General features: G+C 32.8%; 58 protein-coding genes, 4 pseudogenes and 1 other annotated feature (2 of these 63 running past the window's edge). Of the genes and pseudogenes, 33 read left to right on the top strand and 29 right to left on the bottom strand.

Translation table 11 applies throughout. The annotated features are described in order from the left end of the window. From KPL75_RS27205 to KPL75_RS27160, 10 genes are all read left to right on the top strand, one after another. Nucleotides 1-1,710: the 3' portion of a penicillin-binding protein gene (locus KPL75_RS27205; RefSeq protein ID WP_219918798.1), read on the top strand. 429 nt of this gene lie to the left of the window's left edge; only the last 1,710 of its 2,139 coding nucleotides appear in the window; the start codon falls outside the window, past its left edge; the stop codon is at nucleotides 1,708-1,710. Between the two features lie 175 nt (nucleotides 1,711-1,885). Beyond that, nucleotides 1,886-2,141, top strand: a binding site (T-box leader). A gap of 65 nt (nucleotides 2,142-2,206) precedes the next feature. Next, nucleotides 2,207-3,445 carry an MFS transporter gene (locus tag KPL75_RS27200; protein ID WP_219918796.1) on the top strand — a complete coding sequence of 413 codons (1,239 nt, stop codon included), beginning with the start codon at nucleotides 2,207-2,209 and terminating at the stop codon, nucleotides 3,443-3,445. Between the two features lie 108 nt (nucleotides 3,446-3,553). Beyond that, nucleotides 3,554-4,579 carry a serine hydrolase domain-containing protein gene (locus tag KPL75_RS27195; protein WP_219918794.1) on the top strand — a complete coding sequence of 342 codons (1,026 nt, stop codon included), beginning with the start codon at nucleotides 3,554-3,556 and terminating at the stop codon, nucleotides 4,577-4,579. Nucleotides 4,580-4,583: 4 nt separating this feature from the next. Beyond that, nucleotides 4,584-5,177, top strand: coding sequence for a GNAT family N-acetyltransferase (locus tag KPL75_RS27190; RefSeq protein ID WP_219918792.1), 594 nt, complete (start codon nucleotides 4,584-4,586; stop codon nucleotides 5,175-5,177). A 210-nt stretch (nucleotides 5,178-5,387) separates the two neighbouring features. Then, complete coding sequence (locus KPL75_RS27185) at nucleotides 5,388-6,014, top strand: VanZ family protein (protein ID WP_375141013.1); 627 nt, start codon at nucleotides 5,388-5,390, stop codon at nucleotides 6,012-6,014. Nucleotides 6,015-6,233: 219 nt separating this feature from the next. Next, nucleotides 6,234-6,689: a CcdC protein domain-containing protein gene (locus tag KPL75_RS27180; RefSeq protein ID WP_219918791.1), complete on the top strand. Its 456-nt coding sequence runs from the start codon at nucleotides 6,234-6,236 to the stop codon at nucleotides 6,687-6,689. 79 nt (nucleotides 6,690-6,768) lie between these two features. Beyond that, entirely contained in the window at nucleotides 6,769-7,275 is a 507-nt protein-coding gene (locus KPL75_RS27175) for a DUF3189 family protein (protein WP_105584825.1), read from the top strand. A 197-nt stretch (nucleotides 7,276-7,472) separates the two neighbouring features. Then, entirely contained in the window at nucleotides 7,473-8,279 is an 807-nt protein-coding gene (locus KPL75_RS27170) for a DegV family protein (RefSeq protein WP_219918789.1), read from the top strand. Nucleotides 8,280-8,431: 152 nt separating this feature from the next. Then, complete coding sequence (locus KPL75_RS27165; protein WP_219918787.1) at nucleotides 8,432-9,655, top strand: methyltransferase domain-containing protein; 1,224 nt, start codon at nucleotides 8,432-8,434, stop codon at nucleotides 9,653-9,655. Nucleotides 9,656-9,768: 113 nt separating this feature from the next. Then, the gene (locus tag KPL75_RS27160) at nucleotides 9,769-11,064 is read left to right on the top strand and encodes an MFS transporter (RefSeq protein WP_219918785.1); all 1,296 of its coding nucleotides are present in this window, start codon (nucleotides 9,769-9,771) and stop codon (nucleotides 11,062-11,064) included. 59 nt (nucleotides 11,065-11,123) lie between these two features. Here the strand turns inward: KPL75_RS27160 and KPL75_RS27155 are convergent, their stop codons facing one another. Continuing rightward, nucleotides 11,124-11,822 (bottom strand): hypothetical protein, encoded by a 699-nt coding sequence (locus tag KPL75_RS27155; RefSeq protein ID WP_219918783.1) that lies wholly within the window; start codon nucleotides 11,820-11,822, stop codon nucleotides 11,124-11,126. Nucleotides 11,823-12,330: 508 nt separating this feature from the next. On the opposite strand from KPL75_RS27155, the pseudogene KPL75_RS27150 reads away from it, so the two are divergent. Both KPL75_RS27150 and KPL75_RS27145 read left to right on the top strand, forming a co-directional pair. Then, nucleotides 12,331-13,130, top strand: a pseudogene (locus KPL75_RS27150) (GNAT family N-acetyltransferase). Nucleotides 13,131-13,175: 45 nt separating this feature from the next. Continuing rightward, the gene (locus KPL75_RS27145) at nucleotides 13,176-14,051 is read left to right on the top strand and encodes a glycerophosphodiester phosphodiesterase (RefSeq protein ID WP_219918781.1); all 876 of its coding nucleotides are present in this window, start codon (nucleotides 13,176-13,178) and stop codon (nucleotides 14,049-14,051) included. 133 nt (nucleotides 14,052-14,184) lie between these two features. Here the strand turns inward: KPL75_RS27145 and KPL75_RS27140 are convergent, their stop codons facing one another. Both KPL75_RS27140 and KPL75_RS27135 read right to left on the bottom strand, forming a co-directional pair. Further along, nucleotides 14,185-14,598, bottom strand: coding sequence for a magnetosome magnetite crystal formation protein family (locus tag KPL75_RS27140; RefSeq protein ID WP_219918779.1), 414 nt, complete (start codon nucleotides 14,596-14,598; stop codon nucleotides 14,185-14,187). Between the two features lie 102 nt (nucleotides 14,599-14,700). Next, the gene (locus KPL75_RS27135) at nucleotides 14,701-15,168 is read right to left on the bottom strand and encodes a DUF2306 domain-containing protein (RefSeq protein WP_113936383.1); all 468 of its coding nucleotides are present in this window, start codon (nucleotides 15,166-15,168) and stop codon (nucleotides 14,701-14,703) included. 172 nt (nucleotides 15,169-15,340) lie between these two features. Between KPL75_RS27135 and KPL75_RS27130 the strand changes: the two genes are divergently transcribed. Further along, nucleotides 15,341-15,871 carry a DUF4269 domain-containing protein gene (locus KPL75_RS27130; protein WP_219918777.1) on the top strand — a complete coding sequence of 177 codons (531 nt, stop codon included), beginning with the start codon at nucleotides 15,341-15,343 and terminating at the stop codon, nucleotides 15,869-15,871. A gap of 44 nt (nucleotides 15,872-15,915) precedes the next feature. Here the strand turns inward: KPL75_RS27130 and KPL75_RS27125 are convergent, their stop codons facing one another. Beyond that, nucleotides 15,916-17,349 (bottom strand): MocR-like pyridoxine biosynthesis transcription factor PdxR, encoded by a 1,434-nt coding sequence (locus KPL75_RS27125; RefSeq protein ID WP_219918775.1) that lies wholly within the window; start codon nucleotides 17,347-17,349, stop codon nucleotides 15,916-15,918. A gap of 153 nt (nucleotides 17,350-17,502) precedes the next feature. Between KPL75_RS27125 and KPL75_RS27120 the strand changes: the two genes are divergently transcribed. The 11 genes from KPL75_RS27120 (at nucleotide 17,503) to KPL75_RS27070 (ending at nucleotide 26,224) form a co-directional block, all read left to right on the top strand. Then, complete coding sequence (locus KPL75_RS27120; RefSeq protein ID WP_219918773.1) at nucleotides 17,503-18,414, top strand: DMT family transporter; 912 nt, start codon at nucleotides 17,503-17,505, stop codon at nucleotides 18,412-18,414. Between the two features lie 283 nt (nucleotides 18,415-18,697). Next, nucleotides 18,698-19,621 carry a nucleoside hydrolase gene (locus tag KPL75_RS27115; RefSeq protein ID WP_219918771.1) on the top strand — a complete coding sequence of 308 codons (924 nt, stop codon included), beginning with the start codon at nucleotides 18,698-18,700 and terminating at the stop codon, nucleotides 19,619-19,621. 76 nt (nucleotides 19,622-19,697) lie between these two features. Further along, complete coding sequence (locus tag KPL75_RS27110; RefSeq protein WP_219918769.1) at nucleotides 19,698-20,156, top strand: GNAT family N-acetyltransferase; 459 nt, start codon at nucleotides 19,698-19,700, stop codon at nucleotides 20,154-20,156. A gap of 61 nt (nucleotides 20,157-20,217) precedes the next feature. Beyond that, on the top strand, nucleotides 20,218-20,664 hold the full coding sequence (locus KPL75_RS27105; RefSeq protein ID WP_219918768.1) for an NUDIX domain-containing protein: 447 nt from the start codon (nucleotides 20,218-20,220) through the stop codon (nucleotides 20,662-20,664). A gap of 199 nt (nucleotides 20,665-20,863) precedes the next feature. Then, nucleotides 20,864-21,139: a heterocycloanthracin/sonorensin family bacteriocin gene (locus KPL75_RS27100; RefSeq protein ID WP_219921178.1), complete on the top strand. Its 276-nt coding sequence runs from the start codon at nucleotides 20,864-20,866 to the stop codon at nucleotides 21,137-21,139. Between the two features lie 111 nt (nucleotides 21,140-21,250). Next, on the top strand, nucleotides 21,251-22,279 hold the full coding sequence (locus tag KPL75_RS27095; protein ID WP_219918766.1) for a serine hydrolase domain-containing protein: 1,029 nt from the start codon (nucleotides 21,251-21,253) through the stop codon (nucleotides 22,277-22,279). A 31-nt stretch (nucleotides 22,280-22,310) separates the two neighbouring features. Further along, nucleotides 22,311-22,454 carry a hypothetical protein gene (locus KPL75_RS27090; RefSeq protein ID WP_002013225.1) on the top strand — a complete coding sequence of 48 codons (144 nt, stop codon included), beginning with the start codon at nucleotides 22,311-22,313 and terminating at the stop codon, nucleotides 22,452-22,454. A gap of 278 nt (nucleotides 22,455-22,732) precedes the next feature. Next, entirely contained in the window at nucleotides 22,733-23,941 is a 1,209-nt protein-coding gene (locus KPL75_RS27085) for an L-lactate MFS transporter (RefSeq protein WP_219918762.1), read from the top strand. Nucleotides 23,942-24,105: 164 nt separating this feature from the next. Beyond that, nucleotides 24,106-24,549 (top strand): NUDIX hydrolase, encoded by a 444-nt coding sequence (locus KPL75_RS27080; protein ID WP_219918760.1) that lies wholly within the window; start codon nucleotides 24,106-24,108, stop codon nucleotides 24,547-24,549. Nucleotides 24,550-24,579: 30 nt separating this feature from the next. Continuing rightward, nucleotides 24,580-25,710 carry a DNA polymerase III subunit beta gene (dnaN, locus tag KPL75_RS27075; protein ID WP_219918758.1) on the top strand — a complete coding sequence of 377 codons (1,131 nt, stop codon included), beginning with the start codon at nucleotides 24,580-24,582 and terminating at the stop codon, nucleotides 25,708-25,710. Between the two features lie 22 nt (nucleotides 25,711-25,732). Further along, nucleotides 25,733-26,224 (top strand): NUDIX hydrolase, encoded by a 492-nt coding sequence (locus tag KPL75_RS27070; protein WP_219918756.1) that lies wholly within the window; start codon nucleotides 25,733-25,735, stop codon nucleotides 26,222-26,224. A gap of 236 nt (nucleotides 26,225-26,460) precedes the next feature. Here the strand turns inward: KPL75_RS27070 and KPL75_RS27065 are convergent, their stop codons facing one another. Continuing rightward, nucleotides 26,461-27,423 carry an MBL fold metallo-hydrolase gene (locus tag KPL75_RS27065; protein ID WP_219918754.1) on the bottom strand — a complete coding sequence of 321 codons (963 nt, stop codon included), beginning with the start codon at nucleotides 27,421-27,423 and terminating at the stop codon, nucleotides 26,461-26,463. Nucleotides 27,424-27,953: 530 nt separating this feature from the next. Here KPL75_RS27065 and KPL75_RS27060 point away from each other — a divergent pair. Next, nucleotides 27,954-28,166, top strand: a pseudogene (locus KPL75_RS27060) (hypothetical protein); the annotation flags it as partial. A 222-nt stretch (nucleotides 28,167-28,388) separates the two neighbouring features. Next, nucleotides 28,389-28,784, top strand: coding sequence for a RidA family protein (locus KPL75_RS27055; RefSeq protein ID WP_219918752.1), 396 nt, complete (start codon nucleotides 28,389-28,391; stop codon nucleotides 28,782-28,784). Nucleotides 28,785-29,571: 787 nt separating this feature from the next. Here KPL75_RS27055 and KPL75_RS27050 read toward each other — a convergent pair. The 5 genes and pseudogenes from KPL75_RS27050 to KPL75_RS27030 all read right to left on the bottom strand — a co-directional run bounded on the left by KPL75_RS27050 (nucleotide 29,572) and on the right by KPL75_RS27030 (nucleotide 33,283). Then, a complete protein-coding gene (locus KPL75_RS27050; RefSeq protein ID WP_219918749.1) occupies nucleotides 29,572-30,387 on the bottom strand; it encodes a YwqG family protein in 816 nt (271 codons plus the stop codon). A 78-nt stretch (nucleotides 30,388-30,465) separates the two neighbouring features. Then, nucleotides 30,466-30,873: a DnaJ family domain-containing protein gene (locus KPL75_RS27045; RefSeq protein ID WP_219918745.1), complete on the bottom strand. Its 408-nt coding sequence runs from the start codon at nucleotides 30,871-30,873 to the stop codon at nucleotides 30,466-30,468. Nucleotides 30,874-30,894: 21 nt separating this feature from the next. Then, entirely contained in the window at nucleotides 30,895-32,091 is a 1,197-nt protein-coding gene (locus KPL75_RS27040; RefSeq protein ID WP_219918742.1) for an alpha/beta hydrolase-fold protein, read from the bottom strand. Nucleotides 32,092-32,225: 134 nt separating this feature from the next. Continuing rightward, nucleotides 32,226-32,419 (bottom strand): annotated as a pseudogene (locus tag KPL75_RS27035) (YxiJ family protein). Between the two features lie 12 nt (nucleotides 32,420-32,431). Continuing rightward, complete coding sequence (locus tag KPL75_RS27030; protein ID WP_219918738.1) at nucleotides 32,432-33,283, bottom strand: patatin-like phospholipase family protein; 852 nt, start codon at nucleotides 33,281-33,283, stop codon at nucleotides 32,432-32,434. 179 nt (nucleotides 33,284-33,462) lie between these two features. Between KPL75_RS27030 and KPL75_RS27025 the strand changes: the two genes are divergently transcribed. After that, complete coding sequence (locus KPL75_RS27025) at nucleotides 33,463-33,840, top strand: PH domain-containing protein (protein ID WP_219918735.1); 378 nt, start codon at nucleotides 33,463-33,465, stop codon at nucleotides 33,838-33,840. A 120-nt stretch (nucleotides 33,841-33,960) separates the two neighbouring features. On the opposite strand, the gene KPL75_RS27020 is transcribed toward KPL75_RS27025, so the two are convergent. The 5 genes from KPL75_RS27020 to KPL75_RS27000 all read right to left on the bottom strand — a co-directional run bounded on the left by KPL75_RS27020 (nucleotide 33,961) and on the right by KPL75_RS27000 (nucleotide 37,729). Beyond that, nucleotides 33,961-34,485, bottom strand: coding sequence for a GNAT family N-acetyltransferase (locus tag KPL75_RS27020; protein ID WP_219918730.1), 525 nt, complete (start codon nucleotides 34,483-34,485; stop codon nucleotides 33,961-33,963). Next, nucleotides 34,425-34,949 (bottom strand): YfiT family bacillithiol transferase, encoded by a 525-nt coding sequence (locus tag KPL75_RS27015; protein ID WP_219918728.1) that lies wholly within the window; start codon nucleotides 34,947-34,949, stop codon nucleotides 34,425-34,427. The genes KPL75_RS27020 and KPL75_RS27015 overlap by 61 nt, the downstream gene beginning before the upstream one ends. Nucleotides 34,950-34,961: 12 nt before the next feature. Then, nucleotides 34,962-35,492: a GNAT family N-acetyltransferase gene (locus KPL75_RS27010; protein WP_219918725.1), complete on the bottom strand. Its 531-nt coding sequence runs from the start codon at nucleotides 35,490-35,492 to the stop codon at nucleotides 34,962-34,964. 63 nt (nucleotides 35,493-35,555) lie between these two features. Further along, entirely contained in the window at nucleotides 35,556-36,878 is a 1,323-nt protein-coding gene (locus KPL75_RS27005; RefSeq protein ID WP_219918722.1) for an FAD-dependent monooxygenase, read from the bottom strand. Nucleotides 36,879-36,949: 71 nt separating this feature from the next. Then, nucleotides 36,950-37,729, bottom strand: coding sequence for an undecaprenyl-diphosphate phosphatase (locus KPL75_RS27000; protein WP_219918720.1), 780 nt, complete (start codon nucleotides 37,727-37,729; stop codon nucleotides 36,950-36,952). 132 nt (nucleotides 37,730-37,861) lie between these two features. On the opposite strand from KPL75_RS27000, the gene KPL75_RS26995 reads away from it, so the two are divergent. Then, a complete protein-coding gene (locus KPL75_RS26995) occupies nucleotides 37,862-38,068 on the top strand; it encodes a hypothetical protein (protein ID WP_002136543.1) in 207 nt (68 codons plus the stop codon). A gap of 49 nt (nucleotides 38,069-38,117) precedes the next feature. Here KPL75_RS26995 and KPL75_RS26990 read toward each other — a convergent pair whose 3' ends face one another. The 8 genes and pseudogenes from KPL75_RS26990 to KPL75_RS26955 form a co-directional block, all read right to left on the bottom strand. Next, nucleotides 38,118-38,498, bottom strand: coding sequence for a nucleotide excision repair endonuclease (locus tag KPL75_RS26990; protein ID WP_002013261.1), 381 nt, complete (start codon nucleotides 38,496-38,498; stop codon nucleotides 38,118-38,120). Between the two features lie 77 nt (nucleotides 38,499-38,575). Beyond that, nucleotides 38,576-39,139 (bottom strand): GNAT family N-acetyltransferase, encoded by a 564-nt coding sequence (locus KPL75_RS26985; RefSeq protein ID WP_219918718.1) that lies wholly within the window; start codon nucleotides 39,137-39,139, stop codon nucleotides 38,576-38,578. A gap of 68 nt (nucleotides 39,140-39,207) precedes the next feature. Further along, nucleotides 39,208-39,780, bottom strand: coding sequence for a YybS family protein (locus KPL75_RS26980; protein ID WP_219918716.1), 573 nt, complete (start codon nucleotides 39,778-39,780; stop codon nucleotides 39,208-39,210). Nucleotides 39,781-39,957: 177 nt separating this feature from the next. After that, the gene (locus KPL75_RS26975; protein ID WP_219918714.1) at nucleotides 39,958-41,388 is read right to left on the bottom strand and encodes a PQQ-dependent sugar dehydrogenase; all 1,431 of its coding nucleotides are present in this window, start codon (nucleotides 41,386-41,388) and stop codon (nucleotides 39,958-39,960) included. 91 nt (nucleotides 41,389-41,479) lie between these two features. Then, nucleotides 41,480-43,198, bottom strand: coding sequence for an alpha-keto acid decarboxylase family protein (locus tag KPL75_RS26970; RefSeq protein WP_219918712.1), 1,719 nt, complete (start codon nucleotides 43,196-43,198; stop codon nucleotides 41,480-41,482). A gap of 271 nt (nucleotides 43,199-43,469) precedes the next feature. Continuing rightward, nucleotides 43,470-43,616: pseudogene (locus KPL75_RS26965) on the bottom strand (IS6 family transposase); the annotation flags it as partial. Between the two features lie 147 nt (nucleotides 43,617-43,763). Beyond that, on the bottom strand, nucleotides 43,764-45,638 hold the full coding sequence (locus KPL75_RS26960) for an ABC transporter ATP-binding protein (RefSeq protein WP_219918710.1): 1,875 nt from the start codon (nucleotides 45,636-45,638) through the stop codon (nucleotides 43,764-43,766). Then, nucleotides 45,635-47,869 (bottom strand): ABC transporter ATP-binding protein, encoded by a 2,235-nt coding sequence (locus tag KPL75_RS26955; protein ID WP_219918708.1) that lies wholly within the window; start codon nucleotides 47,867-47,869, stop codon nucleotides 45,635-45,637. Before KPL75_RS26955 ends, KPL75_RS26960 begins: the two co-directional genes overlap by 4 nt. A 328-nt stretch (nucleotides 47,870-48,197) precedes the next feature. Between KPL75_RS26955 and KPL75_RS26950 the strand changes: the two genes are divergently transcribed. Then, nucleotides 48,198-48,335, top strand: coding sequence for a dihydrofolate reductase family protein (locus KPL75_RS26950; RefSeq protein ID WP_215582079.1), 138 nt, complete (start codon nucleotides 48,198-48,200; stop codon nucleotides 48,333-48,335). A gap of 336 nt (nucleotides 48,336-48,671) precedes the next feature. Then, complete coding sequence (gene pssA, locus KPL75_RS26945) at nucleotides 48,672-49,163, top strand: CDP-diacylglycerol--serine O-phosphatidyltransferase (protein ID WP_219918706.1); 492 nt, start codon at nucleotides 48,672-48,674, stop codon at nucleotides 49,161-49,163. Nucleotides 49,164-49,515: 352 nt separating this feature from the next. Here the strand turns inward: pssA and KPL75_RS26940 are convergent, their stop codons facing one another. Both KPL75_RS26940 and KPL75_RS26935 read right to left on the bottom strand, forming a co-directional pair. After that, nucleotides 49,516-50,631, bottom strand: a complete 1,116-nt coding sequence (locus KPL75_RS26940) for an NAD(P)/FAD-dependent oxidoreductase (RefSeq protein WP_219918704.1) — start codon at nucleotides 50,629-50,631, stop codon at nucleotides 49,516-49,518. Between the two features lie 126 nt (nucleotides 50,632-50,757). Then, complete coding sequence (locus KPL75_RS26935) at nucleotides 50,758-51,411, bottom strand: YdeI/OmpD-associated family protein (protein WP_219918702.1); 654 nt, start codon at nucleotides 51,409-51,411, stop codon at nucleotides 50,758-50,760. Nucleotides 51,412-51,553: 142 nt separating this feature from the next. Here KPL75_RS26935 and KPL75_RS26930 point away from each other — a divergent pair, with 142 nt between their 5' ends. Further along, entirely contained in the window at nucleotides 51,554-51,736 is a 183-nt protein-coding gene (locus KPL75_RS26930) for a hypothetical protein (RefSeq protein ID WP_002013279.1), read from the top strand. Nucleotides 51,737-51,755: 19 nt separating this feature from the next. Here KPL75_RS26930 and KPL75_RS26925 read toward each other — a convergent pair whose 3' ends face one another. The 3 genes from KPL75_RS26925 to KPL75_RS26915 all read right to left on the bottom strand — a co-directional run bounded on the left by KPL75_RS26925 (nucleotide 51,756) and on the right by KPL75_RS26915 (nucleotide 53,931). Next, entirely contained in the window at nucleotides 51,756-52,523 is a 768-nt protein-coding gene (locus KPL75_RS26925; RefSeq protein ID WP_219918701.1) for an arylamine N-acetyltransferase family protein, read from the bottom strand. 190 nt (nucleotides 52,524-52,713) lie between these two features. Next, nucleotides 52,714-53,082, bottom strand: coding sequence for a DUF4180 domain-containing protein (locus KPL75_RS26920; protein ID WP_219918700.1), 369 nt, complete (start codon nucleotides 53,080-53,082; stop codon nucleotides 52,714-52,716). A gap of 171 nt (nucleotides 53,083-53,253) precedes the next feature. Then, a complete protein-coding gene (locus KPL75_RS26915) occupies nucleotides 53,254-53,931 on the bottom strand; it encodes an HAD family hydrolase (RefSeq protein ID WP_219918698.1) in 678 nt (225 codons plus the stop codon). A gap of 565 nt (nucleotides 53,932-54,496) precedes the next feature. Here KPL75_RS26915 and KPL75_RS26910 point away from each other — a divergent pair. Further along, the gene (locus KPL75_RS26910) at nucleotides 54,497-55,162 is read left to right on the top strand and encodes a response regulator transcription factor (protein ID WP_219918696.1); all 666 of its coding nucleotides are present in this window, start codon (nucleotides 54,497-54,499) and stop codon (nucleotides 55,160-55,162) included. Next, the gene (locus tag KPL75_RS26905; RefSeq protein ID WP_219921177.1) at nucleotides 55,155-56,627 is read left to right on the top strand and encodes a sensor histidine kinase; all 1,473 of its coding nucleotides are present in this window, start codon (nucleotides 55,155-55,157) and stop codon (nucleotides 56,625-56,627) included. Before KPL75_RS26910 ends, KPL75_RS26905 begins: the two co-directional genes overlap by 8 nt. A 45-nt stretch (nucleotides 56,628-56,672) precedes the next feature. Here the strand turns inward: KPL75_RS26905 and KPL75_RS26900 are convergent, their stop codons facing one another. After that, a protein-coding gene (locus KPL75_RS26900) for a hypothetical protein (protein ID WP_219921176.1) crosses the window boundary here: on the bottom strand, nucleotides 56,673-57,671 show its 3' portion. 294 nt of this gene lie beyond the right edge of the window; 999 of the gene's 1,293 nt are visible here — the last part of the coding sequence; the start codon falls outside the window, past its right edge — the gene reads right to left on this strand; it ends in the stop codon at nucleotides 56,673-56,675.

Raw genomic sequence — 57,671 nt, 5'->3', positions numbered from 1 at the left:
ATACCAGGTGTATCGTTTAGAACAGAAAAAGCCAGAGTATACCCAAATGAAGATTTCGCTTCGTATATACTTGGTTTTGCAAGACCAGACGATAAAGGTAATGCGAAGGGGAAGTTTGGGCTTGAAGAAAGTTTGGATAAATATTTACGCTCTACAAACGGAAATGTAGAATATGTAGGTTCACGAAAAGGTATCCCACTTACAAATGATATAGGAAAAGTAGAACCTGCTAAAAATGGAAATAACGTATATCTTACGCTTGATAAACAAATTAATAGTTTTTTAGAAGACGCGATGAATAAAGCGGAGCAACACTATGATCCTTCTATGCTAGTAGGAATTATCGCGGATCCAAAAACAGGTAAGATTTTAGCAATGTCTAGTAAGCCTAGTTATAATCCTAACAAAGGAGACATTGAATATTTTTTAAACGATCCAATTGCGAATGCATTCGAACCAGGGTCTACAATGAAAGTTTTTACATTAGCTGCTGCAATTAATGAAGGTGTATATAACGGGAAAGAATATTTTCAATCAGGAAAATACGCAGTTGGTTCAGCAGAGATTAAAGATCATAATGGTGGCTATGGATGGGGCTCAATTACATTTGATGAAGGGTTTGAACGGTCATCGAATGTTGCTTTTTCTATTTTAGAAGACCAGTTACTGAAACCAAATAAATTCAAGCAATATATGAATAAATTTGGTTTCGATCAAAAAACAGGGATAGATTTACCTGGAGAAAGTAAAAATACATTATTGTTAAATACTCAAATTCAACAAGTTACTACTTCTTTCGGCCAAGGCTCAACTATAACTCCTATTCAAATCGTACAAGCGGCCACAGCAATTGCAAATGACGGAAAAATGATGCAACCTTATATTGTTGATAAGGTTGTAAATCCAACAAATAAACAAGTTATTATGGAAAATCAACCGAAAGAAATTGGGAATCCGATAAAAAAAGAGACAGCAGATAAGGTAAGAAGCTTAATGGAGCGTGTTATAACGTCTTCAAAAGGGACAGGTACAATGTATAAAGTGGATGGTTATCCGATTGGTGGTAAAACAGGAACAGCGCAAATTCCGAATCCTGAAAATGGACGATATATGGAAGGGAAAGATAATTATATTTTTTCATTCTTAGGAATGGCTCCAATTGATGATCCAGAATTAGTCGTATATTTAGCCATTAAGCAACCTAAATTAAAAGGGAATGAATACGGTGCTCAGCCTCTTGCTGAAATTTTTAAACCAGTTATGAAAAACAGTCTAGAATATTTAAAAGTGAAACCATATACAGAAAAACAAATGACAGATGCAACGAAACAATCCCAATTAAAGGTACAAAATTATGAAAATCAATCGATGGTTACAGTAGAAAAAAGTGCAGAAAAAGAGAAACTTCAGCCAGTAATATTAGGAGAAGGAAAGCTAATAAAACAATATCCGCAGTCTGGCGAGGTAATGAGTGAAGGCGATCGTATATTTCTATTGGGGACTAACGCAAAAATGCCAAATTTAAAAGGTTGGTCAATGCGTGATGTTATGTATTTCTCTAAACTATTGAAATTAGATTTAAAAACTTCAGGTACGGGCTATGTAACAAATCAAAGTATTGAAAAAGGACAAGATTTACAAGAAGGTTATACTTTAGAATTAGAATTAGAACCGCCACTACAACCGTTAGCAGAGGCAAATACGAATTAATTCGGACACTTTGAAGGGTCTATATACAATAGGCCTTTTTTAGAGTTTCAAGTAATTTCACGCACCGTAATTTTTAGAAAAAATAATAAATAAAACCATTAACGATAGCACGACTTTAAATATCTGATTATTCGTTGTTTACAGTTAAATAAACATGTGATAATATGGGGGGAAATCAAATGCAGTGAAGAGAAGAGTAGATAAAATGAATTTTTCACAGGGAGCTCCATTTAGCTGAAAAGGAGTAAAAATTCTTTATTGAACCAAACCTCTGAGCAGCACATCGGAACCTATTATAAGGGGGTGATGTGACGGGAGCTCCCGTTATAGAGCTAAGGTATAAGCATGAACAATGCAGTACCTGATAAGTTTAATATGGCGACATATTAATAAACTAGGGTGGCACCGCGATGATAAATCTCGTCCCTAAGACTATAAGTCTTGGGGGGGGGATTTTTTATTGCTTTAAAATAATTAGGAAAGCGTGGGGCCTAAAGTGAAAAAAATACTTAAAGATTGGAAATATCCTTTATTGCTATTGTCCGGAGTTGGTATTGCGAATTTAGGTGCATGGATTTATTTAATAGCACTTAATGTACTTGTCTATAAAATGGGCGGCTCAGCCTTAGCTGTTGCTACTTTATATGTGATAAAACCATTAGCCACTTTATTTACAAACGCTTGGTCAGGAAGTTTGATAGACCGTTTAAATAAACGGAAGTTAATGATCCACCTAGATATATATCGCGTAATACTTATCGCTATTTTACCTTTACTTCCATCTCTTTGGAGTGTCTATCTCTTAGTATTCTTTATTAGCATGGCTAGTGCAATCTACGAGCCAACTGCCATGACATATATGATAAAACTAATTCCAGTAGACAAAAGACAACGTTTCAACTCACTGCGTAGTTTAATAGGATCTGGCGCTTTTTTAATTGGCCCAGCAGTTGCGGGGATATTATTAATAACTGGTACACCAGAGTTTGCAATATATATAAATGCGATAGCCTTTCTTATATCTGGTTTAATTACACTACTTTTACCTAATCTTGATAAGAAAGACAATAGTAATACATCTAGTAACAAGTTATCTCTTACTGTATTGAAAAAAGATTGGAACATAGTTTTAAATTTTAGTAAAAAATCTACGTATATCGTATGTGTATACTTCTTATTCCAGGGAATAATGGTATTAGCAACAGCTATTGATGCCCTTGAACTATCGTTTGCGAAAGAAATTTTACTACTAACAGATAGTGAATATGGTTTCCTAGTTAGCATTGCTGGTGCAGGTATTATTTTAGGGGCAATAATAAACACTATTTTGTCAAAAAAATTAGCAACTTCATTTCTTATTGGAGTAGGATCGCTATTCATCGCGATTGGTTATATGGTCTATGCTTTTTCAAATGGATTTTTAATAGCTGCAATTGGATTCTTTATATTATCTTTCTCTATGGCGTTTGCAAATACAGGGTATTACACATTTTATCAAAATAATGTTCCTGTTGATTTAATGGGACGAATTGGTAGTATTTACGGGCTTATCATTGCAATTATAACAATTTTTGTAACGATACTCTTCGGAGTAGCAACTCAATTTCTGTCCATTCAATTTGTAGTAACTGTAGGTGCATTTGTAATGCTATTAATAACTATCAAATTGTGTATATTTACTTTATTACCTTCAAGAATCAAAGTATATACAGCTGAATCCATAGATTCAAAATAATCTTCCTTCCTTTTTACAATTAATGGCACGTGAAAAAAGGGTTCTTTCATCTATATATTGAAAAATAATTAGGTGGAAGAACATTATTGGATAATAAGGGTGGTTGTCATGATCAATACAAATAATGAGGTTACGAAAATTATAAAAGAATTACACCAAGAATTAGAGTTTTCCGGGGTAATTTTAATTAAAAGAGAAAATGACATTATCTACGAAAATTCATTTGGATATGCTAACCGAAGTGAAGGTATACACAACACACTACAAACAAGATTCGGAATCGCTTCAGGATGTAAAATCTTCACTGCAATCGGCATATGTCAACTCGTTGGGAAAGGTTTACTTTCTTTTCATACAAAGTTAACAGATTGTTTAAGTATTGAATTTCCAAACTTCGATAAAGACATTACAATACATCAACTTTTAACGCATAGCTCTGGTATTCCGGATTATTTTGATGAAAGTGTTATGGATAATTTCGAGGATCTTTTGGAAAAAACGCCTATGTATCTATTAAAAGGTTTAAGAGACTTTTTGCCATTATTCCAAAACAGTAATATGATGTTTGCCCCAGGAAGTAAGTTTCACTACAACAATGCAGGTTTTATCATACTTGGATTAATTATAGAACAACAGTCCGGGCTTCAATTTGCGGAATATATAGAAAAAAAGATATTTGTTCCAGTTGGAATGAATGATTCGGGTTATTTTTCGCTAGATAATTTACCTAAAGATACAGCCATTGGATATATAAAAGATGGAAATAATCAAAAATGGAGAACAAATGCATACTCTATCCCTATTAAGGGAGGCGCTGATGGTGGTGCCTATGTTACTGCACCAGACATGTTGAAATTTTGGAAGTCTCTATTTAATAATGAAATATTAAGCTACCAATATACAAATTTACTTTTAACCCCTCATATTTTGGTGAATAATAGTCAGTCTTACGGTTATGGAATATGGATTGAGAAAAAACAGAATACCATTTTTAAATATCATGTAATGGGATATGATCCAGGCGTTAGTTTTCGCTCAGCCGTATACCCAGACTTAGGAATTACATTAGTTATTCCATCAAATAAAGGGGCAGGACCTGAAAAATTTATGGTAGAAATAGAAGGAGTTTTGTAATTACATGAATATAAAAATTAGAGCATATAAAAAAGAAGACGAAATAGGCTGGGTACGTTGCCGTGCGTTATCGTTTTTAGATACAGCATATTATGATAACGTATTTAGAGAGAAAGAAAAATATGAAAATCCTGCTATTGAATTAGTAGCTGTACACGAAAATCAAATAGTGGGTTTGATAGATATTGAATACGAATTAGAAGAACGTACTGTTTGTTCAAGAGGAACTGGTCTTGGGGGTATGATTTGGCATATTGCAGTTCATCCGGATTTCCGTAGAATGAAAATTGGTGATCAACTATTACATGAAGCAGAAAAGATAGCTAAAGAATTTAAGCTAAGTCGACTGGAAGCATGGACTATGGACGATCTATGGGTACATGGATGGTATGAAAAAAACGAATTTGTAAACGTAGATTCATATTTACATGTTTATTCCGATCATACAGACGAAATAAAAGGTGTAATAAATAGTAATATAAAACAGTTATATCCGGTTCAAACATTTGCTCATTACACAGGTAAAAATAAAGAAGAGATAAGGCAAAAGTTTAAACGGGTTCATGATTGTATCTGCTTTGAAAAATATTTTAGTTAATGCGTGATAAGCAATAAATTAAAAACCTTCGTTTAATTTACAAAATGAAGGTTTTCTTTAATGGACTGTAATTCTATACAGATAAAAATCAAATTATACGCACATAAATTTTTCAGTTGGATATTTAAGTTGCAATTCGCATGGTTATATATAAAAATAACGATATATAGTTTTGATATTGATCTGAAGGCATGTGTTAGCAGTTTGCATATGATCAGCGGTAGTGTGTTTATTGTTTTGGGAGTTATCTGTTATTTGATTGTACGAAGTATTTTAATTGGGATGAAAAATAAAAAGCATGTAAATTGGTGGAAAGAATTAATTAGTTTTCTATTTGTAGTATACATTTGTATGGTTGTTGCAGTAACTTTATTCCCTTTACCAATTGGCTTTCCTTCTAGTATTGAAAATCTTAGTCGTTCAGTCAATATTATCCCCTTTGCATCAATTATTAAAGATATTGGTCAAATAGGGAGTGCTTATGATGGTGATGTTCTATTTATGACTAGTTTAATCGTAAGAAATGTAGGCGGGAATATTTTATTATTAATGCCTTTAGGGTTTTTAGCACCAATAATATGGGATACATGTAAAAAGATCAAAAATATAATTTTATTAGGTTTTGTTATATCAGTTTGTATTGAAATATTACAATTAATTGAGTCGTTATTTAGTGGATGGAGTCGCATTACTGATATTGATGATGTAATCTGTAACGTTCTAGGTTCTATTCTTGGATTTATTATTTATAAAATGGCTTTAAAAATAGCTGCTAAATTTAACATTCAAGCATTAGATAAGGCTAATTCTAAAGGTGTAGAATCTATTGATAACTAAAAGTTTAAACGAGTTCATGGATATACTTGTTTTGAATAAAGGTATTAAAAGACGTACGAGTAAAAAGTACGTCTTTTTACTTTTATAAATAATGCTTAAGACTGATGGAAGATTACATTCCATACTTTACAATTAAAAGTGGCTATTGCATTTCAAGTATGGAATAAAGAAAGGAGAATATAATTTTTAAAGGGAAACGTGTAAATAGGGGGAATTTAATTGGATATTATCGTTGTTATTCTTATTATCGTTTTAATGCAAGGTAAAGAACGTAAAGTGAAAATTAATCGTATTTGGCTAGTTCCAGCTTTATTGTGCTATGTAACAGTTCAGTCCATTGTTCACATGGAACAAGTAACTTTATTGCAAGGACTTCTCTTCGTTGCAATGCTTGGAATTGGATTGGCACTTGGAATTATTAGGGGAAAAACTTTAACATTTCGATTAGATAGTGAAACAGGTCATGTACTACGAAAAGGAAATTGGTTAAGTACAATTATCCTTCTTGTTATTTTAGGAGCAAAAATTATAGTTAAACAAAGTATGTTTTCTGGTAGTACGCACCAGACATTAATGGTTGTAACAAATGCCTTTTTATGTATTACATTAGGTACCGTGATTAGTAGACGTTATTATATTTGGAAAAAACATAATGAATTAACACGAAAAGCATAAATACATTCATCTCTTGTTTAACAATACTGTGAACGGTAATACTAAATAACATTGAACTTTTAGAACAAGGGATGATAATATGATATTCATTTACACAGATTTCGGCGGAACGCATACAACCTCGCTAGCTGCAGCTTATCATTTGAATAAATTACCAACTGATCGGAAGTTAACGAAAGAAGAAATTTTAAATGTGGAGTACTTTAATAAATTGAAAACAGAAGATATGGGGAAAATTATTTTTCATGGACAAGATGAATATGGGAATCCCGTATATACAATTGGGTGCGGGGCATCAAAGGTCGTTGTACCTGCGATGAAGCATTTAGGAGAAATTCTACAAAAACATTATCAAAACCATGATAAGATTATTTTTTCTAATACATCACCAACAGTACCATTGCCAATGACTTTGGGCGGTTTGTTTTCTAGAAGATTTCATATTGATTTTATTGGTGTACCGTTACTCGTATGGGGAGCAAAAATTTGCTGTGATAACATCCAGCGGCTTGTCAATTATACGAAAGAAGCGGGGCGAATGACGAATGATTATGTTGTTATTTTAGATAATGAAACATTTAAGTAATGTAATGTTAAAAGAAGACCGGAAAAATTTGTGGTTTTCTTTTTTTATGACAAATAGACAAAAAACATTCACATTTATTATACATCTACTATAGCCAAAATAATAAAGTCCTGTTACTATTACAGGGGATATCCTCTTTTCGTAAAATGAATATATAGAAAAGTCAGAAAAGAGGAACAGAATAAGGGAGGAACAACATGAAGCGTGTTGCTTGGTTTACTGATAGTACAACTGCGAGTTTTACAACAGATGGTGATAACTTTGTTATCCCAATTGAAGTTATTATTGATGGAGTGTCTTATAAGGATTGTGAAGAAGGAGTTCATAAACGTCTTTATGAAGCGTTAAATGACGGAAGAACAGTTACTACTTCGCAACCTAACATAGGGGAAATGGTAGAATTATTTACTAAATGCAAAGAAAAATATGAAGAAGGCTTTGCAGTTGCTATTAGCGGAAAAGTAAGTGGGACCTATCAAAATATGAAGCTAGCTGCTGATATGGCAGGTTTCCCTTTAACTGTATTAGATAGTGAAACGACAAGTTATCCAATGGATGAACTTTTGAGAAAAGCTAAAACGTTATACAATGATGGTATGACTTTACAAGATATACATAAAACATTAGTAGATGAAAAAAGAAGGCCTTTTTATGTATTTCCAAAAAGCTTAAAAGGTTTATACGCAAGTGGTCGAGTAAAGGGAGTTCAATTTTTACTTGGAAGTTTATTAAGTGTCAACTTAATCTTAGAAGTAAAAGGCGGAGAACTTTTACTTGAAAAGAAAGTGCGTAAAATCCAAAAATGTAGAGAATACATTAAAAATGAGCTTGAAAAAGAATTACCTAAAGTACTTCATATGTTCTATGCTAACGATAAAGATGGAGCTGAAGAATGGATTTCAGATATTAAACAAGCATTCCCTGAAATGGATTTCAAACTGTATCCATTGCCAATTTCATTTGCTGTACATGCAGGTGAAGGTACAATAGCAATTAGTTACTAAAAGTAAAACCCGTGAGTCATTCACGGGTTTTTTATTATATAAAACCTTAATTACATCATCCACGTATCATAAATAATAATGTATAGATAAAAGGATTTTCTCCTTTTAAAAAAGAAGTATGTATAAACAAAAATTATAATGGTAGTGATATTATGAAAATCGGAAAGTTTGGAGAAATAAATAATATAAGTATAGATACGATTAGACATTATATGGATCTCGGACTGATTATTCCTGAAAAGAAGGGTGGCCACTATTTTTTTGATGAGTATTGTCAAAAAGATGTAGAGCTTATATTAGAGTATAAATGGCTAGGTTTTAGCTTGAATGAAATTAAAGAACTTTTTCTTTATAAAAATTTAGCAAAATCTATGAATTACGAAAAAGATACTTTTTACCAATCTTTATTTAAAGTGAAATATGAAAAGATTGAACAGGAAATACAAATTTTAGAGGAGAGAAGAGATAAATTAAAGGAGGTGTTAAATGGTTTATCTATAACAAATGAAACTCCGAATTCTATTATAGGGATAGATTTAAGCGTACTTCAGTTACTTACATGTTCTAAGTGTAGCGAAAAGCTAATTCTTCAAAATGGAATTATTAATAACAATCAAATTATAGAGGGGAATTTGACTTGTAACTGCGGTGAAGAATACGTTATTATTTCAGGGATTATAACAGCTGGTAAATTATTTAAAGTATATGAGCGCACGTCACTTGAAGATTCTATTTCGGATTATATCCATGAAACTGATACTGCATATTTGGAAAATATGAATAGAGAAGGAGAATGGGCAAAAAAGAAACTATTACAATTAGATTTAAATAACAAAATACTACTTGATATAGGATCGGGTCTTGGGTTCTTTTTGCGAAACATTTATGAAGAACTACCCGAAGATTGCTTATTTATTGCAGTTGATCGAGATTTGAATAAACTACTATTTTTAAAAGATGTATTAGAGAGAAGAAACCCGAAAAGAAACATTCTTTTTATTTGTACTGATTTTTTGAATATACCTATTAAGAATCAGTCTGTTGATATTGTAATTGATCAGTCTGGTACTAGCAATTATAGTTTTGAGCATGAGAATTTTTTACTTCACGAATTAAATTCTCTTTTAAAACCTAATTGTCATTTATTAAGTTTATTTATTTTATTTAAAAATTTTAGCATAAACAGCCAAATTATAACTAGATTTCGAGAGAATTTTACACTTTTAAAAGTAACGAAAGAAATCCAAAATCTACATTTTCAATCCATAGATGAAAGAACTTCAAATTATTTGGAACGAGGCGGAAAATACGAGAATTTCTTTGTTCAAGGAGAAGAAATTTATACATATTCATTTTTCGGAAAAAGATGGGGTTGACCCCATCTTTTTTTATTTTCTTTTAAAAATTTTAAATTTGCACATATTGATATTGGGTTGACCCGAGAACTTACACTGTACGTAATACAAAATTAAGCGGGAGGAAAAAAGTTATGGGGAGTTTACGAATACATTCACAGAATGAGAAAGGTAATCAGGAACTAAGAAACATTTGTCTCTATTCAATTGGGAAAACAGTATCAATATTTGGTAGCTCTATTTATAGTTTCGCATTAGGATTATATGTTTTACAAATAACCGGATCAGCATTAAATTTCGCGATTACGCTCATATTAGGGACTATTCCAATGATTGTTATGAATCCATTTGCCGGTGTAATTGCAGATAAGGTTGATAAAAAGAAGTTGGTTGTTTGTATGGATTTATTAAATGGAAGCTTATTAATCGCTGTTTATATATTAAGCAGCAATTATGGATTAAACTTATTCATCATTTATGCTACAACCTTTTTTATGTCGGTATTTACAACATTCTTTGGGATAGGGTTAGAAGCCGCAAAACCAAATATCGTCTCTAAAGAGAGTTTAATGAGTATTAACTCTATAAGTAAAATTATCGATTCTGTATCTTTAATTCTCGGTCCTATGTTAGGTGGCATCGTTTTCGCTGTATTAGATATAAAAACTTTTATAATTATAAACGGTATTTCATTTATTCTTTCGGGTATATCCATATTATTTATTCATTTTAAACTGTTCGAGTTCAACATAAATGAGGAATGCTCAAAACGGAGAATTAATTTTATTAAAGATATAAAAGAGGGGTTTTCATACTTAATTGAAAAGGAAAGCTTAAAGAATACGTTTCGAATTTTAATTTCACTTAATTTCTTCTTAGGGTTTGCTGTAACTGTTCCATTTCCATACATTATTAACACAGTTCTCAATCTTAGTTCTAAGCAATTTGGTATCATTCAAGGGACTTTTCCAGTAGGGATGATAATTGGTGCAATTTTAGTAAAAAAGATAACTGATCGTTTTTCTTACTCTTATCTTTTGAAAAAGCTAAGTTCTATGCTGGCAGTTTTTATGGTTATTTCAGGAATTCCAGTTTTATTCAAAAGTTTTGAAGTAAATGATTTTGTATACGTTATTACGTATTGTGTTGTTATGTTCTTTTTAGGGCTTATTATAGCGCTCATTGATATTCCTTTAATTTATTTCATGCAAAAAGAGATTTCCGATGAATATAGGGGAAGAGTGCTCAGTATTGGATTAAGTATAGGTAAAATGATGCAGCCAATAGCACTGGCATTATCAGGTCTATTATTAAATTATATTCCAGCCTACACGCTTCCAATTGCAGGAGGGATAGTATTTCTTATTTTGAATAAGGCTTACTCAAATAAGTTGAATTTAGAAATTCATTCAAAAGATTATAGTGTTTAACGTAACTAAATGATATTGTTAAATGTTTAAAAAGCGCAGGATGATGATCCTGCGCTTTTCTATCGTAATTCAGCTGTCTTTCTAATAACAATCTTATCAATATCATCCTCTTCATCACCAATAAATAATCCTCGTTCTATTAAGTATGTTTCAAAGTATAAATCTGCTTCAGCGCGTTCACCGTAAGGCTTTACAGATAGAACGAAACCTAATTTATTTTGTTCCTCTAAATGAGAAGTGGAGATGTATGCCGGTACATTATGGCGTAAAAAGAGTTCTTTAACCGGAATAATCATATCTTTCATTAATTTTGTTAACATACCCATTTCAAACTCAAAATTAAAGCGATCTATACTAGATAAATCCGCGAATACTACACCAATAAAACCTGTATTAAATACTTCTTGATATTCAACGTCTTCATTACCGTAAAAATTCTTTTCAATTAAATAATTTATAAAGTAAGCAACGCCATCACTTTGTTCAAAAGGTTTTGTTGAAAGAACAAAACCAATTTTCTTTTGTTTATGTAAATACACACATGACATGTATGCAGAGATATTATGTTCTTTAAATAACGCACTCGTTGCTCCAGATAGACCATCTAGTACATGATGAACAATTTGAAGTTTTTTACGAGCGAAATAATAGGATTTCTTTTGTAACTCCAATGTATCAATAAAGACAGAGCCGATAAAGCCTGTATTTGAAATAATAGGTGTTTGCTTTTTTCTTCCTCTGCGCTTTGTTTGAGTCATTGTTAAAATCATCCCTTCATGTACAAATAAATTAAAAAGAACGTTTGTTCGTATACCTATATTTTACTATTAAAACGCTCTAAAGTAAAGGGTTTTTGACGAAAAAACAATAAAAAAGACACCTGTAAAAGGTGTCTTAAACGCTGTAGGGAATAGGGTTCATCCCGATTATTTATATTATGATACAGAAACAATCTCTTCTGTATCTTCTACATCTAAATGACAGTCCATAGTACGAACATCTTGATCTTCATGACTTCCGAAATAAATAGTAATTTTCATATGTATCGCTCCTTTATTCTAGGAATACCTAAAATAATTACTAGTAATGTTAATATTTATTATATACCACTTTTTTCATTCCGACAATGTTATATCATTTTTAATTCTTTTAGGGCGCAAAGAGTGATTTATAGAGATATTTTTATAGAAATAGGTACATTTCTTATATGTTATATTTAATACTGAAGGATTCGAATACGAATTTTTATGAAAGGAGCAAAAATTAATGAATTATAAACAGTTACTAATAGATAATTTCACATATAAAACCTCATATATTGCGCGGCAGGTACATGGAATGGATGTAAAAGAAACGAAGGATTATATTACTGTCGACTGCGGATTACCTGCAGATACATTTAATATTATTACACTACTAAATAGTAATGTAACGGAAGGGATCGAGAAATTATATAAGGAGGTAGAATGCTATAATCAAAAAAATTTCCAATGAGTGTTTGGTTTTGGGATGATAAGCAAGAACAGACTATAAAAAGCGAATTAATCAAACTTGGTTTAAAAGAAGCAGAACAGAATATCGCGATGGTAGCAGACTTAAGAAAAATTCATCCAACAATAGACATTCCAGTAGGTTTTACAATACAAAATGCAACATCGCCAGAACAAATACAACAATTTGGCGAAACGTTAGCAGATCTATTCGGTACATCAGCAGAAGGTATTCACGTTCAAGCATACTATAATCAAATTTCTTCTTTAGATTTATGGAATAGTGATGACATGAAACTATACTTAGGTCTTTATAAAGGTGAGGTCGTATCGGCTGGCTCTTTAGTATGTACGAAAGATAGTGTCGGTATTTATGATATAGCGACTAAAGAAGATATGAGAGGACAAGGATTCGGCTCTACTATGTTTAATTTCTTGCTGCAAGAAGCTAAACAACTAAAAAATACGTATTGTGTATTACAAGCTTCACCTGATGGAATAAATATTTATAAAAAATCCGGCTTTCAAGCTGTAGGACAAATGACTGTTTTTGAAAATCGTCATTTATTTGAGTAAATGATCAAGTCAAATTGTTTTAAATATAGGAGTTAACATACTGTTATGAACAAAATATCTCTAATTACAATCATTTGTTTCTTCATAGTAATAAGCATCTTTGTTTTTCAACAAGTAAATGAACATAATTATATAAAAGCTACTAATCAATCAAATCATATAAAAAACATTGCACATAGAGGTGCTTCTGCATATGCACCAGAACATACAATAGCAGCTTATAAATTAGGGCGACAATTAAAGGGTGATTACATAGAAATAGATCTTCAAATGACAAAAGATGGACATTTAATAGCTATGCATGATGAAACATTAAACCGTACAACTAACGGTATGGGATTAGTTAAAGAACATACATTAGAAGAAATAAAGAAACTAAATGCAGGTTCTTTTTTCAATAAAAAGCATCCAAATTTAGCAAAAAAAGAATTTGAAGATGCTAAAGTTCCAACACTAGAAGAAATTATTGAAACGTTTGGACATAATGCTAACTATTATATCGAAACAAAATCACCAGATGAATATCCTGGAATGGAAGAAAAACTATTAGAAATTATAAATCGCTACCAAATAAATGATAAAGCTATTATTCAATCATTTAGTGAAGAAAGTCTGCGAAAGATTCATAATTTAAATACCAATATACCGCTAGTACAATTATTATCATATAAAAAATCAGTTCAATTAACAGAATCAGAAATAGAAAAGTATAAAACATACTGCATGGGTCTTGGCATGAACTACAAATATATTGATGCAGCTTATGTTAAAAAAATAAAGAAATATGAATTAGAAGTTCATCCATTTACAGTAGATAATGAAAAAGATATGAAAAAATTACTTTCTTGGGGCGTCGATGGGATGTTTACTAATTATCCAGATCGTTTGCAGTCAATATTGGATTTAAAAAATCATAAGTAAAAAGAAGCCCCCGCTAGGAAATGATGTACAGCTGTTTTCCTGACGGTAACATAATTAAATACCTTGAGCCGAAGTTTAAATAACTATGCAAAAGAGAGACCAAAAAGAATCCAATAAAAATATTGGATTCTTTTTATTTAGTTCTATGCACCCATCGTGAAACAATAGGATAATGAAACTCTTTATTTTGTAATTCATATAAAATCCCTTTAAGTGGTCCTAAAATTACAGCAGCTAAAAGTATTATATATAGTGGAATTGTTCCAAAAATAACAAATAAGGAATTTGTACTCAAGTCAATGTGTAATAAGGAAAGCATGAGTGTACGGACTACTACGAAGTTCCAAAGAAATACAGCGAGCCATACTCCAAATTGGAAAAGGGCTGATTCTAGATTCATTTCTTTTATACTTTGTGATTTGAAAACGAAATAAAGTATGAGCGGTATAAAGAAAAGTGTATTACCAAAGAGGAAAAAGGCCAAGAAAGATAATAAAGTAATTCCATGTATCGCTAGTTTAATGTTTTTATCTTGTGATAGTATCATTAAAATCCTCCTATATTTAATTTAGATGGTAAAAAACAATACAACCCATTATATCATAGGAAACATGGAATAAAAATGAACTAGAAAGTAATCAAAATGTAACTAATTTTTCCTCTGTTTTTTATATTTTTTTGATACACTGGCTACGAGAGGAATGCCAATTAAGGTAGGTAAAAACCAAAACCATATAGGCGGCAGTAAATTAATAATTGGAATATGAATGCCGACGTTTACTAAAAGCGCAGTTACCGCACCGATATAAGAGCCTAACATACCTCTAATATGGTGGCGAATCCAATTTTTCCAACGCTTTTTTCTTGCAAGGTAGCCATAAATTGCAAATGAATAAGAGAAAATTGCTACATAAAATAAATATGCGATTTTATCCCAGTTTATAATGGATAATAGTATTGCAGTAAGGGTGATGACAACATACGATGCATGATATATTTCGCCCCATTCCGTATGTTTTCCTTTCTTTTTTTGAGCAACCATCGCTACAATACCAGTAATTAAACATATGGTTCCAAATAATATGTGTATGGTCAAAAGAATGTTGAAAATGCTCATGAAAGTTCCTCCTTTTTTTTTATAGTATTGCAGTATAGGAGAAAAGTTGAAAAATATAGTTAGTTCGGCTTAATATATTGAAATATAGGTACTCCTAGAACAAAATGGAATGATTAAATTTTTTCTCAAATTTAGTGAGACGAGTATTACGTTAAATGAAGGAGAGACTTCTATGTTTACATCTATTACATATTTACAATCTGGGAATGATAAGCAACAAAAAGTTTACGACGTTATGAATAAACTAAACATAATGGAGGATTTAGCTTTATATAGCCCTGTACTTTGCGGGACAATCCCTATTAGAATTGATACCCTTCATTCTGACTTAGACATTGTAATGGAAGTACATAATTATGATTTTTTTGAACAGGAAATTAGATCATTGTATGGCTCATACGAAGGATTTGAAATGAAAAAGAAAAACTTTAAAAATATCTTAACAATAAAGGTGAATTTTCAATTTGAAGGTTTTGAATTCGAATTATTTGGTCAACCGCGGCCAGTGCGTAACCAAAATGCATATAAACATATGATAGTGGAGCACATGCTATTAATGCAGCATCCCCATATTAGAAAAAAAATCATCCAATTAAAAGAACAAGGCATAAAAACAGAACCGGCTTTTACACAAGTATTAAAAATTGACGGAGATCCTTATGAAGAACTTATTTTATTAGGACAGGAAATGAGATTGTGGTAAATAAGGTACACAAAAAATCCTCTTTATATAAAAGAGGATTTTTATTATGCCATTAACTTACGAATCAAATTACTTAATATATAAATACCTTGAGCAATTTGTTCAGTGGAAGCATATCCATACGATAAGCGTATGCACTGATCCGATTCTTCTTCATAAATACGTCCTGGGTTTAAAAGTACTCCCTTTGATAGTGCCTCTGAAAATAGTTTTTTCATTGGAATGTTAGGTACAACCGTTAGCCATATAAAAAATCCACCACTTGGGATATCCCAAGTTGCTATGTCTGCACAATACTTGTCTAAAGCTTGTACCATCATTCGTCTTCGCTCTTTCAGGTGGATCCTTACGTTCGCAACGTGTTCTTCATAAAAACCTTTACTTAACCATTCTGCAGCAACTCTTTGAGATAAAGAACTCGATCCATAGTCTGTTTGCATTTTTATGTCTGATAATCTATCAATAACTGGCTCTGGTCCGATAATCCAACCAATTCTAAGTCCTGGACTAAGCGTTTTAGAGAGACTACCAATATATAATACATGTCCGTGTTTATCCATTGATTTTAATGGAGGTGGAGGTAGTTCATCAATCCATAACTCACGATAAATATCATCTTCAATGATAGGCAATTGTTCCTTTTCGCAAATTTTTAGTATTTCTTCTCGTCGCTCTTTGGACATTAATACACCCGTTGGATTTTGAAAACAAGGAATCGAATATAAAATATTTTTCTTTTGACTATAATTAATTCGTCTTAATAAGTCATTAGGAACAATGCCGTGTTGATCCATATGTATTCCAGAAAGGTGAATATTAGCCGACTGAAATACATGAAGTGAATATAAGTAAGAAGGTTGTTCAAGTAAAACAGTTGACTCTCTATGTAATAGACCGATTGCTATTAATTGTAATGCCTGCAATGCACCAGAGACTATTAATATAGAACTTGGTGATGTATTGATTCCAAATGATTTTACATAATTACTTATTGCTTCACGTAAAGGAAAATATCCTTTTTGTTCCTCGTACCCGAAATAGTCTAGCTCCTCACATACGTTTCGCATAATGAATTGCATGGTTTCTAACGGGAAAAGATGAGGTGCAAGTTCTCCTTTACTAAGATGAATGAATTTTTTGTTTGCTTCTGCTTCATTAATTTCTCGAACCATTACCTTGCTTGGTTTATGAATACCGGCTTTCACATATTCACTCCAATCAGGCGGGGGATTAGTCGCTAATAATGACCATGTATTATTCATTACAATTGTTCCCGCTCCAACTTTTCCTTGAATTAAACCATCTGCCATAAGTTCTTCTAGCGCAGTTATTATAGTACTGCGATTTACATGAAATAATTTTGCTAACTGTCGCTGGCTAGGAATCTTACTTCCAATTGGCCATTCTCCGTTTTCAATTTTTTCTGTCATATAGTCTATTATTTGTCGATATTTTGGCAATTTTTTATTCGTAGACATATAAAAAAACTCCCTCATTCATTTTAAAAATGCAAATTGGTTGGTTTTTTCGAGGAATAACTGGTTGAAGACATTGTATCAACTATTAAATATGATGAAAAGAAATAATTGGTAATAGGAAAATGGCTGGTTTATGGGAGAGGGAGAGAAAATATGCATAATAAAAAATGGGATTTTCGTATTATATGTGCTCACGCTTTTACGATTCTTATATGGGGGACAGCTTTTCCGGGAATTCGTATGGGGCTTGAAGCTTACACGCCTGAACACCTTACACTACTACGATTACTGATTGCTTCTTTAATTCTTATTCTGTTTTCGTTAATATACAAATTACGTTTACCTGACTTAAAAGACATTCCAGTAATTTTTATATTTGGCGCTCTAGGATTTACTATTTATCATACTGCACTGAACTACGGTGAGAAGAGTGTGAATGCTGGACCTGCTAGTTTAATTGTATCTGTAACACCTATATTAACGGCAATTCTTGCTTCTGTTTTTTTGAATGAAAAAATGAAATTAAATGGTTGGATCGGTGGTGTAATTAGTTTAGCAGCAATTGCTTTTTTATCATTAGATCAAGGAGATTCCATTCAATTGAATAGTGGGGTATTCCTTATATTATTTGCGGCATTTTCAGAAAGCCTATTTTTCGTTTTCCAAAAGTCGTACTTAAAAAAGTATGGTTTCTTGTCATTTACAATATATACAATTTGGTCTGGTACTGTATGTATGCTTATTTTTTCACCTGGGATTTATCAAGAAATCGTAGCAGCTCCTATTGAGGTTACTTTGAGCGTTATATATTTAGGTGTGTTCCCGACAGTCCTTCCGTATATTGCATTAGCATATATTACATCCCATGCCGGTGCATCTGAGGCAACAAGTTCTCTATATTTAACACCAGTAACTGCATGCTTTATTGATTGGATATGGTTAGGTGAGGTGCCAACCTTCGTTTCGATAATTGGAGGGATAATTACTATACTTGGAGTTGTGATTGCTCATTTAACATTTAATAAAGATGATTATAAGCAAATTGAGAGTGAAAAAGTATGGTAAGACATTCCTGCGAGTATTTGCAATTTGAATGCAAAATTTCGGATTAATAAAAGGGTTTCAATTCTATAAATATAGTGGAAAAAATCTATATTAAAATCAGCTAGTCTAATATTTGTACGAGATTTAATTAAACTGGTAGATTATTTATCTGCAAAAGAACTAGTATAATGCTAGTTCTTTTTTATCAATACATTACTCACCATTAATATTTGCTTAGAACTGTATAGATTTAAATTATTTCCACATATACATAATTATCTTACCTATGAAAGGAGTGCATTTCTTGGAGAAGGTTTTATTTTTTGGAGACCCAGGTATTGATGATTCGTTTGCAATTATGTATGGCTTACTGCATCCTGAAATTGAAATTGTTGGTATCGTAACTGGATATGGAAATGTTGAACATATACATGCCGCTCATAATGCCGCATATATTTTACAGTTAGCAAACAGACAAGATATTCCTGTAATTAGCGGGGCAACAAAGCCACTTACAAATGAAATTACAACGTATTACCCTGAAATTCATGGACCAGAAGGATTAGGACCCATACATGTACCGGAAAGTGTGTTATCTATTCCGATATACAATTTTGGTAGTATTGCTGCGATTCTTGTAAAGTATGGAGGGGATTTAACAATTGTCGATGTAGGAAGATCTACCTCGTTAGCAATTGCTTTTAATTTATGGAACGACTTGATGTTAAATGTAAAAGGAATTTATTTTATGGGTGGTGTCTTTTTAGAAGCAGGGAATGTTACTCCATTAGCAGAGGCAAACGTGTACGGAGATCCTATAGCAAGTCAAATTGTATTTCAGCAAGCGAAAAATATAACGTTATTCCCTTTAAATGTAACAAATAAAACAGTTTTAACCCCAAATGTATTTACTTATATTTTAGCTAATACAAAAAATCCATTTAAGCCGATTATGAAACCCATGTACGATTATTATTTATCAGCATACCAAAAACTCAATCCATCTATTGAAGGGCCCTTATTACACGATGTACTTGCTATTAGCGGTTTGGTGAATCCTACATTTTTAAATTATACATCCCGAAAAGTGACCGTGGATATATGCAGTGAAACGAAGGGACAAACTTTTGCTGATTTTCGCCCACACTCTAAATCTGAAGGGGCTCGTATAGCGTTACAATTAGATGAGGAAAAATTTATCCAGGATTTTATGAAAATCATGTTATAAGTTGTTGTCGAAAAAGGGAATTATTTCACTACGTTGAATATAAAAATACATCCTCTTTATAAAGGAGCTTACAATATTGAATGTCCAGTTAAAGGTTGTTACGAGAGAAAATTGGGAAGATGCATTAAAGTTACAAGTTAAAGAAGATCAAAGAAAATTTGTCCCCACTGTAGCAGTTTCACTTGCTAAAGTATATATAAAACCAGATGGTGAAAATGTAGAGTACATACCATTTGCTATATACGATGGTGATACTATGGTTGGTTTTATTATGCATGCTGTTGTAAGAGAGACATCAGATATGTATTGGATAAACGGATTTATTATTGATCAAAAGCAGCAAGGTAATGGTTATGGAAAAGCAGCATTACAAGAAAGCATTTATTTAATCAAAAATAAATTTAAGGCGTGTAAAGAAATTAGATTAACAGTACATAAAGATAACATCTCTGCAAAGAAGCTATATGAGCGTTACGATTTTCAGCCATTAGGACATGATTATGACGGTGAACAAGTGTATCATTTATTTGTTTAACTTTAAAAGGTAAATGACTATTTTAATCAAGTATAAAGTAAATAACTAGGAGGAATATCAATTGAAAAGTAAATTCCATCATATTGTACGAGCTATCATGATAAAAGATGAAAAATTACTAGTTGCTGAATACATAGGACATCACTATTTTTTACCTGGCGGTCATGTTGAAGTTGGTGAATCAGCAGAGAATGCATTAAGAAGAGAGTTACGGGAAGAACTTGGAGTAAATTGCAGTATAAAACAATTTTTAGGCGTCATAGAAAATCAATGGCAAGCCAAAGAAACCCTTCACCATGAAATTAACCATATTTTTGAAATAGATTCAAATGAGTTAAAATCAGATTTTACTCCAATATCTAAAGAGTCCCATTTAGCATTTCACTGGATTGATTTTAATAAAGAAAATATAAACTGCTATACAATAATGCCAACACCTTCCGTAAAAGAATTACTAGAAAGAAAATTAAGTGATGAACTATTAACTTGCTGGATTAGTAACTTTTAATTGTCTCTATTTATATTAATTACGTCCACTAAAAGAATATAAAGAAAATAGGCTCATAAACAAGGTACATCACCTAGTGTAAAGTCATATTTTGTTGATGTACGCATTTAGTTTATAGCATTATTTCTACTTTATTTTTAAAAGTAAATAAACTTAAAGATATGGACGGAATTCACATTTGTAAATGGAGGGTTTCATAATGAATGAATTTCAACAAGAACTACAAGCATTAAACCTTAATGCTTATCAACCTGGTAATGTTGTTTACTGGGATCAGCAACAAAATCAATATCCATATTACTACATTCAAGACGATGCACGTCGTTGTGGCGGATGCGGTGGCGGCGGACGTTGTGGCGGTTGTGGTGGTCGCTGTGGTGGTTGTGGCGGCGGACGTTGCGGCGGTTGCGTAGGTTGTGTAGGCTGTGTTGGTTGTTTCAGCTGTTCTAATTGCTGGAACTGGTGGGTTATTTAAGTACAGAATAATATTTCACATGAAAGAAAAGTGTAAATACCAGTTTATGTTGGGTTAACGCTTTTCTTTCATGCTATCATTTTTTCGGTTTCATTTTAGGGGGAAATTTATTTGTACAAATATGAGAAATTAATTTCATGGGTAGAAAATATTAAAGAAACAAATCAAAGTTCTGCGGCTGCACTTTGTATTATGAAAGATAATAAAATTGTGCTAGAGCATTATAGTGGAACGCATTCAAATACTCCTACTAGTAGAAAAGTAAACATATCTTCACAGTTCAATGTCGCTTCCGCAAGAAAAAGCTATTTAGGATTAATGGTAGCTTATGCAGTTTATGAGGGGAAAATAAAATCTCTTGATGACGAGGCAGTAAATTATTTTAAAAAATATGATCCTTCATTACTTGGTAAGACAACGATAAGACACTTAATAACTCATTCACACGGTTTAAATGAAACCGATGAGGGGACAGTTTTTCGTGAATTTGAACCGGGACAAGCTTGGGCGTACAGAGATATTAATGTAAGAATGGTAACGCAGCTTATTTATCAGCTGTATAATAAGAGTTTTCCTGAATTATTAAAGGAGCGTGTATTCCTACCTGCCAACTTCAATGAAACTGGATGGAGAATAGAACATGATGAAAAATTAGTTAAGGTTATTGTAAATCCAAATGAAGATGCTGTAGAAAGTTTCGGTGCAGTAGATGACGGATCCGAGAAAAATTTATTTGTCTCTGCGAGAGAATTTGCATACTGGGGGAACCTCCATTTAAATAACGGGTTCTTAAATGGTAAACAAATTGTGCCAAAAGAAGTTATAGAACTTGCTACGAGTTTGCAGAGTCCAAAATATATAAATAAAGAACTGCCACAAAACGGGTTATTTTGGTTTGTTCAAAATGAACCTGCCTTATTTAGTGAGCTTGGTGAACGAGTTCCTAAAGGTTCTTATCAAATATTAGGAATTACAGGACCAACGATATTAGTGATTCCAGAACATAATGTTGTCGTTGCTAAAATGTACAATAAAAGATACAACTATGGTGGGGAGAATTATTTATATTATTTACGTGAATTTAGTAATTTAGTCGCTGATACATTTAGTAACAGTAAAAACAATACGATTAGGGCATAACTACTCCTATAATAAAAAGGAGTGAACTTTAATGAAAAATGAAGTGAATAAAAATAAAAAGCAAAATATAAAGGATGTAAACACAGAACAAAACGCGATTTATAGCGATCCGAAAGATGCAGCTAATATGCAAACTGTACCGCAGCCGAAAGACTTCGAGGAAATTGAATATTAATTTTCTCTCCGACTTATTTATGAAAGAAAAATACGTCTTAAGTCTCATCACTTTCAGCAAATTATTTGATAACATATGTACATAAGCATTCGAAAATGTCTTATCTTAACAAAGCTTTCTTTAAATGCTGTATATAACCTACAAAAAGGCACTTCTTGATGAAGTGTCTTTTTGTGTAAGCTAACTTAATTTCCATTTTCCGTACAGTATCTTGCAATTTATCATGGATATACTAACTGAGAAAATTCATGTCATGAAAAAAGAAGAGGACAGTTAGTATGAAACAAACATCTATAAATCCGCTATTAATTGTTCTAGGTACAATCATTGTTCAAATTGGCCTAGGAACAATTTATACATGGAGTTTATTTAATCAGCCCCTTGTAAGTAAGTTTGGATGGAACCTTAATTCAGTCGCAATCACTTTCTCTATTACAAGTTTTTCTTTATCATTTTCAACACTATTTGCAGCAAAGCTACAACAAAAATTAGGACTTCGTAAACTCATTGCTACTGCAGGTATTGTTCTAGGACTCGGTTTAATACTCAGTTCACAAGTTTCATCATTACCATTACTTTATTTATTAGCTGGTGTTGTTGTTGGTTATGCAGATGGAACTGCGTATATTACATCACTATCTAATTTAATTAAATGGTTTCCGAATCGTAAAGGGCTCATTTCTGGTATATCTGTTTCAGCATACGGAATGGGTAGCTTAATCTTTAGATATATAAACGGGAATCTCATTAATAGTCTTGGTGTATCACAAGCATTTTTATATTGGGGTATTATCGTCTTACTTTTAGTATTGATCGGATCGTTCTTCTTACGCGAAGCAAATGTAAGTAACACCGTAACTGAAACATTACACAATGACTATACTCCGCGTGAAATGATGCAAACGAAACAAGTATATCTCTTGTTTTTTATGCTGTTCACATCATGTATGGGTGGTTTGTATTTAATCGGAATGGTAAAAGACATTGGGGTGCAGCTCGTTGGTCTTAGCGCAGCAACTGCAGCTAATGCCGTCGCAATGATTGCCGTCTTTAATACAGTGGGGAGAATTATTCTCGGAACGTTATCGGATAAAATAGGTAGATTGAAAATCGTATCTGCAACATTTATTATTATTGGATTGTCCGTTTTCACTTTAAGTTTTATTCCATTGAATTACGGTATTTATTTTGCCTGTGTAGCAAGTGTTGCTTTTTGTTTTGGTGGTAACATCACTATATTCCCAGCCATCGTCGGGGATTTCTTCGGATTAAAGAACCATAGTACGAACTACGGAATTGTTTACCAAGGCTTCGGATTTGGTGCACTCGCAGGATCATTTATCGGAGCGCTACTCGGCGGATTTCAGCCAACTTTCATTACAATCGGTGTTTTAAGTATTATATCATTCGTTATCTCTATATTAATCCGGCCTCCAAATGTAGAAAAGAAGAAGGAAATAAAACAATTAAATCGAAAGATAGCTTAATGCTAAAAAAGAGTCCTTATGATAGGACTCTTTTTTTCATGTGTTTATGAACGTGATATCGTTTCATATTCGTTATTTACTCGAATTACTATTTATGAAGCAAAACGATTTAATGGTAGAATAAACAGAAGACAGAAAATTCTTTTCATTAAAGGGGACTACATATGAAAAAAGTAAATGTTACATACGCACTTCTATATGATGAAACACATGAAAAGTTATTAATGGTTAAAAACAAAGGGAAAAATGGTTCTTATTACACTTTACCAGGTGGAGCAGTTAAATTCGGGGAAACGTTAGAAGAGGCGGCAATTCGTGAAGTGAAAGAAGAAACAGGGCTGGATATATCCGTAGAAGGGGTTTGTTCCATTAGTGAAGCCTTTTTTGAGGAGAGAGGACATCATGCAATCTTCTTTAATTTTTTAGGAGAAATAATCGGAGGGGAAATCTGTATATCACGGCCAAAAGAGATTGAAGAGATTACCTGGATGGAATTAGATTCAGCAGAACCTTATTTACGTATACCAGAACACTTAAAAAGTCTTTTACAAAAGAAAGAAACAGTTCCTTATATTTTTAATGGAACTATTATTCATCAATCTTCATAAAGAAAGTATTTCATTTAAGGCGGGGGAAAAATGGAGTTTATCGTTAATCACAAACACTTTACACAAGCTCTTTCAGAAGTAAGTAAAGCTATCTCAGCAAAAACTTTAATTCCTATATTATCCGGAATTAAAATAACAGCAGATCAATATGGCATTACTTTAATCGCAAGCAATTCAAACATTTTTATTGAAAAGTTTATACCTAGTTCAAGTGAAGACGTACAAATTGTAACTATTTTAAAAGCAGGGAGTATTGTTGTACCGGCAAAATATTTCATTGAAATTATTAAGAAAATGCCAAATGAGATTTTAATAAAAAGTATGAATGAGCAATTGATTACAATTCAATCCGATGAAATTATTTTAAACTTAAATGGATTCTCGTCAAATGAGTTTCCTAATGTACCATTTATAGACGAATACTCAGAAATAAAAGTAGAAACGGAACAATTGATTGAAGTATTTAAACAAACTGCCTTTGCAGCTGCTAAAAATGAATCTAGACCCGTTCTTACTGGCGTACATATCGTTTTTGATCATAATAAATTAATTTGTGCTGCGACTGATTCCCATAGACTGGCTTTACGTGAAATATTAATTTCATCTCATGCGAAAGCAAATTGCATTATACCAAGTTCAACTATTAGTGAACTTCTAAAATTAATGAACAGCAATTCAAACTTTGTATCCATATATCTTTCAGAGAATCACATTATTTTTAAATTCGGTACAATTACGTTGTATTCAAGGTTAATTGAAGGGAAATACCCTAATATATCTAGCCTAATACCGAATGAATTTCAAACGGTAATTAACATAGATAGAAAAAAGATTTTACAAGGTGTAGATCAATCTAATTTATTAGCAAGTGAATGGGCGAATAACAACGTAAATTTAGAAATCATCGACGAATCCACAATAAAAATATCTTCTAACGCTTCTCAGGTCGGTAAGATATCCGAAACACAACAAATAGATGCGATTCATGGAGAGAAGCAATTAAATATCTCTTTTGATGGACGTTTTATGGTTGATGCTTTAAAAACAATGAAAGAAGAAACAGTTACTTTAAGTTTTGGTGGTTCTATGAGACCGATATTAATTGAAGCAGGTGAACAATCTGCAGCAGTACATCTTATATCACCAGTTAGAACTTATTAAGAACTAAGGAAGGAATTAAAAAATGTACAAGCATACTTTATGTTTTATAAAAAGAAATGAAGAAATACTTATGCTAAATAGAGAATATGATCCTGTAAAAGGATTATGGAACGGTGTAGGAGGGAAGATAGAAAAAGGAGAAACACCGTTAGAAAATGCAATTCGTGAAATAAAAGAAGAAACAAATATAGATGTTGAACAAAATCAAATTCAATTTAAAGGCATTATTAAATGGGAGGACTCTCCATACTCTGGCGGCATGTATGTTTATGTAGTAGAACTACCTTATGGATTTACATATCACACACCTAAAAAAATAGCCGAAGGGATTTTAGATTGGAAAAGTGCGTCCTGGATATTAAGCGACTATAATTACGGTGTAGGAGAGATGTTACCTAAATTATTACCTGAAGTACTTCATAATGAATTAATATTAGAGTACTCTTTTGTATTATCTAATCATAAATTAATAGATTATAAGAATGAAGAGTTGGTTAAGCAGGACACTATTTAAGAAATAAATACAAAAAAGTAAACTTTTCAACAGAGAAAAGCGAACAATTCTTAAATAAGGGATTCACCAGAAATTGTTCCGAAAGAGAAAAAAATCTTCATCAATAGGTAACCTTGCCAATGTATCTGAATCAGTTGCACCAGAGAATCATCAATGTTTGAACAAATGAAATGAACATGAATGCAAAAATAAGCGCGAATCCCTAATAAAAAGGTTCGCGCTTTTTATATTTATAATTAAATTTCTCTCCACCAAGCGGATGTAGGATAATCTTTCGTTTTAATTGCTATAGTTTCACCTATTCGTGGTGTAACAATATTAATCCCTAAACGATTTGCTTCTTTCGTAACTCGCTCAATTGGATCACTCCATTCATGTAATGATAATGTAAAAGCACCCCAATGAATAGGAACAAGCAATTCTCCTTTAACGTCTATATGAGCTTTAACTGTTTCTTCTGGCAACATATGAATAGCAGACCATCTCGTGTCGTATTGCCCGCATTCCATTAGAGTAAGATCGAATGGGCCATATTTATCACCAATTTCCTTAAAGTGAGGAGCATAGCCACTATCACCACTAAAGAAGACTTTCGTTTCTTGACCAAGGATAACCCATGAACACCATAATGAACTATCTCTATCTGTCATACTTCGTCCAGAAAAATGCCTTGCAGGTGTACAAACTAATTTAATATTATCAAACGTAATTTCATCCCACCAATTATGCTCACTAATTTTACTAGGTGAAACACCCCATTTAATAAGATAACGCGCAACTCCAGTCGGAACATAAAAGTGCTTTACACGATCTTTTAACTGCATAATACTTTTGTAATTTAAATGGTCATAGTGATTATGCGAAATGATAATCGCATCAATTTCCTTAAGATCTTCACGTTCTAAAGAAAACGCGCCACTATAACGTTTACTATTAAAAACAGGGAATGGGGAAGAGGCATCGCCAAACATAGGATCTAATAATAGTTTTTTACCTTCTATTTTTAAAAGAGAAGCAGAATGACCAAACCATGTAACACTCTCTAAAGACTCATTATCTTTATTCGATAAAACAATAGGTAAATTCTTTATAGGACGCAGCTTTGTTTTCATTTTAAAGTAATCAGTCATTAAACCTATAATATCTTTCGGTTTAAAACTTACATCAGTATGGATTTGATTTGTATATTTCTTTTTCATTAGTTCTCCTTTTTACGTTTAACAATATACGTATGTTGTTATTGTAGCTATTTGTAGTGTAAACTATATCGTTTTACCTTTCATCTTTAATGCAGTACATTTCATAAATTCGTCAAATTCATTATTTATATATATAAAATAAAATTCATTTAGCAGCAGCTAAAACTAATATTATGTAATTGTAGATTGTTTTAATTAAGTAAATTCCTTCTCAAAAATCACAAAAAACGTACGTTTCATCATATGTTTAAGAAGCAGATATTCATCTAATTATTCAATGGAAGGAGAGTCTTTACATACATGAAGGAAATAAAAAGAAGTCAAAATGTAAACTATCAAGATTTGAAATGATTCAGCTTTATACAGAAGGGAAGAGAACCTCAGAAAATTCATTATAAAAATTTTAAAAACCTTGGTATAGCTATACTAAGGTTTTTAATTTGAGATTATTAGAGGATACTTATTTTTATTTATAGAACGTAATTAATACATAGATTTTACAATTAACTTAATTAAAAAAGAGGGGTTCAATGACGCTTGATACTAATACGCCAGAGAAAATACTACAAACAGCTTATGAGACTAAAATGATTTCATCTGGAGATAATTCTCCAACTATAAAAATAAGTGGAACAAATCTGCAATATTCACTTGTAATGCTCCATCTGGGCATAGAATCAAATGCTATAAAAACGAGGCTAAATTGGACTGACGAAGAATTCGAAAAACAAATACTTTTTCTATACAAAAGTAACTGAAGAATTAATACAAAAAGGCGTAATTATAACAAGCGCTCAAAAAAATCAAACGTACATAATCTATTAAAAACTTTAAATTAAAGTGACTAATATACTTTTGCATATGTAGCAGCTGAATGATGTATAGACAATAATTGGTAAATAGAGGATAATCAAAAATCAAAATCTAACATAAAGAAAATAAGATATTAAAAGGAGAGAAGAGCCATGCAAAAGAAATTTATCAATCCAGAAACAATGCCAGCAACTTTCGGTTACTCACATGTAGTCGAAGTTAGTAACGCTAAACGAACAATTTACATATCTGGACAAGTAGCAATCAATACTGATGGTCAAATAGTTGGCATTGATGATTTAGCTACACAAACGCGACAAGTATTCGAAAATATTAAAAGCGCATTAGAAACTTCGGAATTAAAATTTAATGATGTAGTAAAATTAACATTTTTCTTAACGGACATTTCTCAAATGGCCATTGTCAGAGGTATTCGAGATCAATACATCGATACTAAGAATCCACCAGCAAGTTCAGCTGTAGAAGTTAATAAGTTAATTAACGACAAATTGTTAATTGAAATCGAAGCAATTGCTGTAGCAAACTAATTTTAAAAAACTTATTCTTAATCATATCAAGGCAATTCGTTTAAATCATTCACTTTAAACGAATTGCCTTGTTTATTAAAAAAAATATAAATTATACACGGAAACATTCTTATCAATAACACAACATAATTAACTTAAAACAACTCAAAAAAAAGCAAACAACCACACATTATTAATCCAATTAAAAAGGGGAGCCTAACAACCACAACCAACATATGATAAGTTTATTACTTTTTTCTAGTTAACATAATATATATTATACAAAGTTGTATAGAGTAAGTGTTTATCTGTATCAAAAAACAAGTAAACTATACTTAATGAGACGAAACGGAGATTTTTAATGAGATTTATACTAAATCAAACTTAAATGATTTTTTACGTTTTTATCACTAAATTTATATTTTATCCGTTTATAGCAAATCCGAACTTAAAATTCATGAATCGTTCTATTTACAAACACAAAAAAATTTTACGTAACGATACATTTAAAATAAAAATTAAAAATCGATTAAAGTGTTTTTATTACTAATGAATTTTCCACTGATTAATTTATCATTTTTAGCTACATATATGATTTGCTACATGTTACATTATTTTTATTTATTTCATATCATCGCTTGACTTTTATTATGATTGCTATCTTTTAGTTTAGTTAACATAATTAAATATTATTAAAACAAAAATCACCCTAACTGTTAGGATGATTTTTTAGCACTTAAACATATATAGACCAATAAATTGAGTCCTTTTCCCTATTTAAACATAAGTAATGCTCTAGATTGTTATTTTAATAGCAATCCCAATTGTAAATAACATTGGAAAAATCTAGGTTTAATAAATCTTCCTTGCGTATAAAGAAATTAGCAACACCGGAATCTCCCCACATAATATTTAATGAATCGTCTGTATCAATTTGCAACAATAATATATCGTGTTGTTGGTATTTTTCTTCCCATTCTCTTGGATCTGTCTGTGTGAAAAATGGATAACCACCAATTTTATGTCCTTGATCTTCGCATAAATCATCATACAGTTCGCCTAATTCTGTATTGTTTTCTTTATCAACAATTTCTTCCCAATCAATGTTATCGTTAAAAATCTTTTCAAATCGATAATCTCTTGATGTTACCGGTTGATAATCCAATTCAAACTTTAGTTTCGCTGCTTCGGGTATGATAAAATCCTCTAATTCTAATGTATTTAAGTAACTAAAATCAGTAATAACCTTAGTTAGATCTTCTGTAATTGTAGAATGATAAATAATTCGAAAGTCTTTTTGGCTTGTTGGATAATCAAAATCTGCTCCAAAAAGCTCATCATCAGCACTTACGAAAAATTGTAACATGCCCTTTTGAGGCATATATTCAATATGCGGAATTTCTTCAAGGTTTAACTGCGCAAGTAACATCATAGGTTGGCCATTAGAGTCTTTAGGATACTCTTGATTTATAGATACATACGGATAGCCACCAAACTTACTTTCAAAAAGGGTTGTCTCTGCTTGCGTTCCAGACACTTTAATGTACGGTTTCACACTTTCTTCTAAAATACTACGATACTGTTCTAGTTCTTTCGGAATTTGAAGTTGATACGTATTTTTCACAACTTTTTCCTCCCTTTAGTAATGAATTGAAAATACCTAACTTAATTATATAGCAAGAGATAGCTTAATTGAAAAATGTTAAAAATCCGTTTTCACCCTCATTTTTTGCGCACTTGGCGGACAAAGTAAATTATGTTCTATAACTTTTTTATTTATAGTTCGAATTAAATCCGCTGCTTCTGCTGTATTTGTATTTTCTTTTAGCCTTTCTTTTAAATCGTCAATTTCTTTTGAAAGCTCAATCCACCTAGGTAAAACATGATTATTTGCCAAAGTTCTATACAGTTGCTTTTCAGGATTGTACGAAAGGTCTTTATCAAGATTAAGAGGTTTCCCTTTACCAGGTAAATCATTAAAAGCTCCTTTCTTTTCTGCCTGTTTAACAATAGAACTAATATGATCCTCATACGTGAATGACCAAACTTTCTCATCTTTCACTAAAATTTCTTGTTTTTTTAATTTTTTATCTAGTTCTTCTTGATTCATAGTTTCTCTCCCCTTTTAATTTTATAGTGTGCTTTCTGTCTGTTTTAAAGCTTTTAATCCATCAAATAACTTTCCTCGCCACCACAGGCTATCATGACCACCTTGAAACTCTTCATAAGTAATTTGGTACCCTTTATCTTTCAAAGTCCTATATAAGCGCTTATTAGCCGTTAAAAGAGGTTTGTTTTCAAGTTGGCCTGCTGCCAAATAAAAATGAGGTTGAGACGTATCGGGATTTGTAGATATAATTTGATTTTCAATCCACGGAATTTCATTTTCAAAGCCATCCTTTTTCCAATGTACGGATCCAGACATTGACAACACATTCCCGAAAATACGAGGATATTGAAGCGCTGCATAAAAAGCTCCTAGGCCACCAAGACTGAAACCAGCAATTGTTGTATGTTTTGCCTCTTGATGTACACGATACTTAACTTGAATCCACGGGAGCAATTCATCTGTTAAAAATGTATTCATTTTATCGTTATAAGTTAGCTCTTTTAATCGATCAACATGATCTATAGCAACAGCAATACAAGATGGGATTTCTTTTTCGTAAATTAAATAATTGAGTGTTCTTACGATTGAAAGGTTGTTAATAAATGAATTTCCATCAAAGACAATGAGAAGTTCTTGAAGGTGTGAAGTGTGAGAATAATCATGAGGCGTATAAATATGAATTTTACGTGTGTTATTTAAAATTGAACTATGAAAAGAATATGTTTCAATCTTTCCAGATGGATAATGATTTGAAGGAAAACGACTGCTATACTGCACTTCCATGCCTATTTTTAACACAGATGCTTTATTGGTACCTTCTCCAAATGTATTTCCATTAAATCTGTCTATTCGGTACTGTTCACTACGCTTTATCCAATCATTTTCGAAAAAATCGTTGACTGAAAAATAATAAGTTGAAATAAAACTCTTATCCGTTCTAAACGTTTGATACCAAATATCTGTATGTAACAACCGTTGTAATTGATTTACAGACAGATCCCAACCGGGAAAACTACCGAATACATAAACGTTTTCAGTTTTCCGGTCACCTAACCATATATAGGTTATAAGCTTATACTGATTATCTACAGGACATTCTTCTATTAGTGGCGTATTATTTGACCTTATTTCATGCAAAAAAGTATAAAAAGCTTTCTCGTTTCCATTTTTTAATTGATTATTAAGTTCCTCTAACTTAGGACTAATTATTGAAGTCACTCCTCTTCCTCCTTTGTAGTATTCTTTATCTAGTTCTTTCTTCTCATTAGAATTCCTATATAAACAAGTTGAAAATATTGTATATTTTATGAACGAAAAAACGCACAAGCTATTTAGCCTGTACGTTTTGGTTTTTATTCAGTAAGGTAATAAAGTAATAGTTTCCGAGCCTTCTCATAATTCATGAAATCTTTATACAGTCGTCTTCGGTAAATTTACTTTTTAAATCTCGCTGTAATTTTCCTGTAGCACGATAAGGAAACGGTTTATGCAGTGAACTATGCATTTTCTGCAATTCATTAAAAAGTATCTTTTTTCCTAATATCAATTTTTCACCCCTCTATTTCTCCATCCAATTTAATAAATTTTCATAATGATTATGAGCATCTTTATACCCAAGATTATATAGATTAACGAGTTTTTCTTTATTTCTCTCTATACCGCTTATAGGAAGTTGTGCGCTTGGCTGAATTACATAAAAATTATCTGTTTGTTCTTTTTGATTCATATAAGATACGGTTTCGTTATAAAAGCGATAATGCTCTACTAAATGTTCTGCGATTTTCGGATAGTTTCTATACAAGAATTTAGCTAGTCCAGAAAATTTATTCCGCTGCTTTTCGTATCCTTCTGGTTTTGTCATAATAACGACATTCTTTTCATAACCATCATTTTGAGCTTTTAGAATTGGAATAGGATCTATAATCCCTCCATCTAACAATTTTCGATTATCATATTCTACAGCAGGTGCTATAAACGGCACAGAGCTTGATGCACGAATAATTTTTAAAATATCATTTCCATGTTCTGTTTTATTGTAATAAACAGCCTGTCCTGATTCGCAATCAGTCGTTCCTATGACAAACTGTTCACTTGAGTTTAAGAAAGTTTGAAAATCAAATGGGACAATTTTATTAGGTACTTCATCAAATAAAAAGTCCATCCCAAATAATTCACGTTTTCGAATCAAGTTTCGATAAGATATATACCTGTGATCTGCTACTAGCTCTGTATTCACTTTCTTATTTCTCCCTTTTTGACGTGACAAATAGGTTGCTCCCATACACGCTCCCGCTGATACGCCGACTACATAAGGAAAGAATAAGTTATTCTCCATAAAATATTCGAGTACTCCTGCAGTATATAACCCTTTCATTCCGCCGCCTTCTAATACTAAACCGATATTCTGCATGCTTTATACCTCTGCTTCTTTTTTCTTACTTACATGTTAGCACAAGATTTTAGGATGAGGTTATATGAAATAATTGCAATAAGCAGAAAAAACTATAGATGCAATGTCATAATGTATTCAGGCATAGCATGTTACAATATAAGAAACTCATTCCACATATGATAAAGGAGGAATTTCAAATGGGTTTATTTAGCGGTATTTTAGGAAATGCATCAAATGCGAGTTCTGAAAGTGTAGAACGTGATTTAGAGAAGATTATGCTAGACGATGAGAAAGTTGAGCATGCTTATAAATTAATTCGTGATTTAATCGTATTTACAAATCGTCGTCTTATTTTAGTAGATAAACAAGGAGTAACTGGTAAAAAAACAGAATACCATTCTATCCCTTATAAAAGTATTACACAATTTAGTATTGAAACAGCTGGGCATTTTGATTTAGATGCGGAACTTAAAATTTGGGTGTCTAGTATGGACGATCCAATTACGAAGGAATTTAAAGGTGATGATAGTATTTTAAGCATTCAAAAAGCGTTAGTGACATATACGACAAAATAGTTCGTTTTGTATATTTATTCGAATTTAGAATTACTAACCCGAATATTTTGGAAGAATATACATTAAAATTGTATATTTAATCTAAAATGACACAAAAAGGTAAAGCGTTTAAAATGTGCTTTACCTTTCTTTTTTATAATAAATTAAAGTTGCTTTATCATTTAATTTCTTTTTAAATTCCGCTTTTCTATATCCCATCTTTTCGTATAGAAAACAATTTCGTTCTTCCTCTAAAATTGTAGCAAGCTCCCAAGTCGTTATTTCTGGAAACATCTCCTCGATTAAAATTAATACTTTTTGAGCAATTCCGTTCCCTTGATAGTCTGGAATAATAAACATCGGGCTTATCCAAAATTTAGATGCCTCTTCTTTACGTGATATACATATCGCTCCGACAAGATTCGTATTTACAAAAATTTTATAAAATCCACCGTCCAGGTTATTTATTCTTGAAATCGTTCTTTCAATAAGTTCATTTGCCGGACTTGTTTCATAGTCCTTATACTTTTCTAATAATGAACTAAATGATTCTACTTGCATTTGAAATATAATCTCTGCATCAATTTCTGTCGCCTTCTCTAATGTTACCAATTTAAACGCTCTCTTAAAGAAGTAATATGAGCTGTATGATGACGACCGTGCCATGCATATAGTCCAATTGCAGCAGCAAGTTTTGTTTCTCCTGATTCAGGATGATTAAATGTCTTTTCTAAATCTGCTGGTTCTAAAGAATATAATAAGTTAACCCATCTTTTATGTAATGAATCTAGCATTACAAGTGAAACATCTACTGGTAATTTTGAGTCAGGTAGCTCTGCCCATTTTTCTTCTTTGTACGGTTTAATAGTTGGATTCTTTTCTGTCAGTGCTAATTTAAAGCGTATGTAGCTATTCATATGACTATCAACAAGATGATGAACAACTTGGCGAACAGTCCATCCACCAACGCGATACGGTGTATCTAACTGCTTCTGATCTAAATCTTTTATCGCTCTTGCTAATTCATTAGGTAAATCCTCAATTTCTTGAATCCATTTATCAATTATTTCTTCTGTAATAGTGCCTACATAAGTAAATTGGCCTATTGGATAACGCAAATCATTATTCATGAATATGCCTCCCTATGATTTTGAACACGAAGTAGTTCTGCAAATATAATTTACAAAATTTACGCGTTCTCCGTTTAATTCTACAGAAGTTGTATCTGCTTCATTATTAAAAGAAAATCCGCTTTTTTCTAGTACAATTTGTGATGCGAGATTATTAGTCGTTGTTTTAGCATGAACCTCATTAATTTCATTATTTTTCGCTACGTTTAAAATTAATTTTACAGCTGCTGTTGCAACTCCTTTTTTAGTAAATTTTTCTCCGACTCTATAACCTAACGAACTGATTCGAGTTTCGGTATCTATATCTACTAAGTTTATTCGACCTACAATTTCTTTTTCTTCATTACGAATTAAATAAAAGTAAGAATTTCCACCTGCCTGTTCTATTAATAAATCGTCTAGTAGTTTTTGGAAATATTCAAAATCGAAATATTTCGAACCACGATTTGGTACCATTGTTTCAAAAAAAGATTTATTCGTAAGTTCAAACGTAAATAAATCCTCAGCATCTTGTTTCTTTAGTTCCTCTATGTATATTTCCATCCCGTATTCTCCTTCTTGATTTACTAACTGTTATACATTCTTTTTTAATCGATTATTTTCCTGCTATTTCTTTCGATTAAGTAATACTGCAAGTACCACTTTCGGATGAAATAGATGAAATGGACTACGAATTAAATTCATCACTCGCACTAATCGAATATACACATCAGAATCACTTGCAGAAAGTCGATATATTTGTTTCGTATACCAAAGCTGAAAATTTTGTTTCATAGTTAATTCTCTCTTTAGCTGAGGGTGACGTGATATTTCCGTAGTTGTCATTTCCCAAGGGGTTTGTATTATGTTTGCGGCTTTCTTATAAAATTGTTGTGTAAATGTTTTATCGAGCTTTTTTCTCCCTTGTAGAAGTAGTTGCAACTGGTGAGCTTCCATTGCTGCAACTGAAACGCCTTGACCGAAAACCGGATCAAAACGACAATGTGCATCTCCTACTATTAATAACCCTTCTGGCATATTTGTAACGAGATCGAATCGTCTGCGTACTTGAAAAGGAATTTTGTATGTTTTAATATCAGTAATTGCCTCAGCTCTATTTAGGAAATCTATTACATGGCGGATTGAGAGGTTTTCAGCAAAATTATAAAACTCATCATCTGTTTGTGGTGCCTTCTCATTTGCATATCCACTGAAAGTAACAAAATAACGATCATCTTCAATCGTTTGAATTAGAACACCATAAGGATTCTCAGGAAAACTTGGAGACATTAGTATATTACAGCAGTCTAACTTCTCATTTTCTTTGAGTTTAAACAATCTAGTTGCATAAAATAAATCAATACGCACTTTTTCTTCTTGCACTTCAATATTGTATTCTCGTAACCACTCTATACTTTTTGAACCAAACCCACTCGCATCAACAACAATATCTGCATGAACTTCTTCGTGTACACCTGTATCTAAACATTTAACTTTTACTCCACACACTTTGTTACGGTTTTCATCTATTAGTAATCTTTCAACTAACATTTCATACTTCGTAGTAATATTTGAAATTTGTTCAACTCGTTTTTGAATATGTGATTCTAGCATAGTACGACTTTGCTGAATCATATGCACTTCTCCTGTGAATGACTGTTTCCATAAACCAAATTGATGCCATTTTAAATCACGAGTAAAGTTATTTACGATGCTGCCTGCTTCTATTAATTCGTTAGTAATAGTAGGGAACAATTCCTCAATGGCTTTTTCTCCGCCTTTTAATAACACATGAGGATGATTACTTTGTGGAACTCTTTTTCTCGAAGCTTCTCCATCCCATTTTTCACCGGCTTCTAAAATGATTACTTCTTTAAAAGACTTTGATAATGCTTTTGCTGTGAGTTTTCCTGCTATACTTCCGCCAATAACGATAGCCTTATTAAACATATTTTCCCCCTTAATGAAAAAAGATCCTGCCTTGTTTGAATGAAACAGGATCTAAACGAAGAATTACTAAATTAAAACACATGAGTAAATTGCAACGTTAAAATTAAAATACCTAATCCCCATACGTAATACGCGAATACTTTTAAGGAGTGACGTTTTAAATATTGAATCATCCATGAAACTGCTATGTAACCAAAGAACGCTGCTGATAACGTGCCGACAATTAAAGATGTACTAGAAATAGATTCAGCTTTCCCTTGATAAACATCTGCAAATTGCAAAATGATTGCTCCGACTATTGCTGGCGTAGATAATAAAAACGAAAAATATGCTGCTGTTTCACGGTCTAGTTTTCTCCATAAAGCAGCGACGATTGTCATACCAGAGCGAGAAATTGCTGGAAAAATAGCAGCCGCTTGAAATGAACCGATAATAAATGCATCTTTATATGTAATGTCATCCATTTTTTTACGACCATTTTTTTGCTTATCGGCCATGTAGAGAAAGAAACCTGTCACTAAAAACTCCCAACCAATCGTAATACCTGTTTTTGAAATATCTTCAAAGAAGTCTTTAAATAACAATCCGATTACAACTGCAGGTATCGTCCCAACAATAAGCAATAACATTAGTTTTGAAAATGGATTTTTAATTAAGTATATAAATTCTTTTTTGTAATAAATAAACACTGCAAGCAAAGTCCCGATATGCAGCATCGTATCTAAAAACAATCCAGCTTCATCTAATTGAAACAAATGCCTTCCTAAATAAAGATGTCCTGTACTACTAATCGGTAAAAACTCTGTTAAACCTTGTATTATCCCTAATATAAAAGCTTCTAACCACTTCATGATGGTCCCCTTTCTCGTTTGCTTGTACCAATATATGAAGGTTCAATTTTCGATATGAAAAAAACTATTTTTCTCTATGAATTTACTTTTATTTCATGGATATATATGTAAAAAGGAGAAAGGAGGGTTACTATGTGGCAACATACGAAATTCGGCAATGTATTACTGTGGGCAGGACCTATCCTTGTGTTTATAGGGTTATGTATGACAAATGTTATTTCAGATATTCCTTTTTTTGAAGGAAAACATAAAACGCTTGGAATTATAATTTTATTTATAGGGCTTTTCTGTTTAATTGCTGCTAATCATTTTAAAAAAGGAGAAAGAAATGAAGAATGAAACACAAAAAAACAATCCCAGTATATGTGCTAGGATTGTTTTTTGTTACTTATTTATAAAACACTTTATCAACGTTATATTTCGCTTTGTATTTATTAATGATGTAAGTTTCGTAAATTTCTCTTTCTGTTGGATCTTCTACGATACATGCATCGATACGGTATACTTCATCACGATTATTTTTGATTGGTGAAACATTATCTTCAAAATGCTTTTTAATACGTTGTCTAATTTTACGAGCTTTACCTACGAAAAGAAGTTCGTCATTAATATTGTAAAACATAAAAATGCCGCCTTTATCTCTAGGGAACAAGTGGAAATCGATAAAACCGTTAATTGGAGTAATTAATGGCTCATCTCCTTTAATAACTTGGTTACGTTCAGTAATTGAAACATCAGCTTCAGGAATATTAATTTTAATCAAGTTCATTCACGTCCTCTTTTATTATAAAGATAAATAATAGCATAAGTATGTAAGAAAAGCTATGTTAAGAGAGATATTTCATTTTATAATTCAAATATTATAGGTATATCATGTAAACTTTTTTTCCAAATCATATGATCGTTTGATTCGCCCCAATAATCCTTCAGCATATAACTAGGTTTTCCAAACTTTTTTATCCATATACTTTGTGCTTTTTTGTATCCACTATCTAAACAGCATTCGGTTATTCCTCTGCTAAGTAATGTAAGATACATTGTATTTAGTAGTAAACTCCCTATACCTTTTCTTTGATACTCCGGAAGTATAAATACAGTTCCTATTTCATACAAATCCTTAAGTACACCGTCTGTACAACTATTAATCAATGTACTTGCTGGACCGATTTCAATCGTTCCAATGATTTTATCGTTACTTGTATCTATTGCTAATAAAAAGTAACGACTTTCTCCATTATTATCAAAATCATTTTTCAAATATTGCTTTTTCGTGTTAATTTCACTTTCTATGTCATCTAATAATTGTGATAACCCTTCGTTTTTAAAAGTATTTGTAATAACTATACGAAAAAACAAATTTAGTTCATCAATATCATCCGAATTCGGCCTTCTAATTTCAACGTTATACATGGCTTACATCTCCAATCTTTGAAAATATATGAAAAAGTGTATTCGTTCAAAAAGATTTTATACAATTGTTAAGACCATACTTTATATACTCTATTCATCATTATTTTGCACAGCTCTGCATAGATCCAACAGTATAGAAAACTTAATATAAATATTAATGAAATAATTTTTATATCCACAGTTGTACGAATAGTAGGACCAAGTACTGGAAAACGGAAGACATCGAGAACGATCATTATTCCAATAAGTAAACATATCGCTGAAAAGGAAACCACCCAAATCCTCTTCTTGAATTGTAAAAAGGATACTCCTAACGCTATACCTAATAATCCTGTAGTAAAGGGAAAGACAATTAGCTCACTTGGCTCAATAATGAATAATAGGAAAATAGTAAGAATATAAGAGAGTACTCCCTCACGAATAGAATAACAAATAGCTAGAAAAATCGGTAGCGTCGCGAAAGGACTAATAAATAACCCTATTCCAGGGATTAAGTTCCCCGCAGTTTGAAAAATAGCAGCAAATGAACCGAGTAATGCTGTAATGACTAACCTACTTGCAGGCGTCACCTTTCTTTTATGAACAAAATTCGCATCCTGCTCTATCATCCATTGATACCAATAGCATATAAAGCGATTCATCAAAATACCTCCTAAAGATACCTAATTCATCACTTACTATAGTATTCATACACTTATAGTTTATGTGTTGCTTTCTGCTAGTCGTTTATACATAGAAGTTTTTTAGGAGGACAACAGGTCGTGCCTTTTGAAGAAGAATGAATTTCTTATATTTTTAGAATTAGAGTTTATATCGTATCAAGGAACTATTTCATAAATAGTTCCTTTGTTAAAATCAGTTACTTTCATAGAACTATAAACTCCTAAATATAATCTAGTTTGATCTAAGTTTGTTCCTAAACTAACATAATAAGCTGATTGATTCCCAAAATTATAAGTGGTTTCCATAACATGAAAATCATTACGTTTATCGTATATACTTGCCCTAGTATAGGCTAAAACACCTTTAACTGGAGACCGAGATTCTTCTTTTTTGGCAAGGTCGGTAAACACGACGCTACCAGTTAAATTTGGTATTGCAGTTCCCATATAAGGCTGAACTCCTGTAAGTGAAGTTCCTCCAAACTTATCCGGTCTGGAATCTTTATGAAAATAACTAATTAGAGGTTGAATACGTCTCGCTGACGTTTGAATTGTTTCATTATAATAGGCCATTGTTCTCTCATCCAAAGTAGGATTCTCAGAACAGTGCCTTATAAAAGAAGTAGGTAATTCTCCTTCCCATCCTCGCCAACCAAAATTAATAAATCCATCTTGATTGGGAGTGAATCTCATTAAATACGTTTGGACAAGTTCGGTAACCGGTATGGGTTTATAATGAATAAACGAAAAAATAGACTCTACAATATCCTGCCCGACATTTCCAGCATATTTGATATACTGATTATAAAACCTTTGAAATGAAATACCCGTTATATTACGAACTCCTTTCGCAATTACTGTAAGTGTTTCTTGTATAGATAAGGGAAGTTCATTAAAGCGCGTAACTACTGGAGGATTATTCATTAATGTATTTTTAGTTACATCAATTTCAATTATTTTACCCGCTATTTCTAAATCATCCTGGCTTAAATTAAATGGATCATAACCCGATCCACCATCTCCATTTGTAAAAACAAGTTTTCCAGTCTCAGGTGAAAAGTTTAAACTATTGACTCCGTTATGATTAAAAAAGGGCCTTCTTATGTTAAGTAATGTCCGTCGTTTTTGAGATTGACCATGTGATTGTAGAATCCATTCCTCAACCGTATCAATATGATCATATTGATTATCTCTATTTACCCACTTTAAGTTTAAAGTTTTCGGATCACATGGGTCAGGTTTAAAAGGTTCAGAAAGGGCACCCGGACCTTGAGTGCCAGCTACTGAATAATGAAGGTAAAATAAACCATTTTGATAAAATTGTGGATGAAACGCTAGTCCTAGCAATCCGCGTTCATCATAACCGCTACCAGAAACACCTTCTTCAAACGTGCCTAATTTGATAATTCGCGGACGAATATTTAAAAATGTTTTTATTACACCGTCTCCTATATAAAACACCTCTCCTAATTGGGTTGCAATAAATAGTCTTTCAGCCGATTCGCCTGGAAGTATGGCTGTTTTTATTACAGTTGGTAAATTTATGTTATGAACGATGGGCCGTAAACTAACCTTAACTTTTGTCAACTCACTTTACACCCCTTTAATTGCGTTTTATTAAAAGAGTATGATTAAAAATGTTCGATTAGTATTCAAATAGGGACTAGGGAATTGGATATTATTTCTGACTGCGCTGCATTTCCTGCTTCTCCATATAACTACGCATCCGTCGCATATATTCAGGTGCGTCCATCGGATTCCCTGCGATCATTTCAATTATACAGAGTCTTTCGGCGCTTTCCTTTTCAGCATGAATTATAGCCTGATCAAGCTCTCCATAGGACCGGACCCTAACGTTAAACGCGTTACCTCCAAAAGCTTCGGCCAGCTTAGTGTAAGACCATCGAGGGATTTGGTTGTACTTTTGATCCTCTGTTTTGACATTTAAATATTTCTCAATTGTATAACCATCATTGTTCAAGACAAAGATTATGGGCTTGCAGCCGTAATAGAGCATAGAACTGATTTCCTGTGCTGTTAGCTGCAGGGCGCCGTCACCTGTAAACAGCAATACTCGGCGTTCCGGCGCGGCCATACTAGCACCGAACGCCGAAGGGATTGCATAACCGATAGACTGCCATCCACCTTGTCCAATATATGTTACATCGCCCGTCAGTCTTACCTCTCCCATTCCATTATAGAACGTTCCGGTCTCAGCGATTACAATATCACCCTCTTTCAGCATGCGCTGAAAACGTGGATAATAGTCGACCGCCAATAGAGGTCCGTCGACATTAGTTGTTAATTGATCGTAAGGGAATGAAATTTTTTCTTTCAAACCTTTTCCCTTATAACCCACCTTCTGCACGGCAAGTAGCACGTCGGCTGCAAGAACATTCGGATATTCCGCCTCAGCGATTTTAACCATATCTGGTTGAATATTGACAGTTATTAGTGGGCTCAGCTTTGCGGTAAAACTTGCGGTGTTTGTGTCCGCCCATACCATGCCAATCGCAATGATACAATCTGCATTCTCCACCGTACTTTGGACTTCAGCCCTCCCGAAAGAACCTAGATACATTCCGATATAATTTGGATGGGTCTCGTCAAATCCCCCCTTCCCGTACATCATCGTTACAACAGGCACATTCATTGCATCGGCTAGCTGCCGAGTTGCTGTCTGAAGGCCGAAACGTATCGTTTTTACATCCACCAGGATAACTGGTCGGCGGGCACGTTCCAAAAGCGAACGGATATGATTCCCTGCAGCCTGAAGGGTATTTTGGTTGGATGTTGGACGTGGTGGTATTGGCTCTGCCCAAACTTTAATCGGCTTGGTCACTAAATCATTAGCCACAACCAGGTATACCGGCTTTTTCTTTTCTTTAGCAATGCGAATTGCAGTCTGAATTTCAATCTTGGCATTTTCCGGCGTAAGCACCGCGGTATATGCCGTAATCTGCTCATACACCTTGCGAAAAACGTCAAAATTCCCATCCATTAAGGTGTGATGCATCAGCTTATGCTCTTTTTGATCCTTCTCAGGAGGCGCACCCACAATATGTATTATTGGTACATGCTCGCTGTTGGCTCCCGCTATCGCATTGCAGGCGCTGAGCTCCCCGACCCCGAAGGTCGTAATAAGAGCCGATATTCCTTTGATTCTTGCATAGCCATCTGCAGCATAACCTGAGTTTAGTTCGTTTCGTCCTTCTATAAAGCTAATGCCGTTATAACACTCCAAAGTATCAAGAAGTGTAAAATTATAGTCCCCTGCGACACCAAAAATTTCGGTAATGCCCTCGAGTTTCAGGCAATCGAACAAATACTGGCCAACCGTTTTTTGAGCAGGTCCCCTTTGTAAACCAAAGTTACCCGTATTAATCATGTTGTCCATCGCTTGCTCACTCCTTATCCATTTCTTTGGCTTGTTCTGTTTTATAGTACCCTTTTTGATAATTCCCTTTAATTAAACGGGTTATCCGTTGTGCAACAATTAATGGGGAAGAAATGCTCCTTATATCGGCGAAATCACCTCTGGTCAAAAGAATGTATTAATTAATATTCTAACGCTTTCTTTAACTCTTCTCGCTCACTTTTAGCCCGCTTTGTTTTACGGTGAAGATTTTTGTACAACCATATATTACAATTACAATCTCATGAGCCTAACGCATGATCGTCGTAGGATGAACCGAAATCCCACGCTCTTTCAGAATCTCAAATACATCTCGATAACTTAAGGGAAAACGACAATAATAGCCGACTGCTACTAAAATAATGTTCTTTTTAAATTGTTTCCCTTTAAAATATCCCATTTATCATGCTCCTCACTCTGTTTTGCAAAAATCTAGCTTACTTTTAAAAACTTTGTAACAGAACCTTAAAAATGATAAAAACCCACGAAGAAAATGAATTTTCATCGTGGGTTTTTATCATTTAAATGGACTTTCGGGACACCTAACTCAAGAAGCATCCGCACCTTCAAATTGACTATTATAAAGCGAAGCATAGAAACCATCAGCTTTCAATAACTCTTCATGATTACCTTGTTCTACAATATCCCCATCTTTCATGACAAGGATTAAATCTGCATCACGTATTGTTGATAATCTATGAGCGATAATGAAGCTTGTTCTACCTTCCATAAGGTTTTCCATCGCTTTTTGAATCAGTACTTCTGTACGAGTGTCAATGGAGCTTGTTGCTTCATCGAGTATTAATATTTTCGGATCCGCTATAAGGGCACGTGCAATTGTTAGTAGTTGCTTTTGTCCTTGAGATACGTTGCTTGCTTCTTCGTTTAGTTCCATTTGATATTTATTTGGTAATGTTTTTACGAAGTTGTGAACGTGAGCTGCTTTCGCTGCTTCAATTACTTCTTCGTCTGTAGCATCGAGTCTACCGTAACGTATATTTTCCATGATGGAGCCGTTAAATAGCCACGTGTCTTGAAGTACCATACCAAACATGTTGCGCAAGTCTTCTCGCGTGAAGTCTTTTATATCGTGACCGTCGATACATATTGCACCGCTGTTTATGTCATAGAAACGCATTAACAGTTTTACAATCGTTGTTTTACCAGCTCCGGTTGGTCCGACGATTGCTACTTTTTGTCCAGGTTTAATGTTAGATGAGAAATTATTGATGATGATCTTATCTGGATTGTATCCAAATTGAACATCTTGGAAGGTAACTTCTCCTTGAACTTTTTGCAGCTTCACTGGATTTTCTGCTTCTGGCACTTCCTCTTCTTCTTCTAAAAATTCGAAGACTCTTTCTGCAGCAGCTGCAGTAGATTGAAGTACGTTCGCGATTTGTGCTACTTGAGCGATTGGTTGCGTAAAGCTTCTAACATATTGCACAAAGGCTAAAATGTCTCCAACTGCGATGGTTCTCTTTACCGCAAGCCATCCGCCTAATATAGATACAGCGACGTAACCGATATTACCGATAAATGTCATAATCGGCATCATCATTCCAGATAAAAATTGAGATTTCCATGCGGAGTGGTAAAGGCTATCATTTACCTTTTCGAATTTTTTTACTTCTTCTTCTTCTTTGTTAAAGGCTTTTACGATATTGTGACCACTATAAATTTCTTCGACCTGACCGTTTACGTGTCCTAAATATTCTTGCTGGGATTTGAAGTATTTTTGTGATCGTTTTACGACTGCCATGATGAGAATCATCGATACTGGCAATATTAAAAGCGCCACTAATGTCATTTGCCAGCTGATTGATAACATCATGATAAGTACACCGATGATTGTAATAACGGATGTGATGATTTGCGACATACTTTGGTTTAACGTTTGGCTCACCGTATCTACGTCATTTGTAATTCTCGATAATACTTCGCCGTGCGTTGTTTTATCAAAGTATTTCAGCGGCATACGGTTAATTTTTTCATCGATTTCTTTTCTGAAGTTATAAGATACTTTTTGAGCTACTCCAGAAATAATGTACCCCTGGATAATACCAAACACAGTGCTCAGTATATATAATCCAAGAAGTAAAATGACAATGTTTCCGATATAGGTAAAGTCAATGGCTGCACCGGGTGCTCCTGATACTTTGCTTACGAGTCCTTCGAAAAGTTTTGTTGTCGCATTTCCTAAAATTTTTGGACCAACGATTGTAAAGGCTGCACTACCGATTGCGAAAAGGATAACGACTAAGATTGATAATTTATAGGGCTTCAAGTATTGAAGGAGTTTATTCATCGTTTCTTTGAAGTTTTTTGCCTTCTCAATCTTTCTCATGCCGCCGCCCATATGGCCGCCACCGCCAGGACCAGGGCCGCCTTGTTTGCTATTTTCTATTTTTCTATCATTCATGATGACAACTCCTCTCTTGAAAGTTGTGATAAAGCAATTTGCTTATAAACTTCACAGTTTTCCATAAGCTCTTCATGAGTACCAGTTCCAACTATTTTTCCTTCGTCAAGTACAATGATCTTATCGGCGTTCATGATTGTACTGATTCTTTGGGCAATAAGTAAAACAGTACTTCCTGTAATCTCATTGTTTAAAGCTCTGCGCAATGCTGCGTCTGTCTTAAAGTCAAGAGCTGAGAAACTATCATCGAATATGAAGATTTCCGATTTTTTCGTAAGAGCACGCGCAATAGAAAGTCTTTGTTTTTGACCACCGGAAACGTTCGTACCACCTTGTGATATTTCTGTACGGAAGCTTTCAGGTTTCGCGTTAATAAACTCCATAGCCTGCGCGATTTCTGCCGCTTTTGCGAGTTCTTCTTCAGTTGCTTCTTTCTTACCGTATTTCAAATTACTCTCGATCGTACCTGAGAAGAGAACTCCTTTTTGCGGTACATAACCAATTTTCTCTCTTAATTCCTTCTGCGATACTTCTCTAATATCCGTACCATCTATTAATATTTGGCCGCTTGTGACATCGTAAAAGCGTGGAATTAAGTTGATTAATGTTGATTTACCACTACCTGTACTTCCGATGAAAGCTGTCGTTTCACCAGGTTTTGCAGTAAAGGTGATATTGGAAAGCACATCTTCTTCTGCACCTGGGTATCTAAAGCCAACATTTTTAAATTCAACGTAACCTTTCTTGTCTGAAGCAAATGTTTTCGGCTCTTTTACATCACTAATGGTAATGTCAGTATCTAAAACTTCTGCGATACGTTGTGCGGAAACTGAAGCACGTGGAACCATAATAGATACCATTGAAATCATTAAGAAGGCCATGATGATTTGCATTGTATATTGCATAAATGCCATTAAATCACCAACTTGCATATGTCCCATATCCACTTGGTGTGATCCAACCCAAATAATAAGTACAGTAACGGCATTCATGATAAACATCATCATTGGCATCATAAATGACATTAAACGGCTTACAAATAAATTTGTGTTTGTTAAATCTTGATTTCCTTTTTCAAATTTCTTTTCTTCATGTTTTTGATTATTAAAAGCACGAATAACGAGCATACCTGTTAAAGATTCACGAGTGATTAAGTTAATTTTATCTACTAACTTTTGGATACGCTTAAACCTAGGAATCGCGATGCTAAATAAACCAATGACTAGGCTTAAAATCGCAATTACCGCAACTGCGATAATCCATCCCATTGAAAGGTCTGTAGTAAGTACTTTAATAATGCCGCCGATACCTAAAATTGGTGCATAGAATACAATGCGAAGCATCATAACCATAAGTGTTTGAACTTGCTGGATATCATTTGTACTTCTTGTGATTAGAGATGCAGTGGAAAACTTATCAAACTCTGCATTCGAGAAGTTTGTAACTTTCCGGAATACTTTCTTTCTAAGGTCTCTGCCGAGTCCTGCAGCTACTTTTGCAGCAAGTAAACTCACGATAACGGTAGCTGCCATACTTACTAAGGATAGAAGTAGCATTTTCCCGCCGGAAGTAAGAATAAAATTAGATTGAAGCTTATCAGTATTGATACCGATCTTTTTATACTCATTCTCAATGTATGAAACAGCTGATTGTGTTACCATGCTGCCTGGCATATTCTTAAACTTTTCATCTGCCTTTTCTTTCATTGCATTGATTTGATCTTGAGGAAGTTTCGCAATGATTGCAAAAGGATCTGTATTTGGCGGCAGCTTCGCTGGTGTGTTGTTGTCACCTGTCGCAGCAGGAGAGCCACCTTTTTCAATTCCTTGTGTAATTAACATTGGTTTCCCAAAGATATCGTTAAGTTCGTTAATTATTTTTTTATCTTCTGTATGTAGCTTATAAAGTGGCTCTTTATCAAGCTGCGGATAATCTTTTAAGTCATTTTTCAATTCACTTTGAGAGAGGTTGTTCTTATCTAAAAGCACATAGTTGTCAGCTACTTTTTTCTTCTCATTTTCATTCATAAAGAGCGTAAGTTTATCCAGTTCACTTTTACGAATAACCTCAGGTACTGCATTTTCTACACCTTTTTGTTGAATCCCTACATTGACAATGTTAGACATGTAGTCTGGCAGTGATAGATCACATACTGCCTGCACAGTTAAAAGACATACAACTGCAATGATGGAAGCAACAAATGGTTTTAAATGTTTAATGATCTTTAACATTTAATTCATCTCTCCATTTTCCTTATCTAATTTTTTTAGTGTTTACTCCGTTTCTCTCCTTTATTCTTCGTATTCTCAGTAATTCATTCCAGCAGCTCTTTACGTATTTTAGACCACAGATTAATTTTATGACTATATGAAGATATGATGCAACTTTTAAGGTTAGATGTTGTTTTATAGGCCTTAAATCCCAAAATAGAACGCACATGTTTCTTAATAAAACAATGATTTTGTTCCACTATATAATTAAGATATCTAACTAATCTTTTCTGGAGGAAAAGCAAAATTTCGTAAACTACTTGACTTGATTGATGAATATCGGATTAATATGTTTCCTGTAGTCTTAGGCAGTGGACTACCTTTATTTAAAGAAATTACGGACAAAATCAATCTTAAACTTATAAAAACCAATACATTTAAAACAGGAGTGGTTGGTCTTATCCACCAACCGGAGGAAAATGCTTGACTACTCGGCACTTTAACTATCGGGTGCTAATGTTCAACAACGCGTACCGAAAATAATCAAACATATTTTATAAAAAGTGATTCTATAAAATATATTTAGAGCCTATTTTGATAACTCTTTTTTTCAAAAACGGGCTTTTAAAATTAGGTAAATCAGCAGTAATAGACTTAGCTTTGATTAAACACGTTTATAAACCAACATAACGTACAGGAAATCGGCTTTTCTCTTGTCGAAAGTTACTTAGCATACAGTGGTCATATATTTTCAAGAATAACGGAAGAATATATAGAAAATGCTACATAAATGTGAAGTTTGATCAACTTAGGGGGGACAACCTTGTTCAATCAGATAGTAAAAGCTGTACCCAATTTATTTACGATTGGAAATTTACTGTGCGGTGTTTTTTCAATTACCATGAATATGAGTGACTATTTGGAAGTAGCCTCCATTTTTATTTTCTTTTCAGCTATTTTAGATCTCCTTGATGGAAGAATTGCGAGAAAATTAAAAGTGAACAGTGAGTTTGGTATACAATTGGATTCCTTAGCTGATATTGTTAGTTTTGGAGTTGCTCCTGCACTTTTATTTCATTCGATAGCAACACCATCTATTTTAACTTCTTTGGCATTTATCCTTTTCCCAACGATGGGTGCTTTAAGATTAGCTAAATTTAGTGTAAAACCAACCATTGGATATTTTAAGGGATTACCTATTCCAGCTGCTGGATTACCATTGGCTGGTATGGGATTGTTTTCATATAGCAATGCATGGATTACATTAATCCTCGCTCTCTTAATGGTAAGTCCAATTAGGTTTAAAAAATTTTAATTGGGATTCAGCGATGGGACAGACTTTAAAGAGCTTACCTATTGTAATTGCTCATAATAGATTGTGAAATTGAATAGCCTCCAGTTTTTGAGGCTATTGTTTATATTTCTGATATTTATAAAAAGAAAGGATATTCGCCTCTATATTGAACGAATCAACCTTTCTTCTCTAATGCCTCAAACGATAAAAATGCTCTTCGTTGCTATAAAAGGCAAAAATTTTTCGTTTTGTGGATTATTTATTTTCTTAGCTTGATAGCGATGTGGTGGTACCCCTTGTTTAAAAGAACTCCTACCGCCCAAATAACATAATAAAAAGATTAGGAAATCACTCCTAATCTTTTTGTTTATTACTATTCCATTGCCCCAGCAACGTCATAATCATTTAAATCTAATTCAATTGGCTGTCCTAATGCAAGTTTAGCAAGTTCAGATCCTAAGTATGGTCCCGCTGTTAAACCCGAAGCGCCTAATCCATTTGCAATGAGAATACCTTCAAACTTAGGTAGTGGCCCAATAACAGGTAAGAACCCTGGTGTAAACGGTCTAAAGCCAACTCTTGTTTCAATCATTGTACCATCTTCTAAACCAGGCGCTACAGTTAATGCTTTATGGAACACTTCATGTAAACCACCTGCAGTTACACGGTGATCGAAACCAGTATCATTCTCATGCGTTGCACCAATTACGACATGGCCATTATCAAATGTTAAAATATATTGATCATTCGGTGGCATAACAACTGGCATATTTTCTGTTGCTGTATTTTTCATTTGTAAATGAACAATTTGTCCTTTTTGGAACGTAACTAAGAAATTAATTCCTAATGGGTTCAAGATTTCGTTCGCCCATGCGCCTGCAGTTACCATTACCTTTTCCGCTACAATTGTTTCGTCATTTACTTTAACGCCCGTAATATGATTCCCTTCACGGACTAATACTGCATCACCTTTTATAAAAGTTGCACCATGCTTTTTCGTAGCGCTTATTAATGCGTTGCGTAATAATCTTCCATTTACTCGTGCAGCGCCACTAATATGAACAGAACTATATTCTTCAGATAATGGTGGGAATAATTTTTTCGTTTCTTCAGCTGATAAGCGAGTGATTTCACCAATCTCCGGTGCATCTTCACGGCGTTTATACGCTCGCTCTTCCATTTGATCTAGTTTTTTCTCATCAGTATGTAAACTAATTGCACCTACACGGTTGTAACCTGTATCCGTTTCACCGTCTTCTTCTAATTGCTGAATTAACGAAGAATAGTAACGTGCACCGCCTTTAACGATTTTATACCATGCTTTATTACGACGTTGCGACAGCCACGGACAGACAATACCTGCTGCTGCGTCAGTTGCTTGACCTAACTCTTGACGATCTACAATAGTAACCTTCGCACCAGCCTTAGCAAGATGATAGGCAGTAGATGCCCCTAAAATTCCAGATCCAACTACAATATACGATTTCATTTCAAACACCTTTTCTCTTTTGCTAATTATTTAAATATAAGAACATACTTTAGTATACTGAAAGGAATCCTCTTTTCAATGTACTCTTTGCAATTAATTGTTGCATCATTGTGACGTTCCTAATCATTATTTTTTCTTCTTACGGAATAATTCAATTGTTTTATAGCCTTGTGAAAGGATTTCAATCATTTTCTCAAGACGTTTATCGCGTGTTTTTTCTTGTTTCACAGAAAATAAATTACGTGCCCAATCTTTTTGATAACCAGGAGTTAAACTTTGATAAAACTTAAGTTCAGCTGGATGATTAGCCAATAATGCTTCAACATCTTGAATACGATCTGCATAATCAGCAACACATTGACTCGCTGCAGGTGTTTTCTTCGCTTTTTTCTTTTCACGTTTTAAACCTACAACTGTAAAGACATCATCCATACTTACCATTCGCGCAAATTTAATTTCGCTTTCCCCCACATATCCATCATCTCCAACGTTTAATGCCGGAAACATCTCATCACGGTGAATAAACGTACTGTAACGAGCATTACCTTTTTTCGGATATGCGAAAAACACGTAACCTTTTTCAATTAGTAATTCTTCATTACTAATAATAAAATTCGTTTGTTTCACCATTTCATCAAGTGTTTTAACAAAAATAAAAATAGCATCATGTTCTTTTGAAAATGATGTTTCTTTACCCGTGAAAATGTCATAGTCACTTGGTTCGTTAATTACGACCAGATTTGTATACTTATTTAGTTTCAATTTATCAATAACTGACATTATAATCTTCCTTTACATTCAATATTCATTTTATATATTTTTTATACTGTTCTAGTGTATTATATCTATTAAGAAAATTAAACTTGAAATCGTATCATTCTGTTTCAATAGACCATAATTTTTTACTATAAGGAGCGGTTTTATGCCGTATGTAATCCGAGATGAAGGGCTAGTTTTGCAAGGAGATAATGGAAAAGAGCCAGTTTTTCATACATATGAAGAAGCTGAGGAAACGTTAAAAACATTAACTATACCACAGTTCCCGAAACATATTAGACGAAAACCATTTAAACCAAAAATAATAAAAATAGCCGATTCTGAATAAGAACCGGCTATTTTTATATTCACAACTCAATAGCAAATAAAATATATAATAATTCTCTATATTGATCTTCTGTAATTTCACGCTTAGTTTTTTGACCACAATTAATTTCAGTTATACTTGTATTTGTTAAAGAAATATGACCGAAATCCGTCAATTTTACTGCAATAGGTCCTTTATTGAAAATAGATTTCTCATCTTCTATCACTCTTCTTTGAACATCGTTTACTACTGTCTCATCAATAATATGTTTATAAAAAGCATGACAAACTTTCCATTCTCCATCAACATCTATTCTTTCTAGAACATAGTTTCCTTTACTCGTATCTTTTTGCCTTACTCGATACGAACCGTTTTTAGAAGAAACAAGTTCGCCAGTAAACGGTACTGGCACAAGAGGTACTAATGAAGCAATACCTACATCAATTAAGTACCTTACGTTTTCGTAATTTAAAATAATTGTTATATGCCCATCTTCAAGTGCCCAAGCGTTTATATCATTTTTATATACGGTACCTAGTGCGAGTTGTACATCATAACCACTATCTTTTAAAAAATAGTAAAAAAGAGTATTTAATTCATAACAAAGCCCACCGCGGGAACTAGTTAAAATTTTCTCTTGTAAGTTTTTCATAGAAATTGTATTCGCATTACTTGCTATTACATCTAAATTCTCAAACGGGATTGTGTGGGCAAATGCAAAGAGTATTGTACTTAATTCTTCAAATTTTATTTCAGTACGTTTTTCAAGGTTTAATCTTGTAAAAAGTTGATCTTGTAGCTTTGTCATATTCAGCACCCCTTAATAAGTTATAAGTTAAAATAATATATGCTGATTGTAAATTTGAAGGGATATTGTAACAATGTACATTTGCAGTTACTGTACCGGTACAAAATTTAAATTTGAAAAACATATTTATATAAAAATACAAATAAGAGGCACCATCACGGATGCCTCTTTCGAAATACATTTTATATCTTTATTTCAATGAGCTTAACTTTTCAATTGATTGTTGCTCAGTTGCTAAGAAAAAAATATCCTTACCTTTATTACATTCATAAATGAAATCTTTTAAGCTTTTACTAGTGTACATAGAAAAATCCCCGACGATAGCAATTTTTACGCTGTAATTAATAAACTTTTGAAGAATATCACCCGCAAGACGTGTTTTTAAGTCAAAGAAACTTTCACTTATTAATGACTTATTGATAACAATCCACTTTGAATCCGCTTCATATTGTACTGTTGCCATGAGATCTAATGCAGATTGAACGTCGGATATTAATACTCTATCGTTTCTGACGACGGCAATATTTATTCCGCCAATTACTACTTTCTTTATTTCCATAGTCTCACTCCTCTATAATTTATAAAGTATATATTAAACATGCTGTGTAGATTTTCATTAACACACATAAATGATTTGCTCCTGGCTCAATATCCTCTATATCATCGTAAATAAATATTGTTTTAAGACTTCTCATACGGTCAATGAAATTAAGGGTAATCTATCTTTTTACTATTTTTGAAAATTTATCTCTCCACAATAACTTAATAAATTATCAAAAGAAGTAATCTCGGCATATGGTTTAGTGTCGGTATTATTCTTAATCATATTAGGATTGAACCATATGCCCTTTATATTTGCATTTTGACAACCAGCAATATCCTTCTCTAAGTCATCTCCAACAAATAGTACATCTTCTGATTGTACATTTAGCTTATTTAATGCTAATTCAAATATGCGTTTGTCAGGTTTACTAAACCCCGCTTCTTCAGAAATAATGATTGTATCAAAATAATGATTCAAATTCGTGTTAATTATTTTTGCTTTTTGCCTCTGAGTTGAGCCATTTGTTATAATTCCAACTTTAATATGTGACTTTATAGTATTTATGATATTAATAGTTTTTTGGTTTATAGAAAAACAGTTTGGAAAATTATTATTCCAAAAGTCTTGAATGCAATTGCGTGGTAATCTATATTTCGGTGGGAATTCATTAAAATACGATTCCAAAACCTTTACTTTATCACTATGACCATAGCTTTTTTTATCATATTCCTTGAATTTCTGTAGCATTTCGTTTTTTACTGCATGTTGTTCAACATCCCCATAAAACTCCTCTAAAATAATGGAAAACAGTTTATCTACTGCCTTATCCCTATCAAGTAACGTATCATCTAAATCAAATAGCATTGCTTTATAACCCCTCAAATCATTTCACAACCTTTCTCGCATTATATAAATAATCCCTAATTCATACCTTTAAACTTTTGGTTTACCAAGAGAGTTGTTATTTATGTGAGAATAACAATCAAACAGAGTAAAGGATTTATTTTCACCATCCCTGAGAATTAATTCTAGCCTTAGAATCCAGTTGTTTTTCTCCGGATCAATTAAATGATTAACTACTTCGAATGTATTTCAAGTTCCTTCCTCTTCATTACAATGTAGCCATTCGCCGGATAAACTAGATAAAAAAAACTCCAAAGTTTGTGGCACACGCTCTAGAATTACAGTAGCTTCTTTTATATTGAAATTCATTTCCTTTTCTCCTCTTGGTAAAGAAGTAAAAGTATATTTTCATACAATTTAAGAAATCACACCCAATTTACATTATTATACATTATTTTTTCTTAAATATTAATCGTTCATCTTATTGAACGTGAAGCTAACACAATAACCGTCTTGTGAAATCTCCTAATTTATCTCCACATAAACTCCAGATAGTAAGGCTATAATGACTACCAGAGGTGATATTATGAAAAACTATCATATTCTCGTGGTAGAAGACGATCAAGAAATTCAGGAATTAATTAAACAATTTTTAATGACACAACAGTATACAGTTGTAGTCGCATCAGATGGATTAGAGGGTATGACACAATTTAATAAGCAATCCTTTGATTTAATTCTTCTAGATGTAATGATGCCCAATCTTAATGGATTTGAAGTATCTAAGATGATTCGAGGCCAGTCAAATGTACCAATTATTATGCTAACTGCGTTGGAAGAAGAGGAAGATCAAATGAAAGGGTTCGATCTTGGAATCGATGATTATATAACAAAACCCTTTTCGTTTCATGTTTTGATTAGACGAGTCGAAGCTGTACTGAGAAGAAGTTATGATAAAAATGTAAATAATCATTTAGTTTTTAAAGAAGTGCGTGTCGATGTTGATGCATATAAAGTATATGTAAATGAAGTTGAAATTTTATTAACGACAAAAGAGTTTGAAATTCTACAACTACTATTTCAAAATGAGAGAAAAGTACTCACAAGAGAAAATATCGTAGAAAAAGTTTGGGGGTACGATTATTTTGGAGAAACACGAATAATTGATACACATATTAAAAACCTACGTAAAAAGTTAGCTATCCCTTACATTAAAACAATAAAGGGTATTGGTTATAAAATTGATGAATAGTATTGTGAAAATCATGAAGATGAAGCAAATTACTTATAAACTCTTTATGACTACCTCTCTCATTTTGTTATCCTTTGCAGTATTGATTTATTTAACTTTATACTTCTTTCTCCCTACGTTTTATGAGCAATACAAAACAGATCAACTTCAAACAGGGATAAAAGAAATCATTGATAAGTCTAAAGATCTTACGTTTCAAGATGCGAAACCACTTTTTGATGAATATGCCAAAAAAAATAATGCGATGCTTTATCTTCAAAATAATGAGGGAATAATTAAATACTCTCCTTCATTTTCTTTTACTCAAAGCGGTTCGCAAACAACAGTAGTTACTAGAGCGACACGGTTCGAGAATGCAGGTACCCTTAGCAATTCATATAACGTTACGAAACCAATTCAATTCCAAGATGGTAGTTTAACGCTTATAGTCTTTGCTACATTTCAACCAATTGATGAAGCTTCCCGGGTTTTAGTACGCTTTCTCCCCTATATTAGTATCATTGTACTCGTAATTGGTGTAGGGAGTGCTTATTTCTATTCCAGGTTTATTACAAAACCACTTATTTATATTAATGAGGGTGCACAAAAGTTGGCAAATTTAGATTTCTCCGAAAAAATTGAGGTTCGCTCTACAGATGAGTTGGGGGAATTATCTAATAGTTTGAATGACATGTCTATTAACTTACAACAAGCTATGTTTGATTTAAAAAAAGCAAATCAACAATTAAAAAATGATATTGAAAAAGAACGAGAAATAGAAACAAAACGCAGAGAGTTTTTTGCGATTGTAGCACATGAATTAAAGACTCCTCTTACTGTAATGAAAGGATACTTAGAAGGGATGATATACAATATTGGCCCTTATCAAAATCGTGATCAATATTTAAAGAAAAATCATCAAATTATTGAAAGTATGGAACAATTAGTTCGTGAAATTTTAAGCGTGTCGAAACTAGAACAACACACCTTTAAACTAAAAGTAGAAGAAGTTAATCTTTCAAAGTTAATAGGTACAATCACAAAAGATCTCGAATTTTTTGCCTCTCAAAAAACCATCCAAATAATAACAGAAATTGATTCTGATCTTTCTGTTTATACAGATCGTGTTCTTTTTGAAAAAGCATGTAAAAATATTATCCATAATGCGGTTATGTATTCACCACATAATGAAAAAGTCTATATAAAGTTAAGTGAGGATTCTGAACAAGGTCAAATCAAAATGCAAATTATGAATACAGGTGTCAATATTAAAGAAGAAGATATACAACAAATTTTCAAACCATTTTATCGAATTGAAAAATCAAGGAATCGAAATACTGGAGGAAGTGGTTTAGGTTTATATATTGTTAAACAAATTCTTGAAACGCTAAATATAAAATATTCTATAAAAAATATGGAACATAGTGTACAATTTTGCATGAACATTCCATTATCTAAACAAAAAACAAAGAAACTCCCCTCTTAGTAGGACGAGTTTCTTTGTTTTTTGTAGTTTTAGTATTGTTACTTTTTAAGCAATATTGGGATTAGCTTTTTTACCAATCCACATACCTAAGCCCACCATGCCAAGCCAACAGCAAATTGCTAACATAAACATCAATCGTTGTACGGATAACCCTTCAATCTGCATTTGACCCTTCCCAACAATTGTTTGGAAAAGTTGCGACCATTCGACATCGTAAAAGACCCCTACTCCCACAATCACAATCAATATAAAAAATTGTAAAAATATATTCCCCATATTTCTCCATGTTGTGTAAATGAGTAAAGAAAGCTCTCTATGTGTAGCATTCACCATATATACTTTCATATTATTTTGAGAAGAAATACTATTAATGGCATAGCTCCCAAATGTAACGCTAAGGACTATAAATAGTGGAGAATAAAACCCAAATATCATGATTAAAGTACATAATAAAAACAAATGGATTGGATTAACTTTCTTAGCAGCTTTGATATCTAAAAATATGGACATCAAAATCCCTAATAGGTATGGGCCAACTACAATGAAAATACAGGTTAACATGTTATAGAAAGTAAAACTATAAAAAATACCCATCAAAAATAAATATCCATTTCCTAATCCAAGTAAAAATGATTCTGCCTTTAATCGAATTGGTAAAGAAGATGAAAGTTTATGAAAGAACTTTCCTTTCAACAAACTCAAAAACATGAAACAAATAAGCGCTATAGAAAGTAGAAAAAAATAAAAAATATATTGTTCATTATTTATGTTACGACTTGTTCGAATCAAAAGAATAAGCATTGAGACAAAAAGAAACTTTCCTACAACCGATACGATGGAGATAGGTAAAAGCCCTTTGGCTAACTCTGTTCTCGGCATTTTTTTTATAGCAAAAAGGATACTGATTAAACAAATCCCATATATGCATGTTATCAGCGGCGGCGATAAAAAACTAATCGCTAACAATACGATTATTAGTAAAAGAAAAACGATACCAATAATAATCGCTTGTTGATTTTTATTATAAACCTTTCCCCCGCCTTC

This window comes from Bacillus sp. NP247 (genome assembly GCF_018966865.1).
In the GTDB taxonomy this organism is placed as follows: domain Bacteria; phylum Bacillota; class Bacilli; order Bacillales; family Bacillaceae_G; genus Bacillus_A.
This window is presented reverse-complemented; position numbering and strand designations above follow the sequence as displayed.

Coding starts and splice junctions, on each gene's coding strand:
- KPL75_RS27080 (WP_219918760.1), top strand. CDS start 24,106: ATGAAAAAAGTAAATGTTACATACGCACTTCTATATGATGAAACACAT.
- KPL75_RS27070 (WP_219918756.1), top strand. CDS start 25,733: ATGTACAAGCATACTTTATGTTTTATAAAAAGAAATGAAGAAATACTT.
- KPL75_RS27145 (WP_219918781.1), top strand. CDS start 13,176: ATGAACAAAATATCTCTAATTACAATCATTTGTTTCTTCATAGTAATA.
- KPL75_RS27120 (WP_219918773.1), top strand. CDS start 17,503: ATGCATAATAAAAAATGGGATTTTCGTATTATATGTGCTCACGCTTTT.
- KPL75_RS26960 (WP_219918710.1), bottom strand. CDS start 45,638: ATGAATGATAGAAAAATAGAAAATAGCAAACAAGGCGGCCCTGGTCCT.
- KPL75_RS27170 (WP_219918789.1), top strand. CDS start 7,473: ATGAAGCGTGTTGCTTGGTTTACTGATAGTACAACTGCGAGTTTTACA.
- KPL75_RS27010 (WP_219918725.1), bottom strand. CDS start 35,492: ATGGAAATATACATAGAGGAACTAAAGAAACAAGATGCTGAGGATTTA.
- KPL75_RS26950 (WP_215582079.1), top strand. CDS start 48,198: ATGTTTCCTGTAGTCTTAGGCAGTGGACTACCTTTATTTAAAGAAATT.
- KPL75_RS27090 (WP_002013225.1), top strand. CDS start 22,311: ATGAAAAATGAAGTGAATAAAAATAAAAAGCAAAATATAAAGGATGTA.
- KPL75_RS26905 (WP_219921177.1), top strand. CDS start 55,155: ATGAATAGTATTGTGAAAATCATGAAGATGAAGCAAATTACTTATAAA.
- KPL75_RS27160 (WP_219918785.1), top strand. CDS start 9,769: ATGGGGAGTTTACGAATACATTCACAGAATGAGAAAGGTAATCAGGAA.
- KPL75_RS27130 (WP_219918777.1), top strand. CDS start 15,341: ATGTTTACATCTATTACATATTTACAATCTGGGAATGATAAGCAACAA.
- KPL75_RS27165 (WP_219918787.1), top strand. CDS start 8,432: ATGAAAATCGGAAAGTTTGGAGAAATAAATAATATAAGTATAGATACG.
- KPL75_RS27085 (WP_219918762.1), top strand. CDS start 22,733: ATGAAACAAACATCTATAAATCCGCTATTAATTGTTCTAGGTACAATC.
- KPL75_RS27015 (WP_219918728.1), bottom strand. CDS start 34,949: ATGAATAATGATTTGCGTTATCCAATAGGCCAATTTACTTATGTAGGC.
- KPL75_RS27125 (WP_219918775.1), bottom strand. CDS start 17,349: ATGTCTACGAATAAAAAATTGCCAAAATATCGACAAATAATAGACTAT.
- KPL75_RS26940 (WP_219918704.1), bottom strand. CDS start 50,631: ATGAAATCGTATATTGTAGTTGGATCTGGAATTTTAGGGGCATCTACT.
- KPL75_RS26930 (WP_002013279.1), top strand. CDS start 51,554: ATGCCGTATGTAATCCGAGATGAAGGGCTAGTTTTGCAAGGAGATAAT.
- KPL75_RS26915 (WP_219918698.1), bottom strand. CDS start 53,931: ATGCTATTTGATTTAGATGATACGTTACTTGATAGGGATAAGGCAGTA.
- KPL75_RS27175 (WP_105584825.1), top strand. CDS start 6,769: ATGATATTCATTTACACAGATTTCGGCGGAACGCATACAACCTCGCTA.
- KPL75_RS27100 (WP_219921178.1), top strand. CDS start 20,864: ATGAATGAATTTCAACAAGAACTACAAGCATTAAACCTTAATGCTTAT.
- KPL75_RS26935 (WP_219918702.1), bottom strand. CDS start 51,411: ATGTCAGTTATTGATAAATTGAAACTAAATAAGTATACAAATCTGGTC.
- KPL75_RS27025 (WP_219918735.1), top strand. CDS start 33,463: ATGGGTTTATTTAGCGGTATTTTAGGAAATGCATCAAATGCGAGTTCT.
- KPL75_RS27000 (WP_219918720.1), bottom strand. CDS start 37,729: ATGAAGTGGTTAGAAGCTTTTATATTAGGGATAATACAAGGTTTAACA.
- KPL75_RS26990 (WP_002013261.1), bottom strand. CDS start 38,498: ATGAACTTGATTAAAATTAATATTCCTGAAGCTGATGTTTCAATTACT.
- KPL75_RS27065 (WP_219918754.1), bottom strand. CDS start 27,423: ATGAAAAAGAAATATACAAATCAAATCCATACTGATGTAAGTTTTAAA.
- KPL75_RS27020 (WP_219918730.1), bottom strand. CDS start 34,485: ATGGCACGGTCGTCATCATACAGCTCATATTACTTCTTTAAGAGAGCG.
- KPL75_RS26995 (WP_002136543.1), top strand. CDS start 37,862: ATGTGGCAACATACGAAATTCGGCAATGTATTACTGTGGGCAGGACCT.
- KPL75_RS26970 (WP_219918712.1), bottom strand. CDS start 43,198: ATGGACAACATGATTAATACGGGTAACTTTGGTTTACAAAGGGGACCT.
- KPL75_RS27005 (WP_219918722.1), bottom strand. CDS start 36,878: ATGTTTAATAAGGCTATCGTTATTGGCGGAAGTATAGCAGGAAAACTC.
- KPL75_RS27135 (WP_113936383.1), bottom strand. CDS start 15,168: ATGAGCATTTTCAACATTCTTTTGACCATACACATATTATTTGGAACC.
- KPL75_RS26910 (WP_219918696.1), top strand. CDS start 54,497: ATGAAAAACTATCATATTCTCGTGGTAGAAGACGATCAAGAAATTCAG.
- dnaN (WP_219918758.1), top strand. CDS start 24,580: ATGGAGTTTATCGTTAATCACAAACACTTTACACAAGCTCTTTCAGAA.
- KPL75_RS27185 (WP_375141013.1), top strand. CDS start 5,388: ATGATCAGCGGTAGTGTGTTTATTGTTTTGGGAGTTATCTGTTATTTG.
- KPL75_RS27190 (WP_219918792.1), top strand. CDS start 4,584: ATGAATATAAAAATTAGAGCATATAAAAAAGAAGACGAAATAGGCTGG.
- KPL75_RS26985 (WP_219918718.1), bottom strand. CDS start 39,139: ATGTATAACGTTGAAATTAGAAGGCCGAATTCGGATGATATTGATGAA.
- KPL75_RS27030 (WP_219918738.1), bottom strand. CDS start 33,283: ATGCAGAATATCGGTTTAGTATTAGAAGGCGGCGGAATGAAAGGGTTA.
- KPL75_RS26980 (WP_219918716.1), bottom strand. CDS start 39,780: ATGAATCGCTTTATATGCTATTGGTATCAATGGATGATAGAGCAGGAT.
- KPL75_RS27045 (WP_219918745.1), bottom strand. CDS start 30,873: ATGAATCAAGAAGAACTAGATAAAAAATTAAAAAAACAAGAAATTTTA.
- KPL75_RS26955 (WP_219918708.1), bottom strand. CDS start 47,869: ATGTTAAAGATCATTAAACATTTAAAACCATTTGTTGCTTCCATCATT.
- KPL75_RS26920 (WP_219918700.1), bottom strand. CDS start 53,082: ATGGAAATAAAGAAAGTAGTAATTGGCGGAATAAATATTGCCGTCGTC.
- KPL75_RS27195 (WP_219918794.1), top strand. CDS start 3,554: ATGATCAATACAAATAATGAGGTTACGAAAATTATAAAAGAATTACAC.
- KPL75_RS26925 (WP_219918701.1), bottom strand. CDS start 52,523: ATGACAAAGCTACAAGATCAACTTTTTACAAGATTAAACCTTGAAAAA.
- KPL75_RS27155 (WP_219918783.1), bottom strand. CDS start 11,822: ATGACTCAAACAAAGCGCAGAGGAAGAAAAAAGCAAACACCTATTATT.
- KPL75_RS27140 (WP_219918779.1), bottom strand. CDS start 14,598: ATGATACTATCACAAGATAAAAACATTAAACTAGCGATACATGGAATT.
- KPL75_RS27055 (WP_219918752.1), top strand. CDS start 28,389: ATGCAAAAGAAATTTATCAATCCAGAAACAATGCCAGCAACTTTCGGT.